This is a genomic window from Stenotrophomonas sp. STEN018 (assembly GCF_056760235.1).
On sequence record NZ_JBRREK010000035.1, the window covers coordinates 1 to 46525 of the forward strand.

At 63.3% G+C, this 46525-nt stretch carries 37 protein-coding genes; 30 read left to right on the forward strand and 7 right to left on the reverse strand.

Annotated features, from left to right (window positions below; all coding sequences use genetic code 11):
- Nucleotides 1-218: 218 nt before the first annotated feature.
- The 5 genes from gmk to ACVOMB_RS14000 all read left to right on the forward strand — a co-directional run bounded on the left by gmk (nt 219) and on the right by ACVOMB_RS14000 (nt 5952).
- Entirely contained in the window at nt 219-839 is a 621-nt protein-coding gene (gmk, locus tag ACVOMB_RS13980; RefSeq protein ID WP_481531734.1) for a guanylate kinase, read from the forward strand.
- Nucleotides 840-963: 124 nt separating this feature from the next.
- A complete protein-coding gene (gene rpoZ, locus ACVOMB_RS13985; RefSeq protein WP_481531735.1) occupies nt 964-1263 on the forward strand; it encodes a DNA-directed RNA polymerase subunit omega in 300 nt (99 codons plus the stop codon).
- Nucleotides 1264-1369: 106 nt separating this feature from the next.
- Nucleotides 1370-3529 (forward strand): RelA/SpoT family protein, encoded by a 2160-nt coding sequence (locus ACVOMB_RS13990; RefSeq protein ID WP_282271461.1) that lies wholly within the window; start codon nt 1370-1372, stop codon nt 3527-3529.
- A gap of 738 nt (nt 3530-4267) precedes the next feature.
- Nucleotides 4268-4900 (forward strand): FABP family protein, encoded by a 633-nt coding sequence (locus tag ACVOMB_RS13995; RefSeq protein ID WP_481531736.1) that lies wholly within the window; start codon nt 4268-4270, stop codon nt 4898-4900.
- A gap of 668 nt (nt 4901-5568) precedes the next feature.
- Nucleotides 5569-5952 carry a RidA family protein gene (locus tag ACVOMB_RS14000; protein ID WP_057629049.1) on the forward strand — a complete coding sequence of 128 codons (384 nt, stop codon included), beginning with the start codon at nt 5569-5571 and terminating at the stop codon, nt 5950-5952.
- Between the two features lie 58 nt (nt 5953-6010).
- Here ACVOMB_RS14000 and ACVOMB_RS14005 read toward each other — a convergent pair whose 3' ends face one another.
- On the reverse strand, nt 6011-7048 hold the full coding sequence (locus ACVOMB_RS14005) for an AraC family transcriptional regulator (RefSeq protein ID WP_481531737.1): 1038 nt from the start codon (nt 7046-7048) through the stop codon (nt 6011-6013).
- Nucleotides 7049-7165: 117 nt separating this feature from the next.
- Here ACVOMB_RS14005 and ACVOMB_RS14010 point away from each other — a divergent pair, with 117 nt between their 5' ends.
- From ACVOMB_RS14010 to ACVOMB_RS14040, 7 genes are all read left to right on the forward strand, one after another.
- Nucleotides 7166-8401, forward strand: a complete 1236-nt coding sequence (locus tag ACVOMB_RS14010; RefSeq protein WP_481531738.1) for a parallel beta-helix domain-containing protein — start codon at nt 7166-7168, stop codon at nt 8399-8401.
- A gap of 9 nt (nt 8402-8410) precedes the next feature.
- Nucleotides 8411-9598, forward strand: a complete 1188-nt coding sequence (locus ACVOMB_RS14015; protein ID WP_481531739.1) for an SO2930 family diheme c-type cytochrome — start codon at nt 8411-8413, stop codon at nt 9596-9598.
- An 81-nt stretch (nt 9599-9679) separates the two neighbouring features.
- Nucleotides 9680-12076, forward strand: coding sequence for a TonB-dependent receptor (locus ACVOMB_RS14020; RefSeq protein ID WP_481531740.1), 2397 nt, complete (start codon nt 9680-9682; stop codon nt 12074-12076).
- Between the two features lie 201 nt (nt 12077-12277).
- On the forward strand, nt 12278-14407 hold the full coding sequence (gene recG, locus ACVOMB_RS14025) for an ATP-dependent DNA helicase RecG (RefSeq protein WP_481531741.1): 2130 nt from the start codon (nt 12278-12280) through the stop codon (nt 14405-14407).
- Nucleotides 14408-14472: 65 nt separating this feature from the next.
- Nucleotides 14473-15411, forward strand: a complete 939-nt coding sequence (locus ACVOMB_RS14030) for a nucleoside hydrolase (protein ID WP_481531742.1) — start codon at nt 14473-14475, stop codon at nt 15409-15411.
- Nucleotides 15412-15509: 98 nt separating this feature from the next.
- Nucleotides 15510-15752 carry a type B 50S ribosomal protein L31 gene (locus tag ACVOMB_RS14035; RefSeq protein ID WP_057629116.1) on the forward strand — a complete coding sequence of 81 codons (243 nt, stop codon included), beginning with the start codon at nt 15510-15512 and terminating at the stop codon, nt 15750-15752.
- Between the two features lie 278 nt (nt 15753-16030).
- Nucleotides 16031-17305, forward strand: a complete 1275-nt coding sequence (locus tag ACVOMB_RS14040) for a citrate synthase (protein ID WP_481531743.1) — start codon at nt 16031-16033, stop codon at nt 17303-17305.
- A gap of 486 nt (nt 17306-17791) precedes the next feature.
- Here the strand turns inward: ACVOMB_RS14040 and ACVOMB_RS14045 are convergent, their stop codons facing one another.
- Both ACVOMB_RS14045 and ACVOMB_RS14050 read right to left on the reverse strand, forming a co-directional pair.
- Nucleotides 17792-18418 carry a hypothetical protein gene (locus tag ACVOMB_RS14045; protein WP_481531744.1) on the reverse strand — a complete coding sequence of 209 codons (627 nt, stop codon included), beginning with the start codon at nt 18416-18418 and terminating at the stop codon, nt 17792-17794.
- A 76-nt stretch (nt 18419-18494) separates the two neighbouring features.
- Entirely contained in the window at nt 18495-20933 is a 2439-nt protein-coding gene (locus ACVOMB_RS14050) for a penicillin-binding protein 1A (protein ID WP_481531745.1), read from the reverse strand.
- Nucleotides 20934-21148: 215 nt separating this feature from the next.
- Here ACVOMB_RS14050 and ACVOMB_RS14055 point away from each other — a divergent pair, with 215 nt between their 5' ends.
- The 13 genes from ACVOMB_RS14055 to tkt all read left to right on the forward strand — a co-directional run bounded on the left by ACVOMB_RS14055 (nt 21149) and on the right by tkt (nt 36692).
- On the forward strand, nt 21149-22207 hold the full coding sequence (locus ACVOMB_RS14055; RefSeq protein ID WP_481531746.1) for a pilus assembly protein PilM: 1059 nt from the start codon (nt 21149-21151) through the stop codon (nt 22205-22207).
- Nucleotides 22207-23016, forward strand: coding sequence for a PilN domain-containing protein (locus ACVOMB_RS14060; protein ID WP_481531747.1), 810 nt, complete (start codon nt 22207-22209; stop codon nt 23014-23016). The genes ACVOMB_RS14055 and ACVOMB_RS14060 overlap by 1 nt, the downstream gene beginning before the upstream one ends.
- Entirely contained in the window at nt 23013-23675 is a 663-nt protein-coding gene (locus ACVOMB_RS14065; RefSeq protein ID WP_481531748.1) for a type IV pilus inner membrane component PilO, read from the forward strand. Before ACVOMB_RS14060 ends, ACVOMB_RS14065 begins: the two co-directional genes overlap by 4 nt.
- Before the next feature lie 2 nt (nt 23676-23677).
- Nucleotides 23678-24208 carry a pilus assembly protein PilP gene (locus tag ACVOMB_RS14070; protein ID WP_481531749.1) on the forward strand — a complete coding sequence of 177 codons (531 nt, stop codon included), beginning with the start codon at nt 23678-23680 and terminating at the stop codon, nt 24206-24208.
- A gap of 19 nt (nt 24209-24227) precedes the next feature.
- Nucleotides 24228-26114: a type IV pilus secretin PilQ gene (locus tag ACVOMB_RS14075; RefSeq protein ID WP_481531750.1), complete on the forward strand. Its 1887-nt coding sequence runs from the start codon at nt 24228-24230 to the stop codon at nt 26112-26114.
- Nucleotides 26115-26215: 101 nt separating this feature from the next.
- The gene (locus tag ACVOMB_RS14080) at nt 26216-27235 is read left to right on the forward strand and encodes an AAA family ATPase (RefSeq protein WP_481531751.1); all 1020 of its coding nucleotides are present in this window, start codon (nt 26216-26218) and stop codon (nt 27233-27235) included.
- A 64-nt stretch (nt 27236-27299) separates the two neighbouring features.
- Complete coding sequence (locus ACVOMB_RS14085; protein ID WP_481531752.1) at nt 27300-28232, forward strand: DUF58 domain-containing protein; 933 nt, start codon at nt 27300-27302, stop codon at nt 28230-28232.
- The gene (locus tag ACVOMB_RS14090) at nt 28232-28684 is read left to right on the forward strand and encodes a DUF4381 domain-containing protein (protein WP_481531753.1); all 453 of its coding nucleotides are present in this window, start codon (nt 28232-28234) and stop codon (nt 28682-28684) included. Before ACVOMB_RS14085 ends, ACVOMB_RS14090 begins: the two co-directional genes overlap by 1 nt.
- Nucleotides 28684-29682: a vWA domain-containing protein gene (locus tag ACVOMB_RS14095; RefSeq protein ID WP_481531754.1), complete on the forward strand. Its 999-nt coding sequence runs from the start codon at nt 28684-28686 to the stop codon at nt 29680-29682. Before ACVOMB_RS14090 ends, ACVOMB_RS14095 begins: the two co-directional genes overlap by 1 nt.
- Nucleotides 29661-31457 (forward strand): vWA domain-containing protein, encoded by a 1797-nt coding sequence (locus ACVOMB_RS14100; protein WP_481531755.1) that lies wholly within the window; start codon nt 29661-29663, stop codon nt 31455-31457. Before ACVOMB_RS14095 ends, ACVOMB_RS14100 begins: the two co-directional genes overlap by 22 nt.
- Nucleotides 31454-33133 carry a BatD family protein gene (locus ACVOMB_RS14105; protein ID WP_481531756.1) on the forward strand — a complete coding sequence of 560 codons (1680 nt, stop codon included), beginning with the start codon at nt 31454-31456 and terminating at the stop codon, nt 33131-33133. Before ACVOMB_RS14100 ends, ACVOMB_RS14105 begins: the two co-directional genes overlap by 4 nt.
- Before the next feature lie 58 nt (nt 33134-33191).
- Nucleotides 33192-34499 carry a dicarboxylate/amino acid:cation symporter gene (locus ACVOMB_RS14110; RefSeq protein ID WP_481531757.1) on the forward strand — a complete coding sequence of 436 codons (1308 nt, stop codon included), beginning with the start codon at nt 33192-33194 and terminating at the stop codon, nt 34497-34499.
- A 186-nt stretch (nt 34500-34685) separates the two neighbouring features.
- Nucleotides 34686-36692, forward strand: coding sequence for a transketolase (gene tkt, locus ACVOMB_RS14115; RefSeq protein WP_481531758.1), 2007 nt, complete (start codon nt 34686-34688; stop codon nt 36690-36692).
- Between the two features lie 389 nt (nt 36693-37081).
- Here the strand turns inward: tkt and ACVOMB_RS14120 are convergent, their stop codons facing one another.
- Nucleotides 37082-39040, reverse strand: a complete 1959-nt coding sequence (locus tag ACVOMB_RS14120) for an acetyl-CoA hydrolase/transferase C-terminal domain-containing protein (protein ID WP_481531767.1) — start codon at nt 39038-39040, stop codon at nt 37082-37084.
- Between the two features lie 118 nt (nt 39041-39158).
- Here ACVOMB_RS14120 and ACVOMB_RS14125 point away from each other — a divergent pair, with 118 nt between their 5' ends.
- The 3 genes from ACVOMB_RS14125 to ACVOMB_RS14135 are packed head-to-tail and all read left to right on the forward strand — an operon-like array spanning nt 39159 to nt 41716.
- Nucleotides 39159-39533: a BlaI/MecI/CopY family transcriptional regulator gene (locus ACVOMB_RS14125; RefSeq protein ID WP_481531759.1), complete on the forward strand. Its 375-nt coding sequence runs from the start codon at nt 39159-39161 to the stop codon at nt 39531-39533.
- On the forward strand, nt 39520-41142 hold the full coding sequence (locus tag ACVOMB_RS14130) for a TonB family protein (RefSeq protein ID WP_481531760.1): 1623 nt from the start codon (nt 39520-39522) through the stop codon (nt 41140-41142). The genes ACVOMB_RS14125 and ACVOMB_RS14130 overlap by 14 nt, the downstream gene beginning before the upstream one ends.
- A 1-nt stretch (nt 41143) precedes the next feature.
- Entirely contained in the window at nt 41144-41716 is a 573-nt protein-coding gene (locus ACVOMB_RS14135; RefSeq protein WP_481531761.1) for an energy transducer TonB, read from the forward strand.
- A gap of 36 nt (nt 41717-41752) precedes the next feature.
- On the opposite strand, the gene ACVOMB_RS14140 is transcribed toward ACVOMB_RS14135, so the two are convergent.
- Nucleotides 41753-42577: a S1/P1 nuclease gene (locus tag ACVOMB_RS14140; protein ID WP_481531762.1), complete on the reverse strand. Its 825-nt coding sequence runs from the start codon at nt 42575-42577 to the stop codon at nt 41753-41755.
- A 132-nt stretch (nt 42578-42709) separates the two neighbouring features.
- Complete coding sequence (locus tag ACVOMB_RS14145) at nt 42710-43357, reverse strand: OmpW/AlkL family protein (protein ID WP_481531763.1); 648 nt, start codon at nt 43355-43357, stop codon at nt 42710-42712.
- A gap of 198 nt (nt 43358-43555) precedes the next feature.
- Between ACVOMB_RS14145 and gap the strand changes: the two genes are divergently transcribed.
- Nucleotides 43556-44557 (forward strand): type I glyceraldehyde-3-phosphate dehydrogenase, encoded by a 1002-nt coding sequence (gap, locus tag ACVOMB_RS14150; protein ID WP_481531764.1) that lies wholly within the window; start codon nt 43556-43558, stop codon nt 44555-44557.
- A 179-nt stretch (nt 44558-44736) separates the two neighbouring features.
- Here gap and ACVOMB_RS14155 read toward each other — a convergent pair whose 3' ends face one another.
- The gene (locus tag ACVOMB_RS14155) at nt 44737-45777 is read right to left on the reverse strand and encodes a pirin family protein (RefSeq protein ID WP_481531765.1); all 1041 of its coding nucleotides are present in this window, start codon (nt 45775-45777) and stop codon (nt 44737-44739) included.
- A gap of 105 nt (nt 45778-45882) precedes the next feature.
- Between ACVOMB_RS14155 and ACVOMB_RS14160 the strand changes: the two genes are divergently transcribed.
- A complete protein-coding gene (locus ACVOMB_RS14160; RefSeq protein WP_481531766.1) occupies nt 45883-46302 on the forward strand; it encodes a winged helix-turn-helix transcriptional regulator in 420 nt (139 codons plus the stop codon).
- Nucleotides 46303-46525: the final 223 nt, after the last annotated feature.

Sequence of the window (46525 nt, forward strand, 5' to 3'; positions counted from 1 at the left end):
AATCGCGTGGGGGGTATTCAAAAGCGGCCGGGATTTCGATCCGACCATGCTGAGAATAGGTCAAGCCTGCTTCCAGCAGGCTTGACCGCGAACATAGGATCTCGGCTCTACAGGTGGAGCCTCTCCCAGAGGGCTCCTGGTGGCCATGAACCCCTGGTCCCTGCACAGACCCGTCCACGCCGGTACAATGCCGGGCCATTCCGACGTTGGCCCACCGCATGCGTGGCACCCTCTATATCGTCGCTGCCCCGTCCGGGGCCGGCAAAAGCAGCATCGTCAACGCCACCTTGGCGCGTGACCCGCACATTTCGCTGTCGATCTCCTTCACCTCGCGGGCCATGCGCCCGGGCGAAGTGAACGGCAAGCACTACCACTTCGTCCCGGCCACCGAGTTCGAGCAGATGATCGCCGCCGGCGATTTCTTCGAGCACGCGCTGGTGCATGGCGACTGGAAGGGTACAGCCCGGCAGTCGGTGGAGCCGCAGCTGGCGGCCGGCAAGGACGTGCTGCTGGAAATCGATTGGCAGGGCGCGCGTCAGGTACGCGAGAAGGTGTCGGGTGCGGTCAGCGTGTTCATCCTGCCGCCGTCGCGGCAGGCGCTGGACGAGCGCATGCGCAAGCGCGGCCAGGACAGCGAGGCGGTAATGGCCCAGCGCCTGGCTGCCGCGCGCGAGGAAATGCTGCATTACAACGAGTTCGACTACGTCATCATCAACGAGGATTTCGACACCGCCGTCGGCGAAATGTGCTCGATCTTTGCCGCCAGCCGGCTGCGTTGCGAGCCTCAACAGCAACGCCACGCCGAGCTGATTGCCTCGCTGCTGGCCCCTGAAAACTGAGCAAGTGATTGATCCGCAAGGGGCTGTTCAGGCCTTGACTTGATTCCAGGACCGGTCTGCCCTTACAATCCGTCCCCTTTCCCTCATTCGATCGAGCGGCCGTTGCAGGTCGCCGGGAGCCCGCATGGCCCGCATTACCGTAGAAGATTGCCTGGAAGTCGTTAACAACCGTTTTGAGCTGGTCATGATGGCGTCCAAGCGCGCCCGTCAGCTGGCCAATGGTGTCCAGGCGACGATCGACAACAGCGAGAGCGAGGACAAGCCGACCGTGTTGGCGCTGCGCGAAATCGCTGCCCGTCGCATCGACAACGAGCTGATCGAGGAAGTCGAGAAGTCCGAACGCGAGCGTGTCGAACGTGAAGCACTGGAGTGGGCAGCCGCTGAAGTGGTCGCCGACGAAGACATGTCCAAGAACGACGATTGATCGCTTCTTGGCCATTGATTGATGTTGTCTGCAAACAGCCCGCCAAAAGCGGGCTGTTTGCGTTGTAGGAATTGCCGTGGAACGTCCGCTGGCATAGTCTTCTGACATGAACCCAGGCCCTTCCGCCCAGGTAGCCACGCCCGCGGGCGGGGTGGTACCTGATTACGTACTGCAACTCGAACGCGCAGCCAGCTATCTCCCTACCGAGCAGCTGCCGCTGTTGCGTCGTGCCTGGGAGGTTGGGGCGGCCGCGCACGCTGGCCAGACCCGTAAATCCGGTGAGCCCTACATCACCCATCCGGTGGCGGTGGCGCGCATCCTGGCCGAGCTCGGCCTGGATGTCGAAACCCTGATCGCGGCGATCCTGCACGACACCATCGAAGACACCCCGCTGACCGGCGAAGAACTGGCCGCCGAGTTCGGCCAGGCCGTGGCCGATCTGGTCGAGGGCGTCACCAAGCTCGACAAGCTCAAGTTCCGCGACCGTCAGGAAGCGGCGGCGGAGAGCTTCCGCAAGATGCTGCTGGCGATGTCGCGCGACCTGCGCGTGATCATGATCAAGCTGGCCGACCGCCTGCACAACATGCGCACTCTGGGCGCGCAGAGTGCCGAAGCGCGGCGCCGCATTGCCACCGAAACACTGGATATCTACGCGCCCATCGCCCAGCGCCTGGGCATGAACCTGATCAAGTCCGAGCTGCAGAACCTCGGCTTCCGCGCGCTGTATCCGTGGCGTCACGCCATCATCGAAAAACACATCCGCAGCCAGCCGGTGGTGCGCCGCGAGTCGATGGCGCAGGTGGAAGTACAGCTGTCGCAGCGCCTGGCGCGCGAAGGGCTGGAGCATCGCCTGATCAGCCGCATCAAGACGCCTTGGAGCATCTACACCAAGATGCGCGAGGAGAATAAAAGCTTCGACCAGGTCATGGATGTCTTCGGCTTCCGCCTGGTGATGCGCAACGTGCCCAACTGCTACCACGCACTGGGCGGCGTGCATGCCGCGTTCAAACCGCTGGACGGGCGCTTCCGCGATTTCATCGCCATCCCCAAGGCCAACGGCTACCAGTCGCTGCACACGGTGCTGTTCGGGCCGTATGGCTCGCCGATCGAGGTACAGATCCGTACCGAAGAAATGGACCTGATCGCTGAACGCGGCGTGGCCGCGCACTGGACCTACAAGTTCGGCGGCGACGGCCCCAACAGCGCGCAGAGCAGGGCGCATGCGTGGATCGTGGAGCTGATCGATTCGCAGCGCACCGCCGGTTCGTCGCTTGAGTTCCTGGACAACGTCAAGGTCGATCTGTTCCCGGACGAGGTCTACCTGTTCACGCCCAAGGGCAAGATCCTGGCGCTGCCGCGCAACTCGACCGCGCTGGACTTCGCCTATGCCGTGCACACCGACGTGGGCAACCGCGCGGTGGCATCACGCGTGGACAAGAAGCTGGTGCCGCTGCGCACGCGGCTGGTCAGCGGGCAGACGGTGGAAATCATCACTGCGCGTTCGGCCTCGCCCAAGCCGCAGTGGCTGGAATTCGTGGTCAGCAGCAAGGCGCGCACCGCGATCCGTCACCAGCTCAAGCAGCTGGAGCACGAGGATGCGGTGCAGCTCGGCCACAGCATGCTCGACCGCGCGCTGGAAGCGATGGATAGCTCGATTGAACGGCTGCCGAAGGGGCGCCTGGACGCCTTCCTCAACGAACACCGTTACCCGCGTCTGGAGGCCTTCCTGGCCGACGTGGCGCTGGGCAACTGGATGCCGACCCAGGCCGCGCAGGCATTGATGTCGTATGCCGAGCTGCGTGCCAGCGGCGTCACCCATCGCGCCCAGGAGAAGATCCTGATCAACGGCAGCGAACGCGGCGTGGTCAGTTTTGCCAACTGTTGTCAGCCGATTCCGGGCGACGACATCATGGGTTACCACACCGCCGGCAAGGGCATCGTCGTGCATCGACTGGATTGCCCGAACCTGGCCGAGCTGCGCAAGACGCCGGATCGCTGGGTACCGATTGGCTGGGATACCAGCGTGGTCGGCGATTACGACACCGCACTGGTGGTCGAGGTGGAAAACGGCACCGGCGTGCTGGCGCAGCTGGCTGCCGCCATTGCCCACAGCCATTCCAACATCGAGCGCGTGGACTACCTGGACCGCGATTTCAACGCAGCGGTGCTGTGCTTCAACATCCAGGTCCGCGACCGCAACCACCTGGCCGAAGTAATGCGTCGCCTGCGTCGCCTGCAGGTAGTGCAGTCCGTCCGCCGCCAATAATGCCGGGCCAGGCTCGACAAACGGCGCCCTGATGTAGTGCCGAGCCATGCTCGGCAAGGGCCTTACCGCGATGGTTGTGGGAGCGGTAAGGCCGCGAAGCTGGCGTGGCTGAAATCGCAAGCCTGCCCGCGATCTGTTGGATCATCTGCTTCGCGGCTTATGGCCCGAGGCCACCCAGCGCCGCTCCTACAAAATCACCTCAGGCTTACCGGTAACGCCCCAGCCGAGCATGGCTCGGCTCTACCTATCCACACAGACTGTGTCCTGCTGCATAGACAAGCTGTGGATAAGGCTTCGCAGCCCTTGTGCTGCGGCCGTCTGCAAAACATGGTGATATTTTGTCCACGAGCTGTGGGCAACACGATGTAGTGCCGAGCCATGCTCGGCAAGGGCCTTACCGACATGGTTGTAGGAGCGGCGTCAGCCGCGAAGCTGGCAGTGATGGAAGCAAGAGCCTGCCCGCAATCTGAAGGATCATCTGCTTCGCGGCTGACGCCGCTCCTACAAAAATCATGTCGACTTTACGGGTGATGCTGCAGCCGAGCATGGCTCGGCTCTACCTATCCACACAGCTTGTGCCCTGCTGCATAGACAAGCTGTGGATAAGGCTCTACAGCCCTTGTGCCACGGACCTCTGCAAAACATGGTGATATTTTGTCCATCACTTGTGGACAGGTGGGGGTGAGCGTGTAGCGTGTTCTGCGTACCATGGCCGGGATCTCAACAAGGCTGTACCCCATGACGACGTTCCCGGAAGACATCTATACCGAACCCACCGCCGATACCAATACGTTGGCCAACCTCGGGCCGCTGGCGCCGATGGCCGGCATCTGGATCGGCGAGCGCGGCATGGACGTCAATCCCAAGGCCGATGGTCCCGAGCGGCAGGCCTATATCGAACACGTTGAACTGCAGCCGATCGACGCGCAGCCGAACGGGCCGCAGTTGTTCTACGGGTTGCGTTACCACACGCGTATCCACAAGCCTGGCGAAGTGGAGACCTTCCACGATCAGGTCGGCTACTGGCTGTGGGAGCCGGCCACCGGCACGGTGATCCAGACCCTGACCATCCCACGCGGGCAGACCGCGATGGCGGTGGGCAAGGCGGCGCCTGATGCGAAGCGCTTCCGCCTGCGTGCCGAGCGCGGCTCGATGACAAATGGCATCAGCTCCAACCCGTTCCTGGAACACGCGTTCCGTACCGACAGCTACGAGATCGAGGTCACCATCAACGACGATGGCAGTTGGTCGTACGAGCAGGAAACGGTGCTGATCATTCCGGATCGCAGCGAGCCGTTCGCCCACACCGACCGCAACACGCTGCGCCGAATCGGCGAACCAACGCCCAACCCGACCGCACAAGCAGCGTAGTGCCAAGCCATGCTCGGCAGAGGCTCTACCGGTAAAGCAGGCCACTTGTGGGAGCGGCGTCAGCCGCGAAGCTGGAATCGCGGGACTGGCTGCAGTTTGTTGGACCATCTGCTTCGCGGCTTACGCCGCTCCTACAACGCCGCGTTGCGCTATCCACACAGACTGTGTCCTGCTGCATAGACAAGCTGTGGATAAGGCTTCGCAGGCCTTGCGCTGCAAGCCTCTGCAAAACATGGTGATATTTTGTCCACGACCTGTGGATGACTCGACTGTAGTGCCGAGCCATGCACGGCAGGGGGCTCTACCGATACAGCGGGTGCACACTTGTAGGAGCGGCGTAAGCCGCGAAGCTGACATCAGTGAATCGGTCGTCATGTCTGCCAGTCAGATGGACTACTGACTTCGCGGCTTACGCCGCTCCCACAAATTCCTTTAGGATCTGCCGGGAAAGCCCCAGCCGAGCACGGCTCGGCTCTACCTGCATCCGGCTATCCACACAGGCTGTGCCCTGTGATGCCTACAAGTTGTGGATAAGCCTTGGCAGGCCTTGTGCTGCATGGCTTTTCGGGTGCTGGTGATATTTTGACCAACGCCCGCCCAGCGCGGTCAGGCAGCCGTGAAGGTGGCGACGTTACAATGGCTCACCTTTTTCCAGACTGGAGCTGTCCATGTCCCGCCAGATCATCAACACCGCCAATGCCCCGGCCGCCATCGGCCCGTACTCGCAGGCCGTGCGCGCCGGCAACACCGTGTATTTCTCCGGCCAGATTCCGCTGGACCCGGCGACCGGCGAAATCGTCGCTGGCGATGTCACCGCGCAGGCCCGCCGCGCCTTCGACAACCTCAAGGCCGTGGCCGAGGAAGCCGGTGGTTCGCTGGACAAGATGGTGCGCCTTGGCCTGTACCTGACCGACCTGGGTGAGTTCGCCAAGGTCAATGCAGTGATGCAGGAATACTTCCAGGCCCCGTTCCCGGCCCGTTCCACCATCGAAGTGTCGGGCCTGCCGAAGGGCGCCGCGTTCGAAGTCGACGCGATCATGATCATCGACTGATCTGTCGCAGCGTGCATGTGTGACCGCAGATGCCCGGCCAACGCCGTGCATCTGCGTTTCAGCCAGGATGCTGGCGGGTTTCGCTGGGGGTATGACCGGTCCAGCGCTTGAACGCGCGGCGGAACTCACGTGCATCGTTGAAGCCGAGTTGGTTGCCTACCGCGGCGATGCTCAGCTCGGGGTTCTGTAGTAACTCCAGTGCCAGCTCGGCGCGCAGCCGGTCATGCACCTCACTGAAACTGGTCTCCTCATCGGCAAGCTGCCGACGCAGTGTGCGCTCGCTGGAGTGCAGCGCTTGGGCCACATCGCTCATCTGCGGGTTGTCGCGAAGCCGGGTGCGCAGCAGGCGTTCCAGCACGGCGGTGGTTTCACCGCGCATCGCCTGCGTGGCAAGTTGCGCGCGGCATAGCGACAAGGCTTGTTGCGAGGTCACCGGGTTGTAGCTGGCAAAAGGCAGTTGCATCCAGCGCCGCTCGACCACGATGGCATTGCGCGGCTGATTGAAGCTGGGTTCGCAGCGGAACACTTTGCGGTACGCATCCAGTGTGGCCGGGGCCGGGTAGCTCAGTTCCAGCCGCACGGGGCTGAAGGCATCGCCGGCCAGTTCACGCCCCAGCATCAGGATGCTGGAAAACATTTCCTCACACAGGAAGGGCAGCAGGTCATGCGCCTGCTCGGGTGCAGTGGCGATGATGGACAGGGTCTCCGGCTTGCTGTCGTCCAGCACCAGATCCATCAACGGGCCCAGGTTGCGCTGATAGTCCAGACCGATCTTCACTGCGTCACCAAAGGTGCGCGCGGTCTTCATCGCCAAGCCCAACAGGCCGAAATTACCGCCGTTCTGGGCGCCGCCCATGGCCAGCCCGGCGGCATCGATGGGCAGCGTAGGCAGGGCACGGCGGATCACCTCGTATGCCTGCCGATAGGAAATACGGGTGCGCGGATCGTTGAGCTGCTCGCTGCTCAGGTGCAGGCCGGCCAGCCAGGTTTCAGTGTCCACACCCAACTCACTGCCAAGCAGCAGCAAGCCGCTGAGCATGTTGGTTGGCACGTTGGCGATGGCCAAACGGTCGCTGGCCGGATTCCTGCGTTGCATTCAAGCCCCTCCAGCTTGTCCGCTTTGCCCCCCCAAGTATGCCGTTCTTGCCCTTCGCGTGAACACTGCCTGAAGGCCAGACTGCGCCCAACATCGGCCACCGTATGGGAGCACGTCATGCAGCGCAGCATCACCTGGGCGGTTTCCGCCACCTTGGCCGTCATGGTCGTCGGCTGCCAGAAGCAGGCCGAGCAGGCACCAAGCGTGGCTGCGGCCGACGGGGCATTTGCGGCCACGCTGCAGGAACGCCTGCTCGACGCCAAGCCCGGCGATGTGATCGATATCCCGGCCGGCCGCCACCAGTTCGAGCGCAGCCTGAGCCTGCGTGCCGACGGGGTGACCATCCGCGGGGCGGGCATGGACCAGACCGTGCTCAGCTTCAAGGGACAGAAGGCCGGCGCCGAGGGGCTGCTGGTCAATGGCGACAACTTCACCATCGAGAACCTCACCATCGAGGATTCCAAGGGCGACGGGCTGAAGATCAGCGAGTCGGAGAACATCACCATCCGTGGCGTAAAAGTCCAATGGACCGGCGGTCCCAGCACCAAGAACGGCGCCTATGGCATCTACCCGGTGCTGACCAAGAACGTGCTGATCGAGAACACCATTTCCATCGGTGCCTCCGATGCCGGCATTTACGTCGGCCAGTCCGACGGAGTGATCGTGCGCAACAGCCGCGCCGAGCAGAACGTGGCCGGCATCGAGGTCGAGAACACCCGCAACGCCGATGTGTACGACAACGTAGCCACCGGCAACACCGGTGGCATCCTGGTGTTCAACATGCCGGGCCTGTCGCAGCAGGGCGCCAATATCCGCGTGTTCAACAACAAGGTGATCGCCAACAACCACGAGAACTTCGGTGCCAAGGGTACGCCGGTGGCCAGCGTGCCGGCCGGCTCGGGCATCGTCATCAACTCCAACGATGACATCGAGGTGTTTGACAACGAGGTGCGCGACAACGCCACCACCAACATCATTGTTTCCAGCGTCTATTCCACCGGCTACAAGGACAGCAGTGCCTCGGCCAATTTCGATCCGTATCCGGAGCGTATTTACATCCACAACAACACCTTGTCCGGTGGTGGTGATTCGCCCGACGGGCTGGATCTGAAGGCGCTGAAAGTGGCGCTGTATGGATTGACCGGCAACTTCCCCGACGTACTGTGGGATGGCTATTACAACAAGGAGCGCATGGTGGACGGGGTCAAGGTCGGCCCACAGATCTGCCTGCGCAACGTCAGCGGCGTGGTCAACGCCGATGGTCCTGGCGGTTACAAGAATCCGAGCAAGGATGCCAAGCCGTTCGAGTGCGATCTGCCGCGCCTGCCGGCCATCGATCTGAAGCGTGGTTGAGGCCTGGGCATGCGCAATCTGATGGTGCGGGTGATTGTCTTGGTCAGCACCTTGCTGGTGCTGGTTGCCTGCGGCAAACCAGCTGCGGTGCATTTCTTCGAGCAGGGCCAGCCGGCGACGCTGGATGAGTGGCATGTGCTGCGCATCCGCGATGGCAAGCTGTCACTCAATGACGGCGTGGTGCCGTATGACCTGAACACGCCGCTGTTCAGCGATTACGCGCACAAGCTGCGCACGGTGTGGATGCCGAAGGGGCAGGCGGCCGGCTACCAGTCCGAGCATGCCTTCGACTTCCCGGTCGGCACCATTCTCAGCAAGACCTTCTACTATCCGCTGCCGGCGACCGGTGCAGCCGATGGCAAGTCGGTGGCGCGTACGCCGCCGTCGCAGTCGGCATTGCACGAAGAAAGCCTGGATCTGTCCAAGGTACGGCTGATCGAAACCCGGTTGCTGGTCCACCGCAAGGAAGGCTGGGTGGCGCTGCCTTATGTGTGGAACCAGCAGCAGACAGAAGCGACCTTGCAACGCACCGGTGCCAGCGTGGATCTGGAGCTGGTTGCCGCCGATGGCTCGCGCGAGGGATTTGCCTATCAGGTGCCGGACCAGAACCAGTGCGGTGGTTGCCATATCACCGACAACCGCTCGCGCAAGCTGCTGCCGATCGGCCCCAAGGCCCGCAATCTCAATCGCGATTTCGACTACCTCAGCGGGCGCGACAACCAGCTCGCGCATCTGGCCAAACTCGGCTATCTGAATGGCCTGCCTGCGCAGGCGCAGTTGCCACGCGCTGCCGATGCCACTGATCCCGCCGCGCCGCTGGATGCACGTGCGCGCGCCTATCTGGACGTGAACTGTGGCCACTGCCATAGCCGCACCGGCCCGGCCATCACCTCGGGCCTGTGGCTGGATGCGCCCACCCAGGATCATTTGAAACTGGGCATGTGCAAACAGCCCATCGCTGCGGGCAAGGGTACCGGTAACCGGCGCTACGACATCCTGCCGGGCGATGCCGATGCCTCGATCATCGCCTACCGCATGGACAGTGATGACCCGGCGGTGATGATGCCCGAGGTTGGCCGGGCAGTCGTACACAAAGAAGGCGTAGCGCTGATCCGGCAATGGATCAACGCGCTGCAAACAAACTGCGATACCGCTGGCGAAGGCCAGCCGGGCAATACGGGACCGCCGGCGGTCTGACGCCGGTATACACCTCACTGCGTGGGAGAGAACGCGATGCGAGTGAAGCAACGGAATCTGGTAGTTGGGTTGCAGCGGGCCATGGCCGGGCTGATGGTGTTGGGGGCGAGCGCCCCGGCAATGGCGCAGTCGGCGACGGAGGATGCTGCTACCACGCTGGACCGCATCACCGTCACCGCACAGAGCCGGCAGCAGGAAATACAGGACGTACCAATCGCACTGCAGGTAGTCGACCAGAACCTGCTCAACGACGTGGCTGCCGAGAATCTAGGCGACATCGACTCGCTGGTGCCCGGGCTGGTGATCAGCGCGGTGCAGCCGACCCAACCTTCGTTCCGGCTGCGCGGCGTGGAGACCGATGACTTCGGTATCGGTACCGATCCGGCGGTAGGCATCTTCGTTGATGGTGTCTACGGCGGGCGTGGTGGCGGCGTGCTGCTGCCCTTCGTCGATGTGGAGCGGATCGAAGTGCTGAAGGGCCCGCAGGGCACCTTGTTTGGTCGCAATACTGCTGCCGGCGCGATCTCGCTGGTGACCCGCCGCCCGCAGGCGCAAACCGAGGCGCGCGCCACCGTGCGCGTAGGCAACTACGGCAAGAAATACGCCGATGCGATGTGGAATATCCCCGCCGGTGACAACTCGGCATTTCGCTTCAATGCGCTGATCAATACCAGCGACGGTTGGTTCCAGGATGGTGCCACCGGCAAGGATCTGGGCGGGGAGAACGTCTGGGCCACACGTGCGGCCTGGCAGACCCGCTTCGGCGACAACACCACCGCCTATGTCACCTGGGATCACGAAAGCCTGGACCAGAATGGCCGCGTCACCACCGGCATCGTGCCGCTGCCGGCTTACCCGCAGCGACCGCCCGTGCCGGTGGACCCGAACGACTATCTGGACCCGCGCAAGATCAAGACCTATAGCGATGCCGACAATGCCGAGTGGCGCACCTTCGACGGCGTTGCGCTGATCATCGATCATGCGTTGTCGTGGGGAAATTTCACCTCCACCAGTTCCTGGCGCAAGTACGACTCCACCAACCACACCGAGGAAGACGGCACCAACCGCTTCGACCTGTACGTAGACTCGAAGAACACCGAGAACAACGAGACCTTCTACCAGGAGTTCAAGTTCTCCGGCAGCAACGAGCGCTTCGACTGGGTGGCCGGTGCCAGCTACTTCAATGAGGACGCGCGCCAGACCAGTGAGGTAAATACCAATACCGAGGCAGTGGACAACATCGTGCGCAACATGGGCATTGCACCAACGCCCGATGGCAGCCTGTTCGGCTTCACCTCGATGCTGGCACAGATGAACGGTATTCCGATTTCGCTGGTTGGCGAAAAATGGAACGAGCGCTTCAGCAATACGCTGAGCACCAGCTCATACGCCGCCTTCGGCGATGTGATCTGGAAGGCCACAGATCGCCTCAACCTGACCTTCGGCCTGCGCTACACCCGCGACGAGAAGGACTTCACCTGGCTCAATGGGACGCGCAATGCGCCCGGGCTGGAAGCCAAGCTCGGCGCACTGGAAGCGTTGGGCTTCTTTCAGACGCTGGCCGGCATGGGCATCCCGATCACCCGCGAGCTGCTGACCTTCGACATGGCCTTCATCGATCCGCCGGCCATGGTCAACAAGGGCAAGCTGGTGCGCGACAAGAAGAGCTGGAGTGACTGGAGCCCGCGTTTCGTCGTCGATTACCACCTCAACGACGACACCATGGTATTCGGCTCGCTGGCCAAGGGTTACAAGGCCGGTGGCTTCAACGCGCTGCAGATCGGGCCAGCGTTCGAAAACGAGGACGTGTGGAACCTGGAGATCGGCCTGAAGCAGAGCTTCGATCGCTTCTCGTACAACGTCTCCGCTTTCCACTACCGCTACGACAACCGCCAGGCGATCCGCCTGATCGATCCGGATCCGAACAATCCGGTCGACATCCCGGTCTACGTGTTCGACACCAGCGATCTGGAAGCCACCGGCGTGGACTTCGACATGCGCTGGAAGGTCACCGACGGTTTGACCCTGGATGCAGCGGCCGAATGGATTGATTCCACGTACAAGAACTATGTGACGCCGGAGGGTGTTGATCTGGATGGCGCGCCCACCGGCGAACCGCGTTTCAGCGCCTCGGCCGGCGCGGTGTACGTGGCCGATCTTGGCGGCAACGGCCAGCTGCGCTTCTCGCTGCGCCACGCCTACCGCGGTGCTCAACGCTGCAACGCAGGCTCCGATCTTCAGGGCGATTGCGGCATCAGCAAGGTGATCAACATCGGTGAATCGCAACAGCGCACCGACGTACGCGTCGGCTGGACTTCACCGCTGAAGCACTGGAACTGGGCGCTGTACGCCAACAACGTATTCGACAAGCAGTACGTCCGCGGCCTCAACACCTACGGCCACGACCCGCTGGGCGTAGTCGGCGCAACCATCACCGATCCGCGCACCTACGGGCTCGAGATGACAGTGAAGTTCTAACAGAGCCAACAGAGCAAGGAGCTCCCCTCTCCCGCCTGCGGGAGAGGGGTTGGGGGTGAGGGCCTATTCGCCACGTACAGCCCGCCGCACCAAGGCGCCAATCGACAAAGTAGCAGTAAATCAGCACTTGGGGAGTAGGAAACCCCGGCGTCAAAGCACGCCGGGGTTTCTGTTTTCAGCGCATGACGGCATCCTTATGCAATGTCTGCACGTCGTGACCTCGCCATCCTCGATCTTTCCACCGAACCGCTGAGCCGTCTGGCCGGGGTCGGGCCACGGGTGGCGGCCAAGCTTGAAGCGCGCGGCCTGACCACCTTGCAGGATCTGTGGCTGCACCTGCCGCTGCGCTACGAGGACCGCACCACGCTGCTGCCGATCCGCGCGCTGAAGGCCGGTATGGCCGCGCAGGTGGAGGGCAGGGTGGAAGCGGTGGAGCGTGGTTTCCGCTACCGGCCGGTGCTGCGGGTGGCGATCAGTGACGACTCCGGTGCCACCCTGGTGCTGCGCTTCTTCCATTTTCGCGCCGCGCAGGTGTCGCAGTTTGCGGTTGGCCGGCGCCTGCGCGCCTATGGCACGCCGCGCGCGGGCCAGAATGGGCTGGAGATCGTGCATCCCAGTTATCACGTGCTCGGCGACGGCGAGGAGGCTGCGCTGGGTGCGGTATTGGACCCGGTGTATCCGGCGGTGGAGGGTATTGGCCCGGCCAGCCTGCGCAAGTTGATCGGTCAGGCGCTGGATCGCCTGCCTGATGCGGCTACATTGGAGTTGTTGCCGCCGGCCTTGCTTGCCGGCATGGGCTTGCCGTCATTGCGCGAGGCGATGCTGACCATGCACCGGCCGCCGGCCGATGCCGACATCGGCGCGCTGGGTGCGGGTACGCATCCGGCGCAGCGGCGCTTGGCGATGGAGGAGCTGCTGGCCCACCACCTCAGCCTGCGCCGTCAGCGCATTGCCTTGCAGCAACATCGTGCGCCGTCGCTGCGCGGCCGCGACGGTCTGGTCAAGGCGCTGCGTGACTCCTTGCCGTTCAAACTGACCGGTGCGCAACAACGCGTATTCGACGAGATCCGCAAGGATCTTGCCCGCGCGCATCCGATGCTGCGACTGGTGCAGGGCGACGTCGGCTCTGGCAAAACCGTCGTTGCCGCTCTGGCGGCGATGCTGGCGGTGGAGCGCGGTAAACAAGTTGCGCTGGCCGCACCAACCGAGCTGTTGGCCGAGCAGCATCTGACCAATCTGCGCAGTTGGCTGGAGCCGCTGGATGTGCGCGTGGCCTGGCTGGCCGGCAAGGTCACCGGCAAGGCCCGCGCCAAGGTGCTGGAAGAGGTGGCCAGCGGCCATGCACAAGTGGTGGTCGGCACCCATGCGCTGATGCAGGACAGTGTGGTGTTCAACGACCTGGCGCTGGCTATAGTCGATGAACAGCACCGCTTTGGTGTGCATCAGCGCTTGGCGCTGCGCGACAAGGGCGCAACTGCCGGAGTGGTGCCGCATCAGCTGGTGATGACCGCCACGCCGATCCCGCGCACCTTGGCGATGGCGGCGTATTCGGATCTGGATGTATCGGCCATCGACGAACTGCCGCCGGGGCGTACCCCGGTGCAGACCATCGCCATCAGCGCCGAGCGCCGGCCGGAACTGGTCGAGCGCATCCGCATCGCCTGCCAGCAGGGCCGGCAGGTGTACTGGGTTTGCACGCTGATCGAGGAAAGTGAAGAAGAGGCTGGCCCGGGCAATGCACGCATGGATGCGCAGGCGGCACAGACCACGTTCGAGGCGCTGTCGGCACAGTTGCCTGAGTTGCGCATCGGGCTGGTGCATGGGCGGATGAAGGCGGCGGAAAAGCAGGCGGCGATGCGCGCTTTCAAGCAGGCCGAAACCGATCTGCTGGTCGCCACCACCGTGATTGAAGTTGGCGTCGACGTGCCCAACGCTTCGTTGATGATCATCGAGAACGCCGAGCGTCTGGGTCTGGCCCAGCTGCATCAGCTGCGCGGCCGCGTTGGTCGTGGTGCTACCGCGTCCAGCTGCGTGTTGATGTACCAGGCGCCGCTGTCGGCGATGGCGCGTGAGCGTCTGGAAACCATGCGGCTTACCTCCGATGGCTTCCTGATCGCCGAGAAGGACCTGGAGTTGCGTGGTCCTGGCGAACTGTTGGGGACCCGCCAGACCGGTTTGGCGGCGTTCCGGGTGGCCGATCTGGCGCGTGATGCGGGTCTGCTGCCGACCGTGCACGATCTGGCCGAGCGCCTGCTCAGCGAAGCACCGGAACTGGCCGATCGCATCGTCAACCGCTGGATCGGTGGCGCTGTGCGCTACGCATCGGCCTGATTGCGTGCTTCCACTGTCATGGAGGCCGTGACAGACTCCATGGCCAACCAGAAGTGAAGCAGAAGATGAGCAAGAAGATACCGTTGCTGATTGATACTGATCCGGGCGTGGACGACGCGCTGGCACTGCTGATGGCCTTTGCCGATGAGCGCCACGACGTGATCGGGTTGACGGTGGCAGCGGGCAATGTCGGCCTTGAGTACACCGTACGCAATGCGCTGAAGCTGTGCGAAGTGGCTGGTCGCGAAGACGTGCCGGTATTCGCCGGTACCGCCGATCCGCTGGTGTACCCGGCTGAAGATGCCGCGCATGTGCATGGCCGCGACGGTTTTGGCGATGTCGACTTGCCGCTGACTGCGCGCAAGGTGGAAGCCGAGCACGCTGCCTTGGCGATCCTGCGCCTATCGCACCAATATGCCGGCGAACTGCTGCTGGTAGCGCTCGGCCCGTTGACCAATATCGCGCTCGCCCTGAAGCTGGATCCCAGCCTGCCGCAGCGCGTGAAGCGCTTTGTGGTGATGGGCGGCGCAATCACCGGCCACGGCAATATCACGCCGGCGGCAGAGTTCAATATCGCTTTCGATCCGGAAGCGGCGCACATCGTGTTCACCTCGTTCCCGTTCATCGAAGTCGCCGATTGGGAAGCCACCATCGCCCACGGTCTGATGCATCGCGATGTCGAGCAGTGGCTGGCAGCAGACACCGACAAGGCCCGCTTCTACGAGTTGATCTCGCGTCAGACCCGGTTGTGGTCGGAAGACAGCCGCGGTGAGCGCTGGTACGCCGCCGATGCACTGGCGATGGCGTGGGCGTTGCAGCCGGAAGGCGGCACCGTGGTTGAGCAACGGCCGCTGTCGATCGAACTGACCGGCAGCCGCAGCCGCGGCGCTACCATCGTGGATTGGAACCGCCAGACCGGTGCGGCGGACAATACGGCGTTGCTGATCGGCTATGACCAGGCCCGTTTCGAGGCCCAGGTACGCGGCGCGTTGCTCGGCCAGTAACCGTCCGGGTAAGTGGTTCAGCAGACACGACTTGCCTGCAGCGGCAGGTCGTGTCTATAATGGCGGTCTTGACCACCAGACAATACGGTGTGAGCCCCATGAAGGCCGATATCCATCCTGATTACCACAACGTCGTTTTCCACGACGTGACCTCTGATTTCAAGTTCCTGACCCGTTCGACCATGTCCTCGAAGGACACGGTCAAGTGGGAAGACGGCGAAGAATATCCGCTCGTCAAGGTTGAAATTTCCTCGGCTTCGCACCCGTTCTACACGGGCAAGCACAAGGTTATCGATACCAGCGGCCGCATCGACAAGTTCCAGAAGCGCTACGCGCGCTAATCGAACTGTTGTTGCTGCACAGACAACGGCCGCGCCCTGCGCGGCCGTTGTTTTGTCTTGCTTGCCGTACAGCTGAACCATTGCAGAATCTGGCCGTTGTGCCAGCGCGATGCTGTGTCGCGTGGAAACTCCGGCTATAAGACTTTTGTCTTCGCAATCTGCAAATGCTGCTGTGCGATAATCGTCGGAACCGCAGTGGAAAACTGCGGAATTCCTTCACGCGCCTGCCCGCACCCCATTCGTCAGGACAGGCGCCTTCCACTTGAGGAGCGCACACTGTGTCCGATCTTGATCAGGTCACGCTCAACGCCGGCGATACGTCGGTCGTTCTGCCTGTCGTCAAACCCGTGCTGGGCAATAACTGCGTCGATATCTCGAAGCTGACCAAGGAAACCGGTCTCTTCACCTACGACTCGGGCTATACCGCCACTGCAAGCTGCAAGTCGGCCATCACCTACATCGATGGCGACAAGGGCGTGTTGTTGTACCGCGGCTATCCGATCGAACAGCTGGCTGCCAAGTCCAGCTTCGTCGAAGTGGCCTACCTGCTGATCAATGGCGATCGTCCGAGCGCCGACCAGCTGAAGGCTTTCGAAGCCGAACTGACCGCTGAAGCCGGCGTTGATGAATCGATCAACACCTTGATCGGCAGCTTCGCCAAGGACGCGCATCCGATGGCGATCCTGGCTGCCTCGATCGCGCAGCTGTCGGCCAAGTACCACGCTTCGCTGGATCTGGATGACGCCGAACAGCGCCGCCAGGCTGCGGTGCGTCTGATCGCCAAGGTTCCGACCTTGTCGGCACTGATCTACCGTCACGGCGCTGGCTTGCCGGCCAACAAGCCGGACACCTCGCTGGACTACGTCAGCCGCTTCCTGAAGCAGACCTTCGAGTCGGCCGACGGCAAGTACGACCTGAACAAGGACGTGGTCAAGGCACTGGACCTGCTGTTCATCCTGCATGCCGACCACGAGCAGAACGCCTCGACCTCGACCGTGCGTCTGGTCGGTTCCACCGGCGCCAACCCGTACGCTTCGGTCGCCGCTGGCGTCACCGCGCTGTGGGGCCCGGCACATGGCGGCGCCAACGAAGCCGTGCTGAAGATGCTGGAAGAGATCGGCTCGGCTGACAACGTCGAGTCCGCCGTGGTCAAGGCCAAGGACAAGACCTCGGGTTTCCGTCTGATGGGCTTCGGCCACCGCGTGTACAAGAACTTCGACCCGCGCGCCAAGGTGATCGGTGAGATGACCAAGCAGGTGCTGGGTCAGCTCGGCGTGCAGGATCCGTTGCTGGATGTTGCCATCAAGCTGGAACAGGCTGCGCTGCAGGACGAGTACTTCGTTGCCCGCAAGCTGTACCCGAACGTCGACTTCTACAGCGGCATCATCTACAAGGCACTGAACATCCCGACCGAGATGTTCACGGTCATGTTCGCCCTGGGCCGCACCGCTGGTTGGGTGTCGCATTGGCTGGAACAGCAGGTTGATCCGGAAATGAAGATTGGCCGTCCGCGCCAGGTCTACACCGGCCACGACGTGCGCGATTACAAGTAATGGCAACGGCGCAGCGATGCGCCGCTTCCATCACGATGAAAACCCCGCTTCGGCGGGGTTTTTTGTTGTTCGTACGCTAGTGCCAAGATGAGCCAGATGCTCTTGTAGGAGCGGCGTAAGCCGCGAAGCCGGTGCAGCGACCGGAGCCAGTCGAAGCTTTTCTACATTGAGCTGCATTGCGCAGATGGCGTTTGGCTGAGATCAGACACGTGATCGGCCTCGCCGTTGATGGTCGCTTGGAAGGCTCCTGCCGAGCATGGCTCGGCACTACGCTGAGGTGTTGCTTGGAAGGCCTCTACCGAGCATGGCTCGGCACTATCGTTCCCTCCCTTTGCCGTAGGCAAGGGGAGGGTTGGGGAGGGGGGCTCTCGCGCTTTCGCGCAAGGTCAGCTTCGCGGCTTACGCCGCTCCCACAAGAGCAGAGATGCTCGGTAGGGGCTTTACCGGGAATGCCTCTGCCGAGCATGGCTCGGCACTACGACCCTCCTACAAATTCAAGGCCAGTAGTTGCTTCAGCTGCGTCAGCGTCGCGCGTGGCAGTGGTTTGCCGTCATCGGCAGATACCGGCGGCTGCCGCAATGCGTCCTCTGGCAATACCACCAGCTCGAAGGCGATGCCGTCAGCGGCGAACTCGCAGCCGGGGTAGTGCTGCTTTGACGGATGGCCGGCCAGTCGCAATGGCCAGGCGCGTGCTTCGGCCGGGATGCGTTGCTCATGCAGAAAGCGCTGCACGGCATCTGCATCGTCGCAGTGCAGGTGCAGGATGACCGGGCTGTTGCCATCGGCCAGGCCACTCAACACTGCGCCGGTCAGGCGTGGCTGGAAGGCCTGCAGGAACTGCATGGCCTGCAATGCCGACTCACGATGCAGGCGTAACGCGCCAGGCTGGCTGCTGGAGGCAAACAGCAATTGGTGCTCGCGCAGTGCCTGCTCGATCTCACTTAGTCGTGGCCACAGGATTTCGGCGGTAATGCCGAGTTTGCTGGCTGCCTTGCGGCGCGCGTGCTCAAGGTCATGGATGCCGCTTTCGGCGATCAGGCGAGCTGCCTCCTGCGCGATCAGTTGCCGTTCGCGGCTGTTGCGGGGAGGTGATTGCGGCGGCGATGACGGCATCGGGCTCTACCCTCGTGGTTGCTGGCCCGATTGTAGGCAGGCGGCGGGGCTTGCGTCCCGCCGCCTGTTGGCCGAATCAGAAGATATCGAAGGCCGCGTCGTCGGTGGTGTGACTCTGCTGGCCGAAGTCGAAGTCCTGTACGCGGTCCAGGTCTTCGGTCTTGACCCACTCAACAGCGCCATTCAGCGTCGCCTGGACCATGCCCGAGGGCGGGTCGTTCTTGGCGATGGGAGCGTCCTTCAGCGCGACACGCATGTAGTCGATCCAGATCGGCAGGGCGGCCTTGCCGCCGTATTCGCGGTAGCCCAGCGAGCGGAAGTCGTCGCGGCCGACCCATACGGTGGTTGCCAGCGGGCCACCGAAGCCGGAGAACCAGGCGTCGCGGTGGTCGTTGGTGGAGCCGGTCTTGCCGCCCACATCTTCGCGGCCTAGAACCTTGGCGGCGGTGCCGGTGCCGCGCTGGACCACGTCGCGCATCATCGATACCAGCTGGTAAGCGGTACGTTCGTCGATGGCGCGCGGTGCGGTGCGGGCGTTCGGGTTGACCGGCTTGGCTGGCTCGATGGCCTCAGGCTTGGCCTCGGCGGGCTTGGCGGCGACTGGGGCGGGTGCCGCCTCGGCGCCAAAGTTGAAGCCGTCCACCACCTGGCTGACGGGGGCCGTGCCGGAGGCAGAGGTGCCGCCACAGCCACGACAGGCCATGGCCGGGTTCTCCTTGAAGATCACATTGCCTTCGCGGTCCTTGATCTCGTCGACGATCCAGGTGTCCACGCGCGAGCCGCCGTTGGCGAATACGGCATAGCCACGCGCCACCGACAACGGGGTCAGCGAGGCGGTGCCCAGCGACATCGACAGGTTCGGCGGCAACTCCGCCTCCTGGAAGCCGAATTCGCTGATGTACTTGCGCGCATAGTCCACGCCCATGCTGTCGAGCAGGCGCACCGAGACCAGGTTGCGCGATTGCACCAGGGCCTCGCGCAGGCGCATCGGGCCGCGGAAGCCGCCGCCATCGTTCTGCGGCTGCCAGGTCTTGCCGCGGCGGTCGCGGAACACCACGGGCGCATCCAGCACGATCGAGGCCGGGTTGAAGCCCTTGTCGAAGGCGGCGGCATAGATGAACGGCTTGAAGCTGGAGCCAGGCTGGCGGCGCGCCTGGGTAGCGCGGTTGAACTTGTTGCCGGCAAAGCTGAAACCGCCGACCAGGGCGCGCAATGCGCCACTTTCGGCATCCACCGAAACCAGCGCGGCTTGCCCGCGTGGAATCTGGTCGATCAACCACTCGCCTTCCTTCGCACCGGCCCGCACGCGGATCATGTCGCCGCGGGTGACCAGCTTGGCCGGGCTGCGGTTGGTCCAGCGGCTGGACGCAACTGGCAGTACCAGTTCGCTGCGGTCGGCCAGTACCACGGTGATGCCGCCGTCGGCATGGGTAGCCGCAACCACCGCAGGTTGCATGCCCGACTGTGCGGGAATGCCGGCGATATGCCTGGCCAATGCGGTGTTGTCGGCATCGGCCGTGACGTCGAAGTGCTGTTCCACGCCGTGCCAGCCATGGCGATGGTCATAGGTGATCAGGCCATCGCGCACCGCTGTGTTGGCGGCCTCCTGCAGCTGGCCATTGATGGTGGTGGTGACGTGGTAGCCCTTGTTGAGCACGTCGCCGCCGTACTTGGCGATCATTTCCTGGCGCACCAGCTCGGCCACGTACGGCGCATAGACCTGCACCGGCGGCTCGTGCGGGCTGGCGTGCATGGCCACAGCCTTGGCCGCATCGGCTTCGGCCTGGCTGACATAGCCCAGGTCTGCCATGCGCTGCAGCACGTAGTTGTCGCGGCGCTGGCGTGCACGTTCGGGGTTGCTCAGCGGGTTGCCGCTGGACGGGAACTTGGGGATGCCGGCCAACGAGGCCATTTCGTCCAGGTCGAGCTCGCCCAGCTTCTTGCCGTAGTAGTACTCGGCGGCGGCACCGATGCCATACGCGCGGTTGCCAAAAAAGCTCTTGTTTAGGTACAGCTCGAAGATCTCGTCCTTGCTCAACTCGCTCTCGATTTTGCGGGCGAGCAGGATTTCGGCGAATTTGCGCGTGTAGCTGACCTCACTGCTGAGGAAGAATTGCCGCGCAACCTGCTGGGTAATGGTCGATCCGCCGGGTACACCGTCCTTGGAGCCGGTGCGTGCGATCAGCCATACGGCGCGGGCAATACCCTTGTAGTCGATGCCGTCGTGTTGGTAGAAACGGGCGTCCTCGGTGGCCAGGAAAGCCTGCTTCAGGCGCTCCGGAACGTCCTTCATCTGCACCGGGTAACGGCGTGTCTCGCCGAATACCGCCATCAATTTCCCTTCGTTATCATAAACATACATTGGCTCCTGCAATTCAACATTGCGCAGTGCCTGTACGTCCGGGAGCTTGGACGAGACAACGTAATAGAGCGAGCCGATGGCGATCGCGCCGACCAGGGAGAAGGCGACAAAGAGGGCCAGCAGCCAACGCAGCCAGCGACGAAAACGTGGCATCCAGAAGTCCCGATTGCGGTTTTTGTAGCCGCAGAGTATAGATTACGCAGGGGAGCGGCTGGGGCCGCGTCCTGGGGAGAGCAAATGGGGATACAGCTGGGCGGCGTGATGCAGATCGCGTCTCGCATTCCGGATGGTTGCCATTTGCTGAAAAAACGTTATTAATGCGCCGACGCAAGACTTGCGTCCAAGTGCCCGTCGGCAGGGGAGAATCCGTGGGGCTTATCCCAAAGAGTCAGGCACCAATCATTGGTGTCGACATCAGTTCGACTGCGGTAAAGCTGCTTCAGCTTTCCCGCAGCGGTAATCGTTTCCGCGTGGAACATTACGCCGTGGAACCTCTTCCGCCGAACGCGGTGGTGGAGAAGAACATTGTCGAGGTCGAAGCAGTCGGCGAAGCGATTCGCCGGGCTGTTGCGCGTTCGGGCAGCAAGGCCAAGGGGGCTGCTGCTGCCGTTGCCGGTTCTGCGGTGATCACCAAGGTGATCCCGATGCCAGCAGATCTGGACGAGAACGACATGGAGGCACAGGTCGAACTGGAGGCGGTGAACTACATCCCGTACCCGATCGACGAAGTGAACCTCGATTTCGAAGTACTGGGCCCAGTGCCGAACAATCCAGAAATGGTGCAGGTACTGCTGGCTGCGTCGCGCTCTGAGAACGTGGAGCTGCGTCAGTCCGCGCTGGAGCTGGGTGGGCTGACCGCCAAGGTGATGGATGTGGAAGCGTTCGCTATTGAGAACGCCTTTGCATTGGTCGCCAGCGAGCTGGCTGTACCCAGTGATGGGGTGGTAGCGCTGGTCGACATCGGCGCAACCATGACCACGCTCAACGTCTTGCGTGGTGGCCGCAGCCTGTACAGCCGCGAACAGGTGTTCGGCGGCAAGCAGCTCACCGACGAAGTGATGCGCCGCTACGGGTTGAGCTACGAGGAAGCAGGCTTGGCCAAGCGCCAGGGCGGCTTGCCCGAGAGTTACGAGGTTGAAGTGCTGGAGCCGTTCAAGGAAGCGACGGTGCAGCAGATCAGCCGCCTGTTGCAGTTCTTCTACGCCGGCAGCGAGTTCAACCGCGTTGACCACATCGTCCTGGCTGGCGGCTGTGCTGCCCTGATCGGCTTGCCGACCATGGTCGAAGAGCAGCTTGGCGTGGCGACGTCAGTTGCCAACCCCTTGGCGCAGATGACGTTGGGGCCGAAGGTCCAGGCGCATGCACTGAACCAGGATGCGCCGGCGCTGATGATCGCGACGGGTCTGGCCATGAGGGGGTTTGACTGATGGCACGGATCAACCTATTGCCATGGCGCGAGGAGCGCCGCAAACAGCGTCAACGTGAGTTCTACGGGATGCTGGGCTTTGCCGCGCTCAGCGGCGTGGTGCTGTCGGGTTTGCTGTGGTTCTACTTCAGCCAGCAGATCAGCGGGCAGAACGAGCGCAATGCGTATCTTGAGACCGAGATCGCCAAGGTCAAGGAGCAGAACAAGGAAATCGAACGCCTGGACAAGCAGAAAGATCGTCTGCTGGCCCGCAAAAAGGTGATCGAGGAACTGCAGGGCAAGCGTTCGCAGATGGTGCACCTGTTTGATTCGCTGGTGCGCACGATTCCTGATGGCGTGGTGCTGACGGCGCTCAAGCAGGAAGGCGATACGCTGACCCTGGAAGGCCGCACGCAATCCAATGCACGCGTCAGTGCCTATATGCGCAACCTGGAGAATTCTGGCTGGATGACCAACCCGGAGCTGTCGATCATCGAGGCACGTGCGCAGGATGCGCAGGAAAAGGGCGGTGCCGTTGTCGACATCAAGTCCTTGCCGTACGTGTTCACGCTGAAGGTACAGCTGCCGGCACCCAGTGACGCTAAGTCCGAAGGTGCTGATGTCGTGGTCACCGGCGATGCGGCGGCGGCTCCAGCTTCGGCTGCTGCTGGTACAGCAGTGGCTCCGGCTGCTACAGCGCCTGCTGCAACCGCACCTGTTGCTCCCGCAGCTGCGCAGCCGGTAGCCCCGGCGGGGCCTGCCAGCGGGGCTGAGAAGGCCAAGGGCGGCACAGTACCGGCCGCGCCGGCGCAGAAGGAGGCCCGTTCGTGAGCAAGAAATTCAACGCTAAAGAGCTGGACTTCAATAACATCGGCGCTTGGCCGCGTAACGCGAAGATCGTGTTCTGCGTGCTGCTCTCGGTATTGATCATCGGTCTGTCCTACCTGCTGGTCATCAGTGGGCAGAGGGATGAGCTGGAAGGTCTGGTCAGTAAAGAAGCGACGCTGCGCGGGGACTTCGAGAAGGAGCAGAAGCGCGCGGTCAATCTGGAGCCGCTGAAGCAGCAACTGGCACAGATGGAGCAGGTGTTGCAGCAGATGTTGCGGCAGTTGCCCAGCAAGACCGAGATGCCGGACTTGATCATTGATGTTTCGCAGACCGCGTTGTCCAGCGGCCTGAACAATGAATTGTTCAAACCCGGCGATGAGACATTGAAAGAGTTCTACGCCGAGAAGCCGATCGCGCTGCGCCTGGTAGGCAGCTACCACCAGTTTGGTGCGTTCGTCAGTGGCGTGGCCTCGCTGCCGCGCGTGGTCATCCTGACCATGCACGACATCAATCTGAAGCCCAAGGGCGGTCAGGGCGTGATTACGCCTGGTGGCGCGCTGGAGTTGTCCGGTACGGTCAAGACCTACCGCTATTTGGATGACACCGAACTTGCTGATCAGGAAAAGGCAGCTGCCGATGCTCAGAAAAAAGGAGGGAAGTAATCATGCGTAGTGTTTCCTCCCTGGCTTTGGGCGTGGTGTGCGTGGTACTGCTGGGCGGTTGCGCCCGCGGCATCACCAGTACGCCTGGTGACGCGCCTAATCTTGAAAAATGGACTGCCGACGAGCGCGCACGTCCGGCCGATCCATTGTCACCGTTGCCAGTGATGCAGCAGTTCGAGACCTTCGAATACTCCGCTCAGGGCCTGCGCGATCCGTTCAGTGATGCGTGGGTGTCCGATGACGGCAACAGCCAGTTGCGGCCGGATCCGAACCGTCGCAAGGAGCCGCTTGAAGGGTTCCCGCTCGACAGCTTGGACATGGTTGGCACGATCGGTAGCGGCGCGGGTGCGGTGGCACTGGTGATGGGACCGGACAAGGTCACTTACCGTGTACGCCCTGGGGTGTACATGGGCCAGAGCGATGGCCGTGTTACCGGTGTACGCGAAGACGGGATCGAGTTGATAGAACTAGTGCCGGACGGTGCAGGTGGCTGGCTGGAACGCCCAGCTTCGCTTGCACTGGACGATCGTTGATTGATTAGGGGATAGCACGATGACTTTTACCAAAGCCCTGAGCCTGCGTCCCATCCGGCGCCATGCACTGGTCCGCGTCTGCGCCCTGGGAGTGGCGTTGGCAGCGGTGTGCGGCTCTTCCTTCGCAGCACCGCCTGCTACTACGGGTGTCGGCGGCGCAGCCGCAGCCCCGCAGCAGGCGGTGAAGGCGGTTTCCGTAACCAAGATCGACTTCAAACGCGGTGATGATGGCGCGGGGCGATTGATCATGCAGTTCGACGGCCAGGGCGCGAGTCCCGACCTGCGCAACCAGGGCAACAACGTCGTGATCGACGTTGGCAACGCCGTGTTGCCAGCCGAACTGCAGCGGCCGCTCAACGTGGTTGATTTTGCTACACCGGTACAGCGCATTGACGCCAAGCCGTCCGGGCAGGGTTCGCAGCTGGTGCTCAGTACCAATGGCGCATTCGACTCGCTGGCCTACCAGACCGGCAATGAGTACGTGGTTGAGATCACTCCGCGGCAGAGCGAACTGGCTACCGGTGCGGTGACCTCCAAGACGGTCGCGCAGGCAACTGCCGCGGTGGCTGCACGTGGTTACAGCGGGCGTCCGGTGACCTTCAACTTCCAGGACGTGCCGGTGCGCACGGTGCTGCAGTTGATCGCCGAGGAATCCAACCTCAACGTAGTGGCATCCGATACGGTGCAGGGCAATGTGACCCTGCGCCTGGTCAACGTGCCGTGGGACCAGGCACTGGACATCGTGCTGCGTGCCAAGGGCCTGGACAAGCGCCGTGACGGTGGTGTGGTCTGGATCGCACCGCAGCCCGAGCTGGCCAAGTTTGAACAGGAAAAGGAAGACGCGCGTATCGCGATCGAGAACAAGTCCGACCTCATCACCGATTACGTGCAGATCAACTACCACAGCGCCACCGCCATCTTCAAGGCGATCACCGAGGCCAAGGGTGTCGGTAACTCGGGCGGTTCTGGTGGTTCAGGTGGTTCGAGTGAGAACGAGAATGGCTTCCTGTCGCCACGCGGTCGCTTGGTTGCAGATGAGCGCACCAATACCTTGATGATCAGTGATATCCCGAAGAAGGTCGCGCAGATGCGCGAGCTGATTGGGGTGATCGATCGTCCGGTTGACCAGGTGCTGATCGAAGGCCGTATCGTTATCGCCAATGACACGTTTGCGCGGGATCTGGGTGCCAAGTTCGGTATCGGTGGCAAGCGCAATTACAACAACGGTGACAACCAGGCAACGATTGGTAATACCGCCAATGGTAGTGGTATTGCAAATCGTGGGCTTAATGTAAACCTGCCTGCGGGCACGTTCACTACCGGCGTTGCTCCCAGTCTTGCCTATACATTGCTGGGTAAGAACTTCAATCTGGATCTCGAGTTGTCGGCTCTGCAGGAGGAAGGTCGTGGTGAGGTCATCTCCAATCCGCGTATCGTCACCGCGAATCAGCGCGAAGGCGTGATCAAGCAGGGTAAGGAAATCGGCTACGTCACCATTACCGGTGGTACCGGCGGTGTTGCGGCAACGCCGAACGTCCAGTTCAAGGAAGTGTTGCTGGAGCTGAAGGTCACCCCGACCATCACCCAGGACAATCGTGTCTTCCTCAACATGAACGTGAAGAAGGACGAGATCGATCGCTACTTGACGGTGACCAATTTCGGCGTGGTTCCGATCATCAATCGTCGCGAAATCAATACCGCTGTACTTGTTGACGATGGCCAGACCGTGGTGATTGGTGGCGTGTATGAGTTCACCGATAAGGAGAGCGTCAGCAAGGTACCGTTCCTGGGCGATATCCCGTTCCTTGGCAATCTGTTCAAGAAGCGTGGTCGCAGCAAGGACAAGGCGGAGTTGCTGGTGTTCGTGACTCCGAAGATCCTGCGCGTGGCCAGGGCCGCCCAGTAAACGCTTGATACAGCTAGGGAGAGGGCCGCTTGAAGCGGCCCTTTTCCGTTTCCGGGCAGGCGTTTGGAACCATTTCATCGCAGATCAGTCAAACTGCGCTTATGAACCTGCCTCCTCAGCTGCCTAACCAAGACGATGCTGCGGTCCGTGACAACGGCCTGCATCAGGAATTCACTGCATTGCGCGACGCCCTGGCCAGCGAAATCGTTGGGCAGTCGTTGTTGATCGACCGACTATTGACCGCGCTGTTGGCGGACGGGCATCTGCTGGTGGAGGGCGCACCCGGCCTGGCCAAGACCACTGCCATCCGCGCCCTGGCCTCGCGCATCGATGCCAGCTTTGCGCGTATCCAGTTCACCCCGGATCTGCTGCCGGCCGACCTTACCGGCACCGATATCTGGCGTTCGCAGGAAGGTCGCTTCGAGTTCCAGGCCGGGCCGATCTTCCACCCGATCCTGCTGGCTGACGAAATCAACCGTGCCCCGGCCAAGGTGCAGTCGGCCCTGCTCGAAGCAATGGGTGAGCGGCAGGTGACAGTCGGCCGCAATACCTATCCGCTGCCTGACGTGTTCCTGGTGATGGCCACACAGAACCCGATCGAGCAGGAGGGCACTTTCCCGCTGCCGGAGGCGCAGCTGGACCGTTTCCTGATGCATGTGCGCATCGGCTACCCGGACGCCAGCGCCGAAACCGAAATCCTGCGGCTGGCGCGTGAGCGCGCCTTGCGGGCGATGCGCCCACAGCAGGCGACAATCGAGAAAATCTCGCTGCAGAAGATCGAACAGGCGCGCCGTGAAGTGCTGGAGCTGCATATGGCGCCGCAGTTGGAGCGCTATTTGATTGCGCTGGTGCTGGCTTCACGTGATGCCAGTGCGTATGACGCACAGCTGGCCAAGCGTATTGCCTGGGGGGCTAGCCCGCGCGGTTCGATCGCGCTGGAACGTTGTGCCCGTGCGCGCGCCTGGTTGGCCGGCCGTGACTATGTCACGCCTGATGACATCCGCACCGTGGCAGCCGACGTGCTACGCCATCGCGTGCTGCCCAGCTACGAGGCCGCTGCCGAAGGCTGGGATGGCGAGCGCCTGGTGGCGGCGCTGCTTGATTGCGTGCCCCTGCCTTGAGGCCGGCGCTGATGGCAGCTGTTGTTGAAATGGTGATTGAGCCACTCCCGCATTCGGTACGGCGATGACAGCGCCTGTGACCAAACAAGCGCTGCCAGCGGCAAATGCCGAGGACGGCATCCGCCCGCAGCTGGCCGAGCTGATCGCGTTGCGCGGCTCTGCCAAGGGCGGCCGCAAGGCCCGCCGCGGGCACTACGCGGTAAGCGGGCGCGCTGCGTCGATGCTGCGTGGCCGCGGCATGGAATATGCCGAGTCGCGCGAGTACGTGCCCGGCGACGACGCACGGCATATCGACTGGAAACTGACCGCGCGTACCGATGCCACGCACACCAAAACCTTCCAGACCGAACGCGAACGGGTCACCTTGCTGATTGCCGATACTGCTGCGCCGCTGTACTTCGGTACGCGGGTGCGCTTCAAGTCGGTGCAGGCAGCGCGTGCGGGCGCGGTGGCCGCGTGGTCGGCGCTGCGTGATGGAGACAGGATCGCCGCCCTGCGTGGATCCCCGCAGCAGGCCTTGGTACCGCCAGCCGGCGGCACGCGTGGTGTATTGCGGGCATTGGATGCACTGGTGCGCTGGTATGGCGAACGGCCAGCCGATGATGGTGGGCTGCAACTGGCTTTGGAGCAGGCTGCACGGGTATTGCACCCCGGCGCGCGCGCCGTGGTATTGGCTGATCCTGCCAGCGCACAGGCAGTACCGGCTGCAACCTGGTCGGCGCTGTCGATGCATGTCGAAGTGGAGTTGCTATTGTTGCTCGATCCATTGGAAATCTCGCCACCGCACTGTGTATTGCCGTTGGCAACGCAGTCCGGTCGTCTGCAACTGGACCTGACTTCGTCTGGCGTACGCGAGGCTTGGCATGATGCCTTGATCGGCCCGGTCGAAGACTTGTGCCGACAGCTGCCTGGGCGGCGTATCCGCGTCAGTACCTTGGTAACCGACGATGCCAGCGATGCCTGGCTGGGTGCAGCGCCAAACCGGAGCGTGGGTTGATGGCCGCACAATTGCAGCTGCGCGACGTGCATCTACCTGCAGCACCCGGGTGGTGGCCGTTGGCGCCAGGTTGGTGGCTGCTGATTGCTGCCGTTGTTGCAGTCGTGCTTGTCATGTCTGCGATCTATTTCCTGCGCCGCCGCAGGTTGCAGGGGTGGATGCGCCTGTTCGATCAGCAGCTGCAGGCAGCGCAACCAGGGCCGGCACGGCTGGCCGCGGCATCTGAACTGCTGCGACGTGCGGCGCGGCGGCTTGATCCGCATGCAGTGCAGTTGCAGGGCGAAGCCTGGTTGCGTTTCCTGGATGGGCCCAAGGGCGAGGATTTCAGCAGTGGCGAGGGACGCCTGTTGTTGGACGGCGGCTTCCGCCCGCAGCTTGAAAGCACGCAGGTCGAACGTGCCTGTCAGTTGGCGCGCACCCGCTTTCTGCAATTGATGGCCGGGCGCCGCTGATGCAGGACATGATTGCCAATTGGGCTGGCCTGTTGCCGGATTTTGCCTGGCCGTGGGCATGGCTGGCGCTGCCATTGCCGCTGTTGATGCTGTTGTGGCCGTTGCGCGAAGAGAGTGGTGCAGCGCTGCGCGTGCCCTACGAGCCAACGCGTTTGCAGGGTCAGGCGCCCTCGCGTGCTGGTGCGGTGTTGCAGACGCTGTTGCTGTGGTTGGCCTGGCTGTGCCTGTGCGCCGCAGTGGCGCGTCCGCAGCAGCTGGGTGAGCCGATAGAGCCGCCGCGACAGGCGCGGCAGATGATGTTGGCGGTGGACCTGTCCGGCAGCATGAGCGAGCCGGATATGCAGCTCGGTGGCCAGGTAGTGGACCGCCTGACCGCTGCCAAGGCAGTGCTGGCGGATTTCCTTGAGCGTCGCGAAGGCGACCGGATTGGTTTGTTGGTGTTTGGCCAGCGTGCCTATGCGTTGACGCCGCTGACCACTGATCGCGCCACCGTGCGCGATCAACTACGCGACAGCGTGGTTGGCCTGGCTGGGCGTGAGACCGCACTGGGTGATGCGATTGCGCTGTCGGTGAAACGCCTGCGCGAGCAGCCGCAGGGGCAGCGCGTACTGATCGTATTGACCGACGGCGTGAATACCGCTGGCGTGCTGGAGCCGTTGAAGGCGGCCGAGCTGGCCAAGGCCGAAGGCGTGCGCATCTACACCATCGCCTTCGGCGGTAGCGGTGGCATGTCCTTGTTCGGCGTACAGCTGCCTGGTGCTGATGACCAGGTGGACGAAGCGACTTTGAGCAAGGTCGCCAGCGAAACCGGCGGACGTTTCTTCCGTGCCCGTGACACCGATGAGCTGGTCAATATCTACGCCGAGTTGGATCGACTGGAACCAGTGAAAGACGCGGGGCCTGCAGTGCGGCCACGTATCGAACGCTATCCCTGGCCGTTGGCGCTGTCCTTGTTGTTGGGCGTGGTGGCGTTGGCATGGCGGGGGGGGCGGCGATGATCAATTGGCAGGATCTGCATTTTCTACGCCCGGAGTGGCTGTGGGCACTGTTGCTGGTGCCCGCCGCCTTGCTGGGTAGCTGGTGGCGGCGTCACCGCAGTGCACGTTGGCAGGAGGCGGTGGATCCGCATCTGCTGACGCAGCTGCTGAGCGACGGCGGCAAGCGCGGTTGGTGGGGTAGCGTTGTGGTCTCGCTCGGCCTGGCACTGGCGGTGCTTACGCTTGCAGGGCCGAGTTGGCGTCAACTGGAGCAGCCGTTGTGGGAGTCGAAGACACCGCTGGTGATCGTGCTGGACCTGTCCAGCAGCATCCGCGCGACCGATCTGCCGCCGTCGCGCTTGCTGCAGGCACGCGCAAAACTGGCAAGCTTGCTGCGTGAGCGCAAGGGCGGCGAAGTGGCCTTGATCGCCTTCGCCTGGGAGCCGTTCACCGTGGCACCACTGACCGATGACGCGGCCAATGTCGCTTTGTTTCTGGATGCGTTGGCGCCGGAAGTGATGCCAGCCGATGGTCAGCGCGCGGAAAAGGCGCTGCTCTGGGCCGGCGATCTGCTGAAGCGATCCGGTGCCCGCAACGGCGAGATACTGCTGCTGAGTGATCATGCCGATGCAGTAGCATTGGCCGAGGCGGCCAAGCTGCGCGCTGCCGGTTACCGGGTCTCGGCGTTGGGACTGGGTAGCCTGCAGGGTGCGTCCTATCGCGACCAGCGTGGTGCGATTGAACAGGCGCACCTGGATGAAACCTCGCTGCGTGCGTTGGCAGCAGCTGGTGGTGGCGCTTATCAGCGCATCGCCAACACCTCGGCCGACCTGCAGGCATTGGGTGTACTGGAACCACAGGCCGGTGCGCAGGATCGTGAGCAGCAGGCCAGTGCTGGCAAGCAGTGGCAGGACGAGGGCTATTGGTTATTGCCACCGTTGCTGTTGCTGGCGGTGTTCGCGTTCCGTCGCCCGCGTCGGGCGATGCCGGTGCTCGCGCTATGTCTGTTGCTGCCGATGTTGCAGCCGGCCCATGCGGCTGAGCAGGGCGGTTGGTGGCAGCGCGCCGACCAGCGCCAGCACCAGCGTCTGGGTGAAGGCGTGGAAGCGTATCGGCTCGGCGATTTCGCCACGGCGCAGAAGAAATTCGAAGGTATCGACAACGATCAGGGCTGGTACAACCTTGGTAATGCGCTTGCTCGTCAAGGCAAGTACGACGAGGCCATCGCCGCCTACGACCGTGCGTTGAAGGCACATCCGGGCATGCAGGATGCGTTGGCCAATCGCGCCGCCGTGGATGCCGCGCGCAAGCGCAAGTCGCAGCAGGATCAGCAAGGCAAGCAGCAGAATCCATCCAAGCCGCAGCAGGGCAAGGACCAGCCTGGGCAGCAGAACCCTTCGCAGCAGAGCCAGCAAGGTCAGCAGGGCCAGCCGCAACAGGGGCAGCAATCGGGGCAGTCGCAGCAGGGCCAGCCGCCGGCTGAGCAGAACCAGGCCAAGGACGGAGAGTCGTCGCCGAACAAGGGCGGGCAGCAGCCGCCACAGAGCGAAGATGCCGGGAAACAGCAGCAGGCGGATCAAGCCCAGCGCCAGCGCATGGCCGAGGCCATGGGTCAGCAGCAGGCGCGCGAAGGCGAGCAGCAGAACGCCGCTGCGCAAGCGGCGATGACACCTGCGCAGCGTGAGCAGCAGCAGGCCGTGGAGGCCTGGATGCAGCGCGTGCCGGATGAGCCAGGCAATTTGTTGAAAGCGAAATTCCAGCTCGAATACGAGCGACGGATGCGGGAAAAACGATGAAAAAGATGCACACAGGCAAGGTCATGCAGCTATGGCTGTTGCTGGGCCTGCTGGCCTTCACTGGCCTGCTGCAGGCACAGACCCGGGCCTGGCTGGATCGCGACAGCATCAAGCAAGGTGAGTCGGTCACCCTGACCATCGAGACCGACCAGTCCGGCAGCCCGGACTATGCGCCGTTGGAAGCAGACTTCGTGATCGGTGCGCAGAGCAGCAGCCGCCAGTTGCAGATGGGCGGTGGCGCCTCGCGCAACTACGCCCAGTACGCAGTTGCGCTGGCGCCGCGCCGCACCGGCATGCTCGATATCCCGGCGCTGCGCGTGGGTGGCGGCAGCACCACGCCCTTGCTGGTGAAGGTTGACGAGGCCCCGGTCGCCAGTCGTGACGGCAATGCGGTGGCCTTCATCGAAACCGAGGTGGATGACAAACAACCCTACGTGCAGCAGAGCGTGGGGGTGGTGGTGCGGCTGTACTTCGCTACCCAGCTGGCCTCCGGCGAGCTGGTGCTGGATACACCAGCGGCGGCCTCATTGCAGCGCATAGGTGACGACCGCACCTCCGTGCGTGAAGTGGGCGGACGCCGCTACAACGTGGTCGAGCGTCGCTTCCTGCTGATTCCCGAGCGCAGCGGCCCGTTGCAACTGGCCGGTGCACGTTTCAGCGGGCAGGGCGCGGGCGGTTTTTTTGATGATTTCTTCGGTCGTGACAACGGCCAGCTCAGCGCCCGTGGCCCCGACCAGACCTTGCAGGTGCGGGCGACACCTGCTGATGCACCGCAACCCTGGCTGCCGCTGAAAAACCTGCAACTGCGCTATACCGCGGCGCCCAACAGCGGGCGTACCGGTGAAGCCATCACCATCGAAGTGGAGGCAATCGCCAGTGGTGCCACCAAGGCACAGTTCCCGGAACTGCCGGTGCCGTCGTTGGGTGACAGCGCGCAGGTGTTTGCCGAGCCGCCGCAATACGACGAGACCTTCAGTGGTTCCAGTCCGCAATTGAAATTGACCCGCCGCTATTCGATCGTGCCGCAGCAGGCCGGTGCGCTGACCGTGCCGGGTATCCAGATGCAATGGTGGGATGTGGCTGCAGGGCAGGCACGCACCACCTCGCTGCCGGCGCTGTCATTGCAGGTTGCCCAGGGCAGCACGACCGGCATGGTCGCGCCACCGCTTGTGCAGCCGCCAGTGACCGGGTCTGCTGCACTGCCCGCAGGCAATGCCTTGGCGGCTTCGCAGGACGTGGCGAGCACGTGGCTATGGCCAGCGCTGGCGGCCGGTTTTGCGTTGCTGTGGCTGGCCACGTTGATATGGGGATTGTCGCGCCGGCGCAGCGCAACGGTGACCCGCAGCGAGCATGCACAGCAAGCTGCCAGCAGTGCTTCGCGCTACAGCAACGCGGACCTGCGCCGCGCCTTGGATGCTGGCAGTCTGGACGAGGTGGCAAGTATCCTTGCTGCGATGGGCGGGGTAGATGGTCTGGATGCGGTGGTACAGAAGTTGAATGACCCGGCACAGCGCGATGCGCTGCAACGTATGCAGCGGGCGCGTTGGGGCGGCGAGGGCGATGTGAGCGCCGCGCGCGCCCAGTTGCGCGAGGTATTCAAAGCCGGCCCGCAGTGGCGGCACACCGCAGTGGCGGAGAAGCCGTTGTTGGACCCTCTCTATCCAGGACAAAGCTGAAAAGGGCGGTTGTACATCGTCTGTTAAGCTGATCCATTCTCTGGAGGGAAACCCACTTATGGCCAATGCAGCCAAGACCACCGCCAAAATGCCGTTCCACTGGAAGATAGGGATCGGCTTCGGCTTCGGTCTGCTGCTGGGCCTGATCGTGCACCTCGTCAGCCCTGACGCGGCTTGGGTGCACACGGTCACCACTTATCTGACCACGCCGGTTTCCGGGCTGTTCCTGAGCCTGATCTTCATGCTGATCGTGCCGCTGATCTTCTCGGCACTGGTGATGGGCGTCTCGGAGATGGGGGACATCCGCTCGCTGGGGCGTATCGGCTGGAAGTCGCTGGCCTACACCATCGTGCTGTCTGGTGTAGCGGTATTGATCGGCCTGGTGCTGGTCAATCTGTTCCAGCCCGGTGCCGGTGTTGACCCGAATGTGGCCGCCAAGCTGTTGGCCGAGAATGCCGAGCGCAGCCAGGCGATCGTGGCCGGTGCGGGCACCGCGCCCAAGGGCCTGGACATGTTGCTGTCGATCGTGCCCAACAACGTGCTCGATGCGGCATCGGACAACGGCAAGATCCTGTCGCTGATGTTCTTCGCATTGATGATGGGCATCGGCATGGTGCTGTCGCCGCCCGAAAAAGTGGCCACGCTGCGCAAGGCCATCGAGGGTCTGTTCGAGATCTCGATGACCCTGATCAACCTGGTCATCCGTCTGGCGCCGTACGCGGTGGCCTGCTTCATGTTCAATCTGGCCGCCATTTTCGGCTTCGACCTGCTGGTCAAGCTCGGTGCCTATGTGGGCGTGGTGGTGCTGGCGCTGGCGGTGCACATGTTCGTCAGCTACGGCATCGCGGTGAAGCTGGCCGGGCGTTCGCCGATCAAGTTCTTCCGTGAGACCCAGGAAGCCACGGTGATGGCGTTCTCCACTGCCTCGTCCAACGCGACCCTGCCGACCGCGCTGCGCGTGGCTGACCAGATGGGCTTCCCGCACAAGGTTTCGCGCTTCGTGCTGACCGTGGGTGCCACCGCCAACCAGAACGGCACCGCGCTGTTCGAGGGCGTGACGGTGATCTTCCTGGCGCAGTTCTTCGGCGTGGACCTGAGCATCGGCCAGCAGTTCATGGTGATGGTGGTCTGCATCCTCGGTGGCATCGGTACGGCCGGTGTGCCGTCCGGCTCGTTGCCGGTGGTGGCGCTGATCTGTGCCATGGTCGGCGTCAATCCGGCCGGTATCGGCCTGATCCTGGGCGTGAACCACTTCCTGGACATGTGCCGCACCGCGCTGAACGTGACCGGCGACCTGGCCCTGACCACCCTGGTGGCGCGCGGCGAGAGCGACGAAAGCGTCGGCCGGCATCACCCGCAGGAGTGAGCTTGTTTGCCGAGTTGCAGTGAGAAACGGCCACCCTGAACAGGGTGGCCGTTTTGCTTGGGGCGTATTTCTCTCAGGCGAAACGAATGCAAACTATCGTCAGCCTTTACGGACTGATCCCGGCGGTAGCTTGTGGGACAATAGGCCGCCCGCAGTTCCGCGGGAGCCTCCTGATTCTGACGACCCATGACGCAGCCCACCCGCCGCCAGTTGGCGAACGCCATCCGTTTCCTTGCCGCTGATGCGGTAGAAGCCGCCAAGTCCGGTCATCCCGGCATGCCGATGGGCATGGCCGATATCGCCGAAGTGCTCTGGAACGACTATCTCCGTCACAACCCGAACAACCCGAAGTGGTTCAACCGCGACCGTTTCGTGCTGTCCAACGGTCACGGCTCGATGCTGCACTACGCGCTGCTGCACCTGAGCGGCTACGACCTGCCGATCGAAGAACTGAAGGCTTTCCGCCAGCTGGGCAGCCGCACTGCCGGCCATCCGGAGCGTCATGAAACCCCGGGCGTGGAAACCACCACCGGCCCGCTGGGTCAGGGTCTGGCCAATGCCGTCGGTTTCGCGCTGGCTGAAAAGCTGCTGTCGCAGCGCTACAACCGTCCGGAATTCGAAGTCGTCGACCATCGCACCTGGGTGTTCATGGGCGACGGCTGCCTGATGGAAGGCATCTCCCACGAAGCTGCTTCACTGGCTGGCACCTGGGGCCTGAGCAAGCTGGTCTGCTTCTGGGATGACAACAACATCTCCATTGATGGTGAAGTGGAAGGCTGGTTCACCGACAACACCCCCGCACGTTTTGAAGCCTATGGCTGGAACGTGGTGCGCGGCGTCGACGGCCACGATCCGGAAAGCATCAAGGCTGGCATCGAACAGGCGCTGTCGCAGTTCGACAAGCCGACCCTGATCTGCTGCAAGACCACCATTGGTTTTGGCTCGCCGAACAAGGCCGGCCAGGAATCCAGCCACGGCGCACCGCTGGGCAAGGACGAACTGGAAGCCACCCGCAAGGCGCTGAACTGGCCGTACGGTCCGTTCGAGATCCCGGAAGAAATCTATGGCGGCTGGCGCGCTGGCGGCACCGGCACGCTGCGTCAGGCCGAGTGGGAGCAGCTGTTCGACAAGTACGCCGCACAGTTCCCGGCCGATGCCGACGAGCTGACCCGTCGTTCGCACGGCGAGCTGCCGGCTGACTTCATTGCCCAGGCCGATGCCTACATCGCCCAGGTGCAGGCAGAAGCGCCGAACATCGCCTCGCGCAAGGCTTCGCAGAATGCCATCCAGGCCTTCGCGCCGCTGCTGCCGGAAATCATCGGCGGCTCGGCTGACCTGGCCGGTTCCAACCTGACCCTGTGGAAGGGTGCGCAGACCGTGGTCGGCGAAGACCCGCATGCCAACTACGTGCATTACGGCGTGCGTGAGTTCGGCATGAGCGCGATTGCCAATGGTCTGGCCCTGCACGGCGGTTTCCTGCCGTTCGACGCCACCTTCCTGGTGTTCAGCGATTACGCCCGTAACGCGCTGCGCATGAGCGCGCTGATCCCGGCGCACGTCATCCACGTGTTCACCCACGACTCGATCGGCCTGGGCGAAGATGGCCCGACCCACCAGCCGGTGGAGCACGTGTCCTCGCTGCGTTACATCCCCAACAACGATGTGTGGCGTCCCTGCGATGCGGCCGAATCGGCGGTCAGCTGGAAGGCTGCCATCGTCCGCAAGGATGGCCCGAGCTGCCTGATCTTCAGCCGCCAGAACCTGGCCCCGCAGCCGCGTACGGCTGAGCAGGTGCAGCAGATCGAACGCGGTGGTTATGTGTTGGCTGACGCCGCCGGTACCCCGGACGTGATCCTGATCGGCACCGGTTCGGAAATTGGTCTGGCCGTGGCCGCCAAGGCCGAGCTGGACGCTGCCGGCATCAAGACCCGCGTGGTGTCGATGCCGTGCACTGACGTGTTCGATCGCCAGGATGCCGCTTACCGCGAGTCCGTGCTGCCGAACGCCGTGCGTAACCGCGTGGCTGTCGAAGCCGGTGTCACCGGTTTCTGGCGCCAGTACGTGGGCCTGGACGGTGCGGTTATCGGTCTGGACACCTTCGGCGCATCGGCCCCGGCCGACAAGCTGTACAAGCACTTCGGCATCACCACCGAAGCGGTTGTGGCAGCAGCCAAGGCGCAGATCGCGGGCTGATAGCTTTCGATCGCAAGTCTTGAGCAAAGGCCGGGGAAACCCGGCCTTTGTTTTTTTGCTGCAACTGTAGTGCCGAGCCATGCTCGGCAAGGGGCTTGCCCAGCAAAAGGCTAACCCCTCCCCAACCCTCCCCTTCGCTGCGCGAAAGGGAGGGGGCCGGTAGTGCCGAGCCATGCTCGGCAGGGGCTTGCCCAGCAAAAGGCTAACCCCTCCCCAACCCTCCCCTTCGCTGCGCGAAAGGGAGGGAGCAGGTAGTGCCGAGCCATGCTCGGCAGGGGCTTGCCCGGTGTTGGAACCGACGACGCCTTCACAGGTTGTCAGCTTCGCGGCTTACGCCGCTCCCACAAAACCGGCTTTCTTAGCGTGCGATCAGGTGGCGATGCACACCATCAAACTTTCCCCGCACTCCGCGCCAGACCAACCCGCAACAACCCGGCATTTAGCCGCTCGCCAAAACTGGCCGGACGCTCCAGCCCCATCCGCTGCATGTACATCGCATCGTTCTCGGCAACCGGCTGGCGCATTGCCGCCAGCACGGTGCGCAGCTTGCCCATCGGCGTCGCAGTCGCAGACTTCAACCAACCCAAGGCCCGCACCAGATCTTGTTCGACAGCATCGAAATCACTGCCAAGCGGATAATCCGGCAGGCTGCCATCAGCGCGGAACGGGGCTAGTTTTGCGCGAAGCACGTCGCCGCGGTTCTGCTGCCAGTGTGGCGGCGCGCTGAAACCGGCTGCGAGTTTTTTCGACGCCTTGGCTTGCTCCAGCAATGCAGGCTGGAATGCCGCATCGGTGATGCTGGTCATCGCGATGACGCAGTCTTCGTCGGTCATGTTGCGCAGATCGGCGATGCCGTATTCGTTGACGAATACGTCGCGCAGATGCCGCGGAATGGTGGTGTGGCCGTAGTTCCAACGCACATTGGATTGCGGCTTGCCAGCATCTTCGCGGGTCGCGCGGAACATCAGGATGCTGCGTGCATCGGGCAGGGCATGTGCCATTGCCACGAAGTTGTACTGGCCGCCGACGCCGGAGACCACGCGGCCATCCTCCAGTGCATCCGATGCCGCCGCGCCGAGCGCGCTGGCAATCATGCAGGAGTTGAAGAAGCGCGCATCGCGGCGTTGCAGGCGTTCCAATGTTTCGTTGCCGCCGTAGAGTTGGTTGATCTCGCTGATGCGGCGCATGCCGATGGCGCTGCGTTCGGCCTCGGGCAGGTTGCGCAGCCAGCTGTAGAACTCGGGCGAACCCAGGTAGAAGGCGCCATGCAGGTACTCGCCTTCGCGTGCCAGACGGCCGCGGTCACCATTGCTGGCGGTGCCGTCGGCCAAACGTTGCATCAGGTCGAGATCATCGTGCACCTTGCGCCAGATCACGCCGGTCTGCACCAGCTTGCGGAAGCCTTCGTTGAGCATCTCGCTGCAGCCGTACAGGCCGATCTCGAACGGCCCCAGCCCGCCGGCTTCGTGCACCAGCGGGTGTTCGGCGAGTTGTGGGTCCAGTGCGTGCAGAATCTGGCGGTAGCGCGCGTTATCGGTGTGCCGCAGCACCAGCGCATGGCTGAGCGCGTCGGCAAGCGTGCCGATGCCAATCTGCAAGGTGCCGCCATCGCGTACCAGGGTGCTGGCATACAGGCCGATGGCGTAGTCGGCGTCGCTGACGGGTTGCCGGGGCAGGCCGAACAGCTGCGGATAGGGGCCGGGCGGGGTGATCACCAGGTCGAAGAAATCCGGATCGACGGCAGCGGTGCCGCCCAGCCACGGCAATTGCGGATCAATCTCGGCAATCAGCAAAGGCTTGGGCAGACCGCGCGCGGCGATGGCGTCGAGCGTGTCCTGGGTGATGTCGTTGTTGCACGACAGCGATAGCTGATTGCTGCCTTCGCGGTAGGCCACCTTCTGCACGATTGCGTTCGGTGCACGTTGCGCCACGGCATCGGCGGCATGCGTGTAGTTGAGGCTGGTGTAGTAACGCTGCGCCTGCGACGAACGCAGCAGCGCGCCGGACTGCATGTAGAACTCTTCCACCTGCACGTGCGCGGGCAACGCATCACGGGCGATGGCATCGGAATAGGCAAGGCGTGGGAAATCGCTGCCGAAGTGGCGCTCGACGAACGGGCGCATGAAGCGCGCCTCCAAACCATCGCCTTTGGCTTGCGGCGGATTCAGCGACAGCGCGGTGTACAGCTGCAGCGGCCGCGCCGGGTCGTTTTCGATGCGCGCGTACAAGGCATTGAGCAAACGATGAGGTTTGCCCAGTGCCAATGGTGCGCCGATGCGCAGTGGGCCTTGGGTATTGCGCAGCAGCCAGTCCACGGCGGCGTCGAGGTCGGTCACGTGATGGGGCATGGTGTCCGGTATCTGCGGGGGTGCTGGCATTACAGCATGACCGCCCTGAATCACTTGGTGAGGGCTTGACAGGGCTTTCGTTTACTCGTGTAATCGTAAAAAATTACAGGCGTAAACGATGATCCGGATCAGCGAGGCCGAAGCGGTAGTCATGGAGGTGTTGTGGAGCCAGCACCCGCTGTCCGCAGATGAGGTGATCGCGCGCCTGCCCGGTGGCAATGAATGGGCCGAGGCCACGGTCAAGACCCTGCTCAACCGCCTGCTCAACAAGGCCGCGATCAGCGCGGCCAAAGAGGGCCGGCGTTTTCTGTACACGCCGCTGGTGCAGCGCGATGCCTGGTTGCTGGAGGAGAGCAGCAGCCTGATCGAGCGCCTGTTCGATGGTCGGGTCGCGCCTTTGGTGGCCCATTTCAGCCAGCATCAGCGGCTCAGTCGCGAGGACGTGGCCGAGCTGCGCAAACTGCTGGAGGGGCTCGACGATGACCAGCACTGAGATCCTGGCACTGCTGCTGAAGACCACCTTGGCGAGCAGTGCGGCTGTTGCACTGGTGCTGATCCTGCGCCGTCCGCTGCGGCGTTGGCTAGGGGCAAGCGCTGCCTATCTGCTGTGGCTGTTGTTGCCGGCGACGCTGCTGTCGGTGCTGCTGCCTGCACCGCAGCTTGCGGCAGTACCGATGCGGGTCAGTGAGGTCGCGGTGCAGGTTGGGCAGGCGGTGGTTGCCGGGCCCGCCGTGATTGCGCATTGGCCGTTGTGGCTGTGCTGTGCATGGTTGGCCGGGGTGCTGCTGATGGCAGTGCGCTTGTATCGCCAGCAGCGGAATTTCCAGCGTGGATTGGGGCGGCTCAGCCAACGCGATGACGGGCTATGGCAGGCACAGGCAGTGGCGGGCTTGCCTGCGGCTATGGGATTGCTGCGTCCGCGGATCGTGTTGCCGGCTGGCTTCGAACAACGCTATCTCCCGGTCGAGCAGCACTTGGTGCTGTTGCACGAGCGCGTGCATCTGCAACGTGGCGACATCGCGATCAACGCCTTGTTGGCACTGCTGCAGTGCCTGTATTGGTTCAACCCACTGTTGTTGTTCGCCCTGCGCTGTTGCCGTGAAGACCAGGAGTTGTCCTGCGATGAACGTGTGATTGCGCAGGTGTCGGGCGCACGCCGCAGTTACGGCGAGGCCATGCTCAAGACCGGGCTGGCCGCGTCCCCGTTGCCGGTGGGGTGTCACTGGCAGAACCATCATCCATTGAAGGAGCGTATTGCCATGTTGAAGCGTCCCGTACCGGGCAGGAAGCAGTGGTGTGCCATGTTGGTGCTGTCGTTGGGCTTGTCGTCCGCTTGCGGCTATGCCGCCTGGGCCGCGCAGCCGGGCAAGGCGGTATCCACCTCCACGTCGACATCGTCTTCTTCTTCATCGACATCCACAACGACCGGCAAGGGCACGGTATATGCAACCTTCGTGTCGGCTACGCTGGAAGGCACCAAACAGCGCTTCGAGCTGCAGCAGTCGGCGGGCACGCCTTTCTCCTTCAGCGCCAGCTCGGACAAGGGCGTGCAGTGGGCCGCGGAGTTCACCTTGCAGCCTGCTGCCGACGGCATGCTCACGCTGAAAGGCACGTTGAAGGCGAACGGGGATCTGATCTCGTCGCCGACCTTGCTGATCAAGCCCGATGTGGCGGCAGGCGTCGAAGTGTCCACCGCCGACGGGCGCTCGACCTGGGTGCTGGAGCTGCGATCGGTCGTTCTGGCCGCTGGTGATCCGGCCATCGTATCGGCAGCTTCCGGCAAGGCCGAGCAGGTTGCCTTGCTGAGTGCCGGACGGATGCCGCCGCCCAGCTATCCGCGCGATGCGATGGACAGTCGCACCACGGGCAAGGTGGTGCTGCGTATCGCGGTGGACGCCGAGGGCCGGGCAACCGACGTGGTCGTTACCGAGGCGCATCCCAAGGGGGTGTTCGAGGCGACGTCGATTGCCGCTGCAAAGCAGTGGCGGTTCACCCCGGCGATGAAGGACGGCAAGCCAGTTGCCGGCGTCATCCGGGTACCGATCTCGTTTGATATGGATGATGAGGAGATGGAATACACCGAAACCCAGAGCAGGGGCTGAGGTGCGCGGGCATGCTGTGGTGCTGGCAGCGCTGATGCTTGCCGGCTGTGCGACGCAGCCGGCGAAAGAGCAGGTGAGCAGCAGTTTCAACCTCAATCAGCACCGGCAGATGCTGACGCCGGAATCTGCTGGCGGCGCAGGCGAGATACAGCCGTATCAGCTGGCGGCGACGGAAAGCTTCCGCATGCCGGTTGCGATAAGTGCCGCTGACCCGGTGTTGCCGTCGGAGTACGCCAAACGTTCGCTGGCCGCCACAACGGTATGCGTGAATGTCATCCTCGATGCGCAGGGGCGGGTGGAACGTAGCGCGCCACTGTTGGCGCACTCGGCTTGCGGCGCGGGAAGTGATGCGGGCAATGCGGGTCTACTGCAGGCTGCGCTGACAGCCACCGCAGGATGGTCGTTCGAGCCAGCTGCGGTCTGTCATTACGCTGCGGGTGTGCAGGCGCCGTCGAACGGGGACTGCAGCAACGCCTCACGTATCGAGGTAGTGCCGGTAACCCTGGCCTACGCCTTCACCTTCGAAGTGATCGAGGGCAGGGCAATGGTGCGGCGCGAGGACGCCTTGCACTGAACATGCGCCTGCCCTTGGTGCAGGCGCGTTGATTGCTCAGGGAGTATCGAGCAGCTGGTTCAACAAGGCAGCCAACTGTTCACCGCCCAGACGAAGTTGGGCCTCGGCAACCGGCTCCCACACGGCGGTGTAGCGCTCGTCGATCTTGTGACCGCTCGGGTACAGGCCTTTGCGGGTGGCGATGCGGCAGGTCTGCTCGGCCCACAAGGGGGGATCGCGCTGCAGGTCTGGTGAGTGCACCCCGGTGGGGGCCGGCAGCGCCTGCAGACGTTGCAGGAACTGGTCATCATTCAGCTGCAGCGGATAGAACATGCCGCTGTCCCAGACCGAGTGTAGGTTGGTGCCGCGGCCGTTGAACTGCAGCTGGTAGTTGTTGCCGCCGCGATCATGGCCGTAGCCGGCATGCAGTGGTTGGTGCAGGTCACCGACCAGGTGCACGACGAACTTGAGTGCCTGCAGGCGTTCGGCGTCGCTGAGCTGGCGGTTGGCCAGAATCTCACTTTGTTGCTGCAGGGCACCCACCACGCAGTTGCCGTCAGGGCAGTGCTTGGGCGGGGAGAAGATGCAGCCGTCCTCGGCCATGTTGACGTAGTGCCAGCCAGCCGACTTCTTGCCCAGATCGGGGTCGTTGGCGCGCAGCTGGTCGGCCCAGGGCGCGATGCTGCTGAGGGTGGCGCCGGGTTCGCTTGCCAGCAGGCGCTCGACTTCAGCCTTGGCGGCAGGGTCCAGGCGGTTTTCGGCAATGCGTGCGACCAGACGGTGGCCTTGCGCGCCCCATGCCAGTGCCTGGCCGGGGAGGGTTGCGGAGACAGCGATTGCGATGCCGAATGCTGGCATCAGGAGGCGGTGGAGCTTGTTCATGCCGCCATTGTAACGGCTGTGCTGGTCTCAGCTGCGTGCGCCAGATGGCGAAACACGCCCCCGCTTGTGGCCGGGGACGTGCTCGCTTGGGGGGAGGGTAGTGTCGTAGCTACCCAATAACCGCGGTGCGGTTCAGAACTTGAAGACGTAAGCCACGCCGTACACCAGCGGATCGATCTTGGCGGTGCCCAGCTTGTTGCCGTTGACCTTCACCTTGGTGTCGATATCGGCCCAGCGCATGTCAACGCGTAGCGCGCCCTTGTCGCTGACGGCGAAGTCCAGGCCCGCATGTGCGGCCAGGCCCCACGAATCTTCCAGCTTCAGCTTGGTGCCAGCCAGCGCGCCCTTGCTGTCGGTGCTGAAGAACTTGGTGTAGTTCACGCCCAGGCCGACGAACGGGGTGACCTTGCTGCTGTTGGTGAAGTGGTACTGCAGCGAGACCACCGGCGGCAGCTGCTTGGTTTCGCCGACCTTGCCGACGCCGTCGATGCTGACGTCGTGCTTGAACGGCAGCGCTGCCAGCACTTCGATACCGATGTTGTCGGCGACGAAGTATTCAAAGGTGACGGTCGGCTTGACGTCGCTGTCGACCTTGGTGGACAGCTTGCCCAGGCCCAGCGCGGCGCCATTCAGATCGCCGGCATCGGACTTCGGGTCAACCGCGTGGACACCGACGCCCAAGGTCCAATCGCCCTTGGACTGGGCCATGGCGGGGGCGGCGGCAGCCAGGGCCACGGCGGCGGCCATGGCGGAGAGCAGCAGGGCGGAGGTCTTGCGCATGTGTAATTCCGTTACTTGGTGGAGGTGGCACCAGTGTCCGCATGGCACCCGGGGGACGCTTTGATCCTGATCAAACACCGGTTTGCGCTCAGCTGGCGCTCAGCTGCGGGTGCCCACGGGGTGGGCATGGGTCCTGCTAGAATGGCATCCCCTTTCCACCCCGCCGCAACGGCTTTGCGGCTGCAGGAGCTTGTGAACATGGCAATCAAGGTCGGCATCAACGGTTTCGGTCGCATCGGGCGCAATGTGCTGCGTTCGGCAGTGTTGAACTTCGGCAACGACATCGAGATCGTGGCCATCAATGATCTGCTGGAGCCGGATTACCTGGCCTACATGCTCAAGTACGACTCCGTGCATGGCCGTTTCAAGGCGGACGTGGAAGTGTCGGGCAGCGACCTGCTGGTCAACGGCAAGAAGATCCGCCTGACCCAGGAGCGCGACCCGGCCAACCTGAAGTGGGACGAAGTGGGCGTGGACGTGGTGATCGAGTCCACCGGCCTGTTCCTGACCAAGGAAAGCGCGCAGAAGCATCTGGACGCGGGCGCCAAGAAGGTGATCCTGTCGGCCCCGTCCAAGGACGACACGCCGATGTTCGTGTTCGGCGTGAACCACAAGACCTACGCCGGCCAGAGCATCGTCTCCAACGCCTCGTGCACCACCAACTGCCTGGCCCCGCTGGCCAAGGTCATCAACGACAAGTGGGGCATCAAGCGTGGCCTGATGACCACCGTGCACGCTGCCACTGCTACGCAGAAGACCGTTGATGGCCCATCCAACAAGGATTGGCGCGGCGGCCGCGGCATCCTGGAGAACATCATTCCGTCCTCCACCGGCGCAGCCAAGGCCGTGGGCGTGGTGATCCCGGAATTGAACAAGAAGCTGACCGGCATGAGCTTCCGCGTGCCGACCTCGGACGTGTCGGTGGTCGACCTGACCGTCGAGCTGGAGAAGGAAGCCACCTACGCTGAAATCTGCGCCGAAGTGAAGGCACAGAGCGAAGGCGCGCTGAAGGGCATCCTCGGTTACACCGAAGACAAGGTGGTTGCCACCGACTTCCGCGGCGAGACCCACACCTCCGTGTTCGACGCCGAAGCCGGTATCGCCTTGGACAGCACCTTCGTCAAGCTGGTCAGCTGGTACGACAACGAGTGGGGCTACTCCAACAAGTGTCTGGAAATGGTGCGCGTCGTCGCCGCCTGATCCACGCAATGGTTGGAAACAGAAAGGGCGCCTTACGGCGCCCTTTCTGCTTTTTTTGGAGCCCTCCCTTTCGCCGCAGGCGAAGGGGAGGGTTGGGAGGGGTGCTGTTGCTCTTGCTCTTGCTCCAGATCCATACCCGGGCTACACGCCGTTGCAAGCGGCACGCTCGTTCGAACCCCTTACTTCACAGGCGGCAACTCAATCTCATCGCTCCCCGGATGCTTGGCAAACCGCCCCTGCCCAGCAGGATGCACCGGTCCATGACTGGACCACGGCCAGCCACCAAACTGGGTACGGCCATAATCGCGCCGCGCTTGCTCGATCTCCTCGGCGGTGTTCATCACGAATGGGCCATACGCCACCACCGGCGCGCCGATCGGCACGCCCTGCAACAACAGGATCTGTACCACGTCATCGCCGCTGTTGTGCAGCGGCAAGGCACTGCCGGCGGTCACTTCCAGCAAGCGTGGCCCGCTGATCGCATCACCATTCAGCTGCAGCTGCTTACCGTCGTGGAAGTACAGCGTGCGTCGCGTGCCTTGCCCGCTCGCTGGCGCCAAGGTCACCGAGGCACCCGGCTGCAAGGTGATCTGCCAAACCGCGACATCGGCTTGCGGATTGGCCGCCCAGGAACTGCGCCCCAGGGCCAGCGGCACCAACTCAGGGTGGCCGGCTTCCTGCGGGACATAACGCCCGGCGATCACCTTCACCTCGACACCGTCGATGCGGTACTTGGGGATGTTCTCGCCCCACAGCATCACGAATTCCGGATCAGCCATCTTGCTTTGCGGTGGCAGGTTCAGCCAGATCTGATACAGATCCAGTGGGTTGCCGTGTTCGCGCGAACGTAGCGGGAACATCTCCGAATGCTGGGTGCCGCCACCGGCGGTAAGCCATTGCACGTCGCCATCGCCGTAACGTGCGGTCGCCCCCAGCGAATCGGCGTGGTCCACCAAACCTTGCGGCACGATGGTGATGGTTTCAAAGCCACGGTGCGGATGCGCAGGGAAGCCCGGTACGTTGACCCCGTGGTACATGCTGAAGCCGTCCTTGCCGCTGAAGTCATGGCCAAGCTCGCGGCCGCCCAGCTGACGCATGTCTACACCCTGCTCGGCGGTGGCCTGCGGGTACTGGTCCAGATGATGGGCGCAGAACAGGAACGGATCGGTGCCCGGCCACGGACGGCCCAGCGGCTCATTGCGGAGGATCAGGTTGGACATCGGTAACTCCTTGGTTGTTGGGGCCGCGTTGCTGGGCTGGCGCCCGCCTGCGTCGACATGCTCTATTGATGGGTGCGCGGTTCTAGGCCACAAGGAGGCACGCCGATGACAGCAACTCACACCGGTGATACTGGCCCAGCGGCAGGTGAAGACGCCGCGTATTGCCAACAGAGGCTGCTGCTGCTGGACCGCGTCGGCGAGAAATGGAGTCTGTTGGCGGTAATCGCATTGCGCGAACAACCCCGCCGTTTCAATCAGCTGCGGCGCGAGCTGAGCGGTGTGTCGCCGCGCATGCTGGCGCGTACGCTGCGCGGCCTGGAGCGTGATGGTCTGGTCAGCCGCAGCGTCTACCCGACCGTGCCGCCGCAGGTGGACTACGCGTTGACTGAACTGGGGAAATCCCTGCTGCAACCGGTGGATGCCTTGCTGCAGTGGGCATGGGCGCACCAGCCGCAGATGGATCAGGCGCGCTCTGATTTCGATGAGCGCCAGCGCGATGCGGAAGATGCCTCATTGAAGGGCTAGTGATGTTCACTCACTACGCGCTTCACACCGCCGGAGCCAATACTGCGCTGGCATCGCTGTTTTGTGGGAGCGGCGTAAGCCGCGAAGCTGTAGGTGCTGAGGCCCTTGGTATCTATGCCATCTGATGATTCACCGGCTTGGGGGGGGGGGGGCCCCCCCCCACACGGGGGGGGGGTGGGGGGGGGGGGGGGGGGGGGGGGGGGGGGGGGGGGGGGGGCGGGGG

Coding starts and splice junctions, on each gene's coding strand:
- ACVOMB_RS14110 (WP_481531757.1), top strand. CDS start 33,192: ATGGCCAATGCAGCCAAGACCACCGCCAAAATGCCGTTCCACTGGAAG.
- ACVOMB_RS14045 (WP_481531744.1), bottom strand. CDS start 18,418: ATGCCGTCATCGCCGCCGCAATCACCTCCCCGCAACAGCCGCGAACGG.
- rpoZ (WP_481531735.1), top strand. CDS start 964: ATGGCCCGCATTACCGTAGAAGATTGCCTGGAAGTCGTTAACAACCGT.
- ACVOMB_RS14080 (WP_481531751.1), top strand. CDS start 26,216: ATGAACCTGCCTCCTCAGCTGCCTAACCAAGACGATGCTGCGGTCCGT.
- ACVOMB_RS13990 (WP_282271461.1), top strand. CDS start 1,370: ATGAACCCAGGCCCTTCCGCCCAGGTAGCCACGCCCGCGGGCGGGGTG.
- ACVOMB_RS14060 (WP_481531747.1), top strand. CDS start 22,207: ATGGCACGGATCAACCTATTGCCATGGCGCGAGGAGCGCCGCAAACAG.
- ACVOMB_RS14050 (WP_481531745.1), bottom strand. CDS start 20,933: ATGCCACGTTTTCGTCGCTGGCTGCGTTGGCTGCTGGCCCTCTTTGTC.
- ACVOMB_RS14100 (WP_481531755.1), top strand. CDS start 29,661: ATGGCGGGGGGGGCGGCGATGATCAATTGGCAGGATCTGCATTTTCTA.
- ACVOMB_RS14035 (WP_057629116.1), top strand. CDS start 15,510: ATGAAGGCCGATATCCATCCTGATTACCACAACGTCGTTTTCCACGAC.
- gap (WP_481531764.1), top strand. CDS start 43,556: ATGGCAATCAAGGTCGGCATCAACGGTTTCGGTCGCATCGGGCGCAAT.
- recG (WP_481531741.1), top strand. CDS start 12,278: ATGTCTGCACGTCGTGACCTCGCCATCCTCGATCTTTCCACCGAACCG.
- ACVOMB_RS14070 (WP_481531749.1), top strand. CDS start 23,678: ATGCGTAGTGTTTCCTCCCTGGCTTTGGGCGTGGTGTGCGTGGTACTG.
- tkt (WP_481531758.1), top strand. CDS start 34,686: ATGACGCAGCCCACCCGCCGCCAGTTGGCGAACGCCATCCGTTTCCTT.
- gmk (WP_481531734.1), top strand. CDS start 219: ATGCGTGGCACCCTCTATATCGTCGCTGCCCCGTCCGGGGCCGGCAAA.
- ACVOMB_RS14130 (WP_481531760.1), top strand. CDS start 39,520: ATGACCAGCACTGAGATCCTGGCACTGCTGCTGAAGACCACCTTGGCG.
- ACVOMB_RS14095 (WP_481531754.1), top strand. CDS start 28,684: ATGCAGGACATGATTGCCAATTGGGCTGGCCTGTTGCCGGATTTTGCC.
- ACVOMB_RS14090 (WP_481531753.1), top strand. CDS start 28,232: ATGGCCGCACAATTGCAGCTGCGCGACGTGCATCTACCTGCAGCACCC.
- ACVOMB_RS14155 (WP_481531765.1), bottom strand. CDS start 45,777: ATGTCCAACCTGATCCTCCGCAATGAGCCGCTGGGCCGTCCGTGGCCG.
- ACVOMB_RS14030 (WP_481531742.1), top strand. CDS start 14,473: ATGAGCAAGAAGATACCGTTGCTGATTGATACTGATCCGGGCGTGGAC.
- ACVOMB_RS14000 (WP_057629049.1), top strand. CDS start 5,569: ATGTCCCGCCAGATCATCAACACCGCCAATGCCCCGGCCGCCATCGGC.
- ACVOMB_RS14015 (WP_481531739.1), top strand. CDS start 8,411: ATGCGCAATCTGATGGTGCGGGTGATTGTCTTGGTCAGCACCTTGCTG.
- ACVOMB_RS14005 (WP_481531737.1), bottom strand. CDS start 7,048: ATGCAACGCAGGAATCCGGCCAGCGACCGTTTGGCCATCGCCAACGTG.
- ACVOMB_RS14010 (WP_481531738.1), top strand. CDS start 7,166: ATGCAGCGCAGCATCACCTGGGCGGTTTCCGCCACCTTGGCCGTCATG.
- ACVOMB_RS14085 (WP_481531752.1), top strand. CDS start 27,300: ATGACAGCGCCTGTGACCAAACAAGCGCTGCCAGCGGCAAATGCCGAG.
- ACVOMB_RS13995 (WP_481531736.1), top strand. CDS start 4,268: ATGACGACGTTCCCGGAAGACATCTATACCGAACCCACCGCCGATACC.
- ACVOMB_RS14145 (WP_481531763.1), bottom strand. CDS start 43,357: ATGCGCAAGACCTCCGCCCTGCTGCTCTCCGCCATGGCCGCCGCCGTG.
- ACVOMB_RS14105 (WP_481531756.1), top strand. CDS start 31,454: ATGAAAAAGATGCACACAGGCAAGGTCATGCAGCTATGGCTGTTGCTG.
- ACVOMB_RS14020 (WP_481531740.1), top strand. CDS start 9,680: ATGGCCGGGCTGATGGTGTTGGGGGCGAGCGCCCCGGCAATGGCGCAG.
- ACVOMB_RS14160 (WP_481531766.1), top strand. CDS start 45,883: ATGACAGCAACTCACACCGGTGATACTGGCCCAGCGGCAGGTGAAGAC.
- ACVOMB_RS14125 (WP_481531759.1), top strand. CDS start 39,159: ATGATCCGGATCAGCGAGGCCGAAGCGGTAGTCATGGAGGTGTTGTGG.
- ACVOMB_RS14075 (WP_481531750.1), top strand. CDS start 24,228: ATGACTTTTACCAAAGCCCTGAGCCTGCGTCCCATCCGGCGCCATGCA.
- ACVOMB_RS14120 (WP_481531767.1), bottom strand. CDS start 39,040: ATGCCCCATCACGTGACCGACCTCGACGCCGCCGTGGACTGGCTGCTG.
- ACVOMB_RS14140 (WP_481531762.1), bottom strand. CDS start 42,577: ATGAACAAGCTCCACCGCCTCCTGATGCCAGCATTCGGCATCGCAATC.